At 65.5% G+C, this 56108-nt stretch carries 54 protein-coding genes (2 of these 54 running past the window's edge); 18 read left to right on the forward strand and 36 right to left on the reverse strand.

Features of this window, described 5'->3' with window-relative positions:
- Positions 1 to 2 carry a 2-nt sliver of a hypothetical protein gene (locus ACIP90_RS17465; RefSeq protein ID WP_400580887.1) on the reverse strand. It extends 526 nt beyond the left edge of the window, so a 2-nt sliver of its 528-nt coding sequence is all that appears in the window; its start codon straddles the left edge of the window (only 2 of its three bases are visible, at positions 1 to 2); its stop codon lies beyond the left edge, outside the window.
- A gap of 269 nt (positions 3 to 271) precedes the next feature.
- On the opposite strand from ACIP90_RS17465, the gene ACIP90_RS17470 reads away from it, so the two are divergent.
- The 4 genes from ACIP90_RS17470 to ACIP90_RS17485 all read left to right on the forward strand — a co-directional run bounded on the left by ACIP90_RS17470 (position 272) and on the right by ACIP90_RS17485 (position 4530).
- Positions 272 to 1186 carry an MSMEG_6728 family protein gene (locus ACIP90_RS17470; RefSeq protein WP_400580827.1) on the forward strand — a complete coding sequence of 305 codons (915 nt, stop codon included), beginning with the start codon at positions 272 to 274 and terminating at the stop codon, positions 1184 to 1186.
- A 74-nt stretch (positions 1187 to 1260) separates the two neighbouring features.
- Positions 1261 to 2121, forward strand: coding sequence for an SDR family oxidoreductase (locus tag ACIP90_RS17475; protein WP_400580828.1), 861 nt, complete (start codon positions 1261 to 1263; stop codon positions 2119 to 2121).
- Positions 2122 to 2227: 106 nt separating this feature from the next.
- On the forward strand, positions 2228 to 2650 hold the full coding sequence (locus ACIP90_RS17480; RefSeq protein WP_400580829.1) for a DUF1622 domain-containing protein: 423 nt from the start codon (positions 2228 to 2230) through the stop codon (positions 2648 to 2650).
- A gap of 89 nt (positions 2651 to 2739) precedes the next feature.
- The gene (locus ACIP90_RS17485) at positions 2740 to 4530 is read left to right on the forward strand and encodes a DUF222 domain-containing protein (RefSeq protein ID WP_400580830.1); all 1791 of its coding nucleotides are present in this window, start codon (positions 2740 to 2742) and stop codon (positions 4528 to 4530) included.
- Between the two features lie 133 nt (positions 4531 to 4663).
- Here the strand turns inward: ACIP90_RS17485 and ACIP90_RS17490 are convergent, their stop codons facing one another.
- The 3 genes from ACIP90_RS17490 to ACIP90_RS17500 all read right to left on the reverse strand — a co-directional run bounded on the left by ACIP90_RS17490 (position 4664) and on the right by ACIP90_RS17500 (position 9622).
- Positions 4664 to 4984, reverse strand: a complete 321-nt coding sequence (locus tag ACIP90_RS17490; RefSeq protein ID WP_400580831.1) for a hypothetical protein — start codon at positions 4982 to 4984, stop codon at positions 4664 to 4666.
- 110 nt (positions 4985 to 5094) lie between these two features.
- Positions 5095 to 6924: a gamma-glutamyltransferase family protein gene (locus tag ACIP90_RS17495; RefSeq protein WP_400580832.1), complete on the reverse strand. Its 1830-nt coding sequence runs from the start codon at positions 6922 to 6924 to the stop codon at positions 5095 to 5097.
- A gap of 133 nt (positions 6925 to 7057) precedes the next feature.
- Complete coding sequence (locus ACIP90_RS17500; RefSeq protein ID WP_400580833.1) at positions 7058 to 9622, reverse strand: Tex family protein; 2565 nt, start codon at positions 9620 to 9622, stop codon at positions 7058 to 7060.
- An 84-nt stretch (positions 9623 to 9706) separates the two neighbouring features.
- On the opposite strand from ACIP90_RS17500, the gene ACIP90_RS17505 reads away from it, so the two are divergent.
- Positions 9707 to 10003, forward strand: a complete 297-nt coding sequence (locus ACIP90_RS17505; RefSeq protein WP_400580834.1) for a hypothetical protein — start codon at positions 9707 to 9709, stop codon at positions 10001 to 10003.
- Here ACIP90_RS17505 and ACIP90_RS17510 read toward each other — a convergent pair.
- From ACIP90_RS17510 to ACIP90_RS17540, 7 genes are all read right to left on the reverse strand, one after another.
- Positions 10000 to 10860: a triose-phosphate isomerase family protein gene (locus ACIP90_RS17510; protein WP_400580835.1), complete on the reverse strand. Its 861-nt coding sequence runs from the start codon at positions 10858 to 10860 to the stop codon at positions 10000 to 10002. The two genes, ACIP90_RS17505 and ACIP90_RS17510, sit on opposite strands and share 4 nt — an antisense overlap.
- Before the next feature lie 91 nt (positions 10861 to 10951).
- The gene (locus ACIP90_RS17515) at positions 10952 to 11920 is read right to left on the reverse strand and encodes a 3-hydroxyacyl-CoA dehydrogenase family protein (protein ID WP_400580836.1); all 969 of its coding nucleotides are present in this window, start codon (positions 11918 to 11920) and stop codon (positions 10952 to 10954) included.
- Between the two features lie 3 nt (positions 11921 to 11923).
- A complete protein-coding gene (locus tag ACIP90_RS17520; protein WP_400580837.1) occupies positions 11924 to 12406 on the reverse strand; it encodes a ribose-5-phosphate isomerase in 483 nt (160 codons plus the stop codon).
- On the reverse strand, positions 12403 to 14178 hold the full coding sequence (dhaL, locus tag ACIP90_RS17525; protein ID WP_400580838.1) for a dihydroxyacetone kinase subunit DhaL: 1776 nt from the start codon (positions 14176 to 14178) through the stop codon (positions 12403 to 12405). Before dhaL ends, ACIP90_RS17520 begins: the two co-directional genes overlap by 4 nt.
- Positions 14179 to 14327: 149 nt before the next feature.
- Complete coding sequence (locus ACIP90_RS17530; RefSeq protein WP_400580839.1) at positions 14328 to 15332, reverse strand: sugar phosphate isomerase/epimerase family protein; 1005 nt, start codon at positions 15330 to 15332, stop codon at positions 14328 to 14330.
- 263 nt (positions 15333 to 15595) lie between these two features.
- Entirely contained in the window at positions 15596 to 16330 is a 735-nt protein-coding gene (locus ACIP90_RS17535; RefSeq protein WP_400580840.1) for a GntR family transcriptional regulator, read from the reverse strand.
- 376 nt (positions 16331 to 16706) lie between these two features.
- Positions 16707 to 16871 carry a hypothetical protein gene (locus ACIP90_RS17540; RefSeq protein ID WP_400580841.1) on the reverse strand — a complete coding sequence of 55 codons (165 nt, stop codon included), beginning with the start codon at positions 16869 to 16871 and terminating at the stop codon, positions 16707 to 16709.
- On the opposite strand from ACIP90_RS17540, the gene ACIP90_RS17545 reads away from it, so the two are divergent.
- The gene (locus ACIP90_RS17545) at positions 16870 to 17601 is read left to right on the forward strand and encodes a hypothetical protein (protein ID WP_400580842.1); all 732 of its coding nucleotides are present in this window, start codon (positions 16870 to 16872) and stop codon (positions 17599 to 17601) included. The genes ACIP90_RS17540 and ACIP90_RS17545 overlap by 2 nt on opposite strands.
- A 165-nt stretch (positions 17602 to 17766) precedes the next feature.
- Here the strand turns inward: ACIP90_RS17545 and ACIP90_RS17550 are convergent, their stop codons facing one another.
- The 3 genes from ACIP90_RS17550 to ACIP90_RS17560 all read right to left on the reverse strand — a co-directional run bounded on the left by ACIP90_RS17550 (position 17767) and on the right by ACIP90_RS17560 (position 20536).
- Positions 17767 to 18840 carry an alkene reductase gene (locus ACIP90_RS17550; protein WP_400580843.1) on the reverse strand — a complete coding sequence of 358 codons (1074 nt, stop codon included), beginning with the start codon at positions 18838 to 18840 and terminating at the stop codon, positions 17767 to 17769.
- A gap of 124 nt (positions 18841 to 18964) precedes the next feature.
- Complete coding sequence (locus ACIP90_RS17555) at positions 18965 to 19420, reverse strand: PKD domain-containing protein (RefSeq protein WP_400580844.1); 456 nt, start codon at positions 19418 to 19420, stop codon at positions 18965 to 18967.
- Between the two features lie 447 nt (positions 19421 to 19867).
- Positions 19868 to 20536 (reverse strand): DUF6318 family protein, encoded by a 669-nt coding sequence (locus tag ACIP90_RS17560; protein ID WP_400580845.1) that lies wholly within the window; start codon positions 20534 to 20536, stop codon positions 19868 to 19870.
- A 214-nt stretch (positions 20537 to 20750) separates the two neighbouring features.
- Between ACIP90_RS17560 and ACIP90_RS17565 the strand changes: the two genes are divergently transcribed.
- Positions 20751 to 21185 carry a pyridoxamine 5'-phosphate oxidase family protein gene (locus tag ACIP90_RS17565; RefSeq protein ID WP_400580846.1) on the forward strand — a complete coding sequence of 145 codons (435 nt, stop codon included), beginning with the start codon at positions 20751 to 20753 and terminating at the stop codon, positions 21183 to 21185.
- 43 nt (positions 21186 to 21228) lie between these two features.
- A complete protein-coding gene (locus ACIP90_RS17570) occupies positions 21229 to 21654 on the forward strand; it encodes a very short patch repair endonuclease (RefSeq protein WP_400580847.1) in 426 nt (141 codons plus the stop codon).
- Between the two features lie 16 nt (positions 21655 to 21670).
- Here ACIP90_RS17570 and ACIP90_RS17575 read toward each other — a convergent pair whose 3' ends face one another.
- Positions 21671 to 22426, reverse strand: a complete 756-nt coding sequence (locus ACIP90_RS17575) for a response regulator transcription factor (RefSeq protein WP_400580848.1) — start codon at positions 22424 to 22426, stop codon at positions 21671 to 21673.
- 100 nt (positions 22427 to 22526) lie between these two features.
- On the opposite strand from ACIP90_RS17575, the gene ACIP90_RS17580 reads away from it, so the two are divergent.
- Positions 22527 to 24188 carry a sensor histidine kinase gene (locus tag ACIP90_RS17580; protein WP_400580849.1) on the forward strand — a complete coding sequence of 554 codons (1662 nt, stop codon included), beginning with the start codon at positions 22527 to 22529 and terminating at the stop codon, positions 24186 to 24188.
- A 25-nt stretch (positions 24189 to 24213) separates the two neighbouring features.
- Here the strand turns inward: ACIP90_RS17580 and ACIP90_RS17585 are convergent, their stop codons facing one another.
- Positions 24214 to 24873, reverse strand: coding sequence for a TetR/AcrR family transcriptional regulator (locus ACIP90_RS17585; protein ID WP_400580850.1), 660 nt, complete (start codon positions 24871 to 24873; stop codon positions 24214 to 24216).
- Positions 24874 to 25048: 175 nt separating this feature from the next.
- On the opposite strand from ACIP90_RS17585, the gene ACIP90_RS17590 reads away from it, so the two are divergent.
- Positions 25049 to 25366, forward strand: coding sequence for a hypothetical protein (locus ACIP90_RS17590; RefSeq protein WP_400580851.1), 318 nt, complete (start codon positions 25049 to 25051; stop codon positions 25364 to 25366).
- On the opposite strand, the gene ACIP90_RS17595 is transcribed toward ACIP90_RS17590, so the two are convergent.
- The 9 genes from ACIP90_RS17595 to ACIP90_RS17635 form a co-directional block, all read right to left on the reverse strand.
- Positions 25363 to 26628, reverse strand: coding sequence for a restriction endonuclease (locus ACIP90_RS17595; RefSeq protein WP_400580852.1), 1266 nt, complete (start codon positions 26626 to 26628; stop codon positions 25363 to 25365). The two genes, ACIP90_RS17590 and ACIP90_RS17595, sit on opposite strands and share 4 nt — an antisense overlap.
- A complete protein-coding gene (locus tag ACIP90_RS17600) occupies positions 26615 to 28846 on the reverse strand; it encodes an McrB family protein (protein ID WP_400580853.1) in 2232 nt (743 codons plus the stop codon). Before ACIP90_RS17600 ends, ACIP90_RS17595 begins: the two co-directional genes overlap by 14 nt.
- 53 nt (positions 28847 to 28899) lie before the next feature.
- Positions 28900 to 29142 carry a hypothetical protein gene (locus ACIP90_RS17605; protein WP_400580854.1) on the reverse strand — a complete coding sequence of 81 codons (243 nt, stop codon included), beginning with the start codon at positions 29140 to 29142 and terminating at the stop codon, positions 28900 to 28902.
- A gap of 48 nt (positions 29143 to 29190) precedes the next feature.
- Positions 29191 to 29616: an acyl-CoA thioesterase gene (locus ACIP90_RS17610; RefSeq protein WP_400580855.1), complete on the reverse strand. Its 426-nt coding sequence runs from the start codon at positions 29614 to 29616 to the stop codon at positions 29191 to 29193.
- Positions 29617 to 29672: 56 nt separating this feature from the next.
- On the reverse strand, positions 29673 to 31604 hold the full coding sequence (locus ACIP90_RS17615; protein WP_400580888.1) for an ABC transporter ATP-binding protein: 1932 nt from the start codon (positions 31602 to 31604) through the stop codon (positions 29673 to 29675).
- 131 nt (positions 31605 to 31735) lie between these two features.
- Positions 31736 to 33469 carry an ABC transporter ATP-binding protein gene (locus ACIP90_RS17620; RefSeq protein WP_400580856.1) on the reverse strand — a complete coding sequence of 578 codons (1734 nt, stop codon included), beginning with the start codon at positions 33467 to 33469 and terminating at the stop codon, positions 31736 to 31738.
- Positions 33470 to 33734: 265 nt separating this feature from the next.
- Positions 33735 to 35402 (reverse strand): thiamine pyrophosphate-binding protein, encoded by a 1668-nt coding sequence (locus tag ACIP90_RS17625; protein ID WP_400580857.1) that lies wholly within the window; start codon positions 35400 to 35402, stop codon positions 33735 to 33737.
- On the reverse strand, positions 35399 to 36466 hold the full coding sequence (gene speB, locus ACIP90_RS17630) for an agmatinase (RefSeq protein WP_400580858.1): 1068 nt from the start codon (positions 36464 to 36466) through the stop codon (positions 35399 to 35401). Before speB ends, ACIP90_RS17625 begins: the two co-directional genes overlap by 4 nt.
- Before the next feature lie 160 nt (positions 36467 to 36626).
- Entirely contained in the window at positions 36627 to 37202 is a 576-nt protein-coding gene (locus ACIP90_RS17635) for a helix-turn-helix domain-containing protein (protein ID WP_400580859.1), read from the reverse strand.
- Between the two features lie 274 nt (positions 37203 to 37476).
- On the opposite strand from ACIP90_RS17635, the gene ACIP90_RS17640 reads away from it, so the two are divergent.
- Complete coding sequence (locus tag ACIP90_RS17640; protein ID WP_400580860.1) at positions 37477 to 39000, forward strand: sodium:solute symporter; 1524 nt, start codon at positions 37477 to 37479, stop codon at positions 38998 to 39000.
- Positions 39001 to 39127: 127 nt separating this feature from the next.
- Here ACIP90_RS17640 and ACIP90_RS17645 read toward each other — a convergent pair whose 3' ends face one another.
- A complete protein-coding gene (locus ACIP90_RS17645; RefSeq protein ID WP_400580861.1) occupies positions 39128 to 39358 on the reverse strand; it encodes a hypothetical protein in 231 nt (76 codons plus the stop codon).
- Positions 39359 to 39566: 208 nt separating this feature from the next.
- Between ACIP90_RS17645 and ACIP90_RS17650 the strand changes: the two genes are divergently transcribed.
- Together ACIP90_RS17650 and ACIP90_RS17655 are read left to right on the forward strand one after the other, a co-directional pair.
- Positions 39567 to 40736, forward strand: coding sequence for a VIT1/CCC1 transporter family protein (locus tag ACIP90_RS17650; RefSeq protein ID WP_400580862.1), 1170 nt, complete (start codon positions 39567 to 39569; stop codon positions 40734 to 40736).
- Positions 40736 to 41683, forward strand: a complete 948-nt coding sequence (locus ACIP90_RS17655) for a matrixin family metalloprotease (protein ID WP_400580863.1) — start codon at positions 40736 to 40738, stop codon at positions 41681 to 41683. The genes ACIP90_RS17650 and ACIP90_RS17655 overlap by 1 nt, the downstream gene beginning before the upstream one ends.
- On the opposite strand, the gene ACIP90_RS17660 is transcribed toward ACIP90_RS17655, so the two are convergent.
- The 4 genes from ACIP90_RS17660 to ACIP90_RS17675 form a co-directional block, all read right to left on the reverse strand.
- Positions 41680 to 42813, reverse strand: a complete 1134-nt coding sequence (locus tag ACIP90_RS17660; RefSeq protein WP_400580864.1) for an LOG family protein — start codon at positions 42811 to 42813, stop codon at positions 41680 to 41682. The two genes, ACIP90_RS17655 and ACIP90_RS17660, sit on opposite strands and share 4 nt — an antisense overlap.
- 158 nt (positions 42814 to 42971) lie before the next feature.
- A complete protein-coding gene (locus tag ACIP90_RS17665) occupies positions 42972 to 43748 on the reverse strand; it encodes an SDR family NAD(P)-dependent oxidoreductase (RefSeq protein ID WP_400580865.1) in 777 nt (258 codons plus the stop codon).
- Between the two features lie 47 nt (positions 43749 to 43795).
- Positions 43796 to 45163 carry an MFS transporter gene (locus ACIP90_RS17670; protein ID WP_400580866.1) on the reverse strand — a complete coding sequence of 456 codons (1368 nt, stop codon included), beginning with the start codon at positions 45161 to 45163 and terminating at the stop codon, positions 43796 to 43798.
- A gap of 208 nt (positions 45164 to 45371) precedes the next feature.
- Complete coding sequence (locus ACIP90_RS17675; protein ID WP_400580867.1) at positions 45372 to 46079, reverse strand: FadR/GntR family transcriptional regulator; 708 nt, start codon at positions 46077 to 46079, stop codon at positions 45372 to 45374.
- 139 nt (positions 46080 to 46218) lie between these two features.
- Between ACIP90_RS17675 and ACIP90_RS17680 the strand changes: the two genes are divergently transcribed.
- Positions 46219 to 47007 (forward strand): gamma-glutamyl-gamma-aminobutyrate hydrolase family protein, encoded by a 789-nt coding sequence (locus tag ACIP90_RS17680; RefSeq protein ID WP_400580868.1) that lies wholly within the window; start codon positions 46219 to 46221, stop codon positions 47005 to 47007.
- 57 nt (positions 47008 to 47064) lie between these two features.
- Here ACIP90_RS17680 and ACIP90_RS17685 read toward each other — a convergent pair whose 3' ends face one another.
- Genes ACIP90_RS17685 through ACIP90_RS17700 form a run of 4 tightly spaced genes read right to left on the reverse strand, consistent with a single transcriptional unit; the run spans position 47065 to position 51192 of the window.
- Positions 47065 to 48099: a Gfo/Idh/MocA family oxidoreductase gene (locus ACIP90_RS17685; protein ID WP_400580869.1), complete on the reverse strand. Its 1035-nt coding sequence runs from the start codon at positions 48097 to 48099 to the stop codon at positions 47065 to 47067.
- Positions 48100 to 48154: 55 nt separating this feature from the next.
- On the reverse strand, positions 48155 to 49078 hold the full coding sequence (locus ACIP90_RS17690; protein ID WP_400580870.1) for an ATP-binding cassette domain-containing protein: 924 nt from the start codon (positions 49076 to 49078) through the stop codon (positions 48155 to 48157).
- A 5-nt stretch (positions 49079 to 49083) separates the two neighbouring features.
- Positions 49084 to 50142 (reverse strand): ABC transporter permease, encoded by a 1059-nt coding sequence (locus tag ACIP90_RS17695; RefSeq protein ID WP_400580871.1) that lies wholly within the window; start codon positions 50140 to 50142, stop codon positions 49084 to 49086.
- A 54-nt stretch (positions 50143 to 50196) separates the two neighbouring features.
- On the reverse strand, positions 50197 to 51192 hold the full coding sequence (locus ACIP90_RS17700; protein ID WP_400580872.1) for a substrate-binding domain-containing protein: 996 nt from the start codon (positions 51190 to 51192) through the stop codon (positions 50197 to 50199).
- 313 nt (positions 51193 to 51505) lie between these two features.
- Here ACIP90_RS17700 and ACIP90_RS17705 point away from each other — a divergent pair, with 313 nt between their 5' ends.
- A complete protein-coding gene (locus ACIP90_RS17705) occupies positions 51506 to 52246 on the forward strand; it encodes a GntR family transcriptional regulator (RefSeq protein WP_400580873.1) in 741 nt (246 codons plus the stop codon).
- Positions 52247 to 52286: 40 nt separating this feature from the next.
- Positions 52287 to 53189: a 5-deoxy-glucuronate isomerase gene (gene iolB / locus ACIP90_RS17710; protein ID WP_400580874.1), complete on the forward strand. Its 903-nt coding sequence runs from the start codon at positions 52287 to 52289 to the stop codon at positions 53187 to 53189.
- Between the two features lie 27 nt (positions 53190 to 53216).
- Here iolB and ACIP90_RS17715 read toward each other — a convergent pair whose 3' ends face one another.
- Positions 53217 to 54461, reverse strand: coding sequence for an MFS transporter (locus tag ACIP90_RS17715; RefSeq protein ID WP_400580875.1), 1245 nt, complete (start codon positions 54459 to 54461; stop codon positions 53217 to 53219).
- 155 nt (positions 54462 to 54616) lie between these two features.
- Between ACIP90_RS17715 and ACIP90_RS17720 the strand changes: the two genes are divergently transcribed.
- Both ACIP90_RS17720 and ACIP90_RS17725 read left to right on the forward strand, forming a co-directional pair.
- Positions 54617 to 55066: a MarR family winged helix-turn-helix transcriptional regulator gene (locus tag ACIP90_RS17720; protein ID WP_400580876.1), complete on the forward strand. Its 450-nt coding sequence runs from the start codon at positions 54617 to 54619 to the stop codon at positions 55064 to 55066.
- Positions 55067 to 55242: 176 nt separating this feature from the next.
- Positions 55243 to 55485: a hypothetical protein gene (locus tag ACIP90_RS17725; RefSeq protein ID WP_400580877.1), complete on the forward strand. Its 243-nt coding sequence runs from the start codon at positions 55243 to 55245 to the stop codon at positions 55483 to 55485.
- Between the two features lie 29 nt (positions 55486 to 55514).
- Here ACIP90_RS17725 and ACIP90_RS17730 read toward each other — a convergent pair whose 3' ends face one another.
- A protein-coding gene (locus tag ACIP90_RS17730) for a sugar porter family MFS transporter (protein ID WP_400580878.1) crosses the window boundary here: on the reverse strand, positions 55515 to 56108 show its final stretch. The gene runs 852 nt beyond the window's last position; 594 of the gene's 1446 nt are visible here — the last part of the coding sequence; its start codon lies beyond the right edge, outside the window; it ends in the stop codon at positions 55515 to 55517.

Raw genomic sequence — 56108 nt, forward strand, 5'->3', positions numbered from 1 at the left:
ATCTTGCCGTACTTCGGAACGAACGGCTGGGGCGCCTGTGACGGGTGAGATTCAGGTGCTGAGGCCGCGGTTGCTAACGGCGCAGGGGAGGTAAGAGTCATGTGAAGGCTTCCGGACGCTATTTGGGTTTCGGCTATCTTAGTGGTTGACGGCCCTGCCTGTATGCATGGGTCCACATTGTGAACATGCTGCGGGGAGCATGGCTTGGGAAACGCGTGTGGGCCGTGACACCGTAATTGGCACATCAGGCACGGGGCGTCAGACTGAAAGGATGCAGACCTTCCTTCCCTATCCCGATTTCCAGCAAAGCGCCGCCGTGCTGGACCCTGCCAGGCTCGGCAAGCAGCGCGTCGAGGCGCTGCAAACACTCCGTGCGCTGGTGATCCCGGAGTACGGCTGGCAGTCGCATCCTGCCATCCGCATGTGGATGGGCTACGTCCCCGCCCTGACCATGTATGGCCTGGCCATGGCCGATGAATGGGAAAAGCGCGGCTTCGCGGACAACACCCGCGACAACATCCGGGAGTTCGCCCCGCAGGCTGCCCACCCCGCGTACGCAGCCAAGATTCCCATGCCGCCGTGGCTGGGCGACCCCGAGCTGCACCTGAGTCACCGGTCCAACCTGATCAGGAAAGACCCGCGCTTCTACACGCCGGTTTTCCCGGATACGGAACCCGATCTTGAGTATGTATGGCCTGAGCCGCGCCACGAGTTCCTCCCCGAGGATCCGGAGGGCGACGTCCTGTGGATCCTGCGCGAACACGTGGGCGACATCGACCCGGAGCGCCTGGACAAAGTCGGGCTGCCGGCCGTAGGCCGTACAGCCGCAGTCACTGCAGGGAACCCGGAGGACGATTACCAGCCGGTCTACGCGGAGTCAGGCTCCCGCCGGCCGCTGAAGGTCGCCCGCAAGTTGCCTCCCAAGCAGCAGGTCAAAAAGCCGTCGCGGAAACGCCAGCGCCAAGAGGCCGCCTTCTCTACGCTTCCCGGCAAGTCCCCCGTGGCCGTTCCTCTCGAGGGTGGCAGCAGGTTCGCCGTCGGCATGGTGCTTGGGCGCCCCATCACGCTCGACGACGGCCGCTTCGGCCGGAACTTCAAAGTCACCGAGATTATTGACCGATCCGCGTTCGACTACCCGGCCCTGTTGCAAGACCCGCGGGTGTTCTTCCCGGTCCCTGCGCTCTAAGCCGGCAGCCTGACTGATGTCCGAGGAGGCCTGCCAGTTCACGGCAACCGCGGATGGACTGGCAGACTGGAGGTATGACTATCCTTGTGGCCGGCTGCGGCGATCTGGGCACCGAAGCCGGTCTGCGGTTCGCCGCAGACGGGCACCGCGTTGTGGGCTGGCGGCGGTCGCCGGGGAAACTCCCGGCACTGATCGAAGGAGTCGCGGCTGACCTGAGCTCCCCCGAACTTCCACCGGTCCCGGCAGACACCACCGCCGTCGTCGTGGCTGTTGCCGCTGATTCGCCCACCGAGGAGGCGTATCGCACCGCGTATGTGGACGGACTCTCCCACGTTCTGGACGCCCTCGAACGTGACGGCGTGACGCCGCGCCGCATTCTGTTCGTCTCCTCGACCGCTGTCTACGGCGACGCGGGCGGCGGTTGGATCGACGAAAGCACGACGCCGGTGCCGGGCAGTTTCTCCGGCCGCATCATCCGCGAGGCAGAGGATCTGCTCCATGAGCGCCTGCGCGAAACGCCAACAGCCGGAGTGGTTCTCCGTCTCGGAGGCATCTACGGCCCGGGGCGCACCAGGCTGATCGACCAGGTCCGCAACGGCACGGCCGTGGTCCCCGATGCACCACGCTATACAAACCGCATCCACCGGGACGATGCGGCCGGCGCCATCGTTCAGTTGTGCACCATAGACGACGCACCTTCTCCCTTCTACGTGGGCGTGGACGACGACCCAGCCGAACTCGGCGACGTACTGCGTTTCCTGGCGTCAGAGCTGGGGCTGCAGGATCCGCCGTCGGGCATTGTCGGCGACGGGCGCGGCGGCAACAAGCGGTGCAGCAACAAACTGCTGCGCGGTACGGGCTACTCCTTTGTCTATCCGACGTTCCGCGAGGGCTATCGCGCGATCCTGGCGGGCGTTGGTGTGCGCCACCCGTAGGCTGTTTTCAGGCGGCAGGCGCCAGCCGGCAGCCAGGGCCGAGCGGGGACAACCGCAACTGTAAGCGCGGACGGACACGACCAAGACATTCGACGGGGGGACGGCGGTGGATTTTCAGCACATCATTGAAGCAGTCGGCAAGTTGGTTGACTTCGCGGGTGTGGCCGTGATGGTGATCGGCGCCGTCGTCTCGATCCCCATGGCATTGCGCGGCTACCAGCCCCGCCGCCTGCCCGCGGACGCCGAGCGGATGTCCGTTTACCGCGCCTACCGCCAGCTGCTCGGCCGCTCCATTCTGCTCGGGCTGGAACTCCTCGTGGCGGCAGACATCATCCGCACCGTAGCCGTGGCGCCGACCTATGAAAGCGTCGGCGTGCTGGCGCTCATCGTGCTCATCCGTACGTTCCTGAGTTTCTCACTGGAACTGGAAATCACTGGTCACTGGCCTTGGCAGAAAGAACCGTCACAGTCCCGCTCCGGTCCAGAGGGCGGCTCCGTGAACCGCGACTCCACAGTCCCCGAGACGTAAGCAGGCTCCGGTTTCCATCCCGATTCCTCCTTCCCTCCGGGTTTTCCTGCCGCACTAAAAATGTCACACCCCTCTGACAAAGTTTTCCCATGGAAGCCATGGGGGACAACGCAGCGGATCACACCGCAGGACGGACGGTAACGTCCGGCTTCAGCGCGGTTTCCCTGCTGCGGAGCCGCCAGCTCCGCAGCGTTCCCGCTTCCATGCCACATGACGGGCGTGTGGACCGCATGGTGTCCGACGGCGGTGCTTCGGTTAGCCTGCAGGCCTGCCTCGCGCTGGCGGAAGCGGCGGTGGAGTCCGCACCCAAGGAACTGGGAATGGCCGGTTTCGGGGAGGCTGCGGACTTCGCCGACCTGGCGGAGGAGCTGTCCCGCCGGGTCGAGCACCTGCAGCTGCTCGCGGCCGCCGCGGTCGAGCGGACCCGGACCGCAGCGATAAACACGGCTGCGATCAATACCGCCGGCCCGGTCAGCAAAGCCGCGGGCTGGACCACCGGCTGGGGCGCCGAACCCGGTACCGAACCCGCGGCAGCGGCTTCCGCTCTCCCTAGCGCAGCAGCCGTGCCGGGGGCGGTGGATCCGGCCGATGACGGGTGTCGGAACGCCGCGGAATTCCTTCGGATCCGGCTAAGGATCAGCATCGGCGAAGCCCGCCGCCGCCTCGCCCTCGCCTGCTCCGTCCTGCCCCGCACCGGCATCGGCGGAACGCCCCTGCCCCCGGCCTGCGAACACACCGCCACGGTCCTGGCCGCCGGGACCATCGCCTCCCGCGCCGGCACCATCATCACCACCGCCCTGGACAAAGCCCGCCCCATCGCCCAACCCGCCGTCCTGGACCATATGGAAACCATCCTGGTTCGCACCGCGATAGAGAACGACCACGACTTCCTGGCCCGCATCGCCCACCGCTGGACCGACGCCATCGACCAGGACGGCACCGAACCCACCGAAGAAGAACTCCGCCACCGCCAAGGCGCCTTCCTCCGCCGCCCCCGCCGCGGCCTGCACCACCTCGAAATCTTCGCCACCACCGACCAATACGAACACCTCCTTACCGTCATGAACACCGCCACCAATCCCCGCACCGGCACCAACGCACAAACAAGCCCGCGGGAAGCTTCAGGCAACGACGGAACAGCTGACAGGTATGCAGAACCCGGCGTACACACCGGGCCAGGGTTCGGAGACGCAGCCGAAACCGCCGCCAACGACGCCCACCTGGAACGACGCACCCGCCCCCAGCAACTCCTCGACGGCCTCGTCGGCGCTTGCAAAACCGCCCTCGCCACCAACACCCTGCCCGCCACCGGAGGCCTCCGCCCCCAGGTCATGGTCACCATCAACCACCAAGACCTCCTGAACCGCCTCGAAACCGCCGCCACCAACGGCCCCCGCTACCCCCACACCACGCCAACAAACCAACCCACCGACTCCCGCGCAGCCACCGGACCGGGCACAGGCACCGGGACGTTCACCTTCACGGGACCCGTCACCGCCGCCACCATCCGCAAAATCGCCTGCGACGCCGACATCATCCCCATCCTCCTCGGCACCGAAGGCCGCATCCTCGACATCGGCCGCGCCACCCGCATCTTCCCGCCCCACATCCGCAAAGCCCTCACCGCCCGCGACCAAGGCTGCGCCTTCCCCAACTGCACCATCCCCGCCCCCTGGTGCGAAGCCCACCACACCACCTACTGGTCACACGGCGGTCCCACCAACACCGACAACGGCGTCCTCCTCTGCACCCATCACCACCACCTGATCCACAAAGAGCACTGGCAGATCCAGGTCCGAAGGGGTGTCCCCTGGTTCATCCCCCCGCCCCACATCGACCCCCACCAAAAACCCCGCCGCAACCACCACCACCGGACATGAGATGAGCGCTCGGGGTCTACGCGAATGCGCAGGCTGCAACGTCGGCGAGCCGCGCTGCAGCGCTCCACCAACAGCAGGACGCCCGGACCCTCAGGGAGTCCGGGCGTCCGGTGTCTTGTGTTTGTGCTGCTGCCTAGGCGTCCTGCCAGCCGCGACCTTCCACGAAAGTGGCAATCAGCGTACCGATGCCCGACTGGAGCGAGTTGGACGGATCCTCATAAAGAGAAGCCTCCGTGGCCCGGCTGTGGATGATGAGCTGCTCGGCTTCGAGCTTGGCTTCCGGGACCGTTGCACCGATGATGCCGGTCCGTGCAGAAAGCTCGGGCGCGTGCACTATTTCGGCGTCCGTCTCCGAGAGCGGGATGGTTGTCCCCGTCTGGATCTCGTCGTGAGGGAACTCGAATTCGGCGTCGTCAGGGCCAGCAGGAACCGTATATTCCAGGAAGTAAGTCATGGTCCCAGCCTTTCAGAAACCCCGGATACCGGAAACCCCGACGTGCCGAAGGCAACCAAAGAACCCGCACCGGAGCCGGAAGGCCTGCGAGAGAGTCCGGATATGCAGTACTACCGCCCTGCAGCGTAACCCTGCGCACCCCGTGGATTGGCGGCCGCCTGCAGGACTCCGGTTGCCGGATCACGCACGACGGCGGACAGCCGTCCCAGCGTCCAGTTACCGGCGCGGGTGATGCGGTGGCCTCTTCGCTCGAGGCCCTCAATGACATTGTTCCCGAGCCGATCCTCGACAACGGCACCGCCTGGTTCCCAGGTGCGGGGCCAGAACGAGCCTGGCATCGACGTCGTATGGAAGGCCGGCGCATCGATGGCCTGTTGAGGCGAGTATCCCCCGACAATGGTCCGAAGCAAGTAGAGGAGCTGCCACTGGTCCTGCTGGTCCCCGCCTGGTGAGCCAAGCGCCGAGACTGCGATGCCGTCGCGTAACACCAGTGTCGGCGTCAGCGTGGTTCGTGGCCGCTTACCGGGAGCCAGCGTCGAAGGGGTTCCCGGCTCGAGCCAGGTCATCTGCAGCCGGGTCCCCAGGCAAAAGCCCAGTTCCGAAATTGCTGGCGACGACTGCAGCCAGCCCCCTGACGGCGTCGCCGAGATCATGTTTCCCCAGCGGTCCACGACGTCGATGTGGCAGGTGTCGCCGCGGGTCTCCCCCGCCGGTTCCACAGTGGGCTCCCCTACACCGCCGGCAGCACCCGCATGTGCGGGCGGAACGTACTCCGTCCGCAGGACCGGAGTGTACGGTTCCAGCCCGGGGACCCGGCCGGGACGGAACTCGTGGGACGCCTGCTCGGTGATCAGCTGGCGGCGCTCAGCCGCATAGTCTGCCGACAGCAGGTGTCCCAGCGGTACATCGGCGTCGCCGTAGTACGCCTCGCGGTCAGCCAGCGCGAGCTTCTGGGCCTCCAGTATGGTGTGGGCGCCGAGTTCAGTAGACGGATCGAGGTATTCGTCATCGAAGCCGTCCAGAATGGCGAGGGTCTGCAGCAGCGCCGGACCCTGACCCCACGGTCCGGTCTTGGCAATCGTATAGCTCCGGAACTCCAGAGTGGCGGCCTCTTCATAGCTCGCCCGGAACCCGGCCATATCGGCCATAGTCAGCACGCCGCGGTGGTCCGTCCCGGACGAGTGGCGGTGTGGCGTCTGCACAGCCTTGGCGGCGGCCCGGGCCACGAAGCCCTCACTCCATTCGCGGCGGGCAGCGTCGATCCGCGACTCACGCGTGTGGGCAGCGGCAGCACCCGCAGCCTCCCCTATGCCTGCGCCGGCCTGGACCAGTCGCTGCAAAGTGCGGGCATGGGCGGGATTCCGCATCAGCTCTCCCTCCTGCGGAATCCGTCCGTCCGGCATCCAAAGGTCGGCTGACGTCGGCCAGTGTTCGCTGAACAACGCCGAAACCGCGGAGATGGTGCTGCCGACGCGCGCAAGAACAGGGTGTCCGTCCCGCGCATACCCGATCGCGAAGTCCAGCACCTCCGCGAGCTCCCAGGTTCCGTGATCCTGCAGGAGTAAAAGCCAAGCGTCGACGGCACCAGGCACCGCGGCGGCGAGCGCACCGGAGCCGGGCACCAGATCCAGACCCTCTCCCCGGAGATGCTGCACGGTAGCTCCGGCCGGCGCCGGGCCCTGCCCCATGAGCACGACGGGCTTACCCGGATCCTCTGCCGTACTGAACACGCCGGTCATGTCTCCGCCCGGACCGTTGAGGTGGGGTTCCACCACGTGCAGCACGAAGGCAGCGGCGGCGGCCGCGTCAAACGCGTTGCCTCCCCGCTCGAGTACCGACTGCGCTGTTGCCGTGGCCAGCCAGTGCGTTGATGCAGCCATGCCGAACGTGCCCCGCAGGGTGGGGCGGGTGGTGAACGACTCCGGCGGCGTAAAACTCATGCCGCTACTCTAGGCACCCGGTTCGATACTGTCAGGGCAACGCGCCCGCCGACTCGGACCATGCTCTAATCCCAGACAGAACCTTGCCCAGCGGCTCGGAGCGCGGGAAAGGTTTGATGTCCCGCCGGCTGGCCTACTTCGTGAGGCCGGCCTTCCGCAGCGCTTCTGCCATGGCAGTGTTCGCGGGAGCCGCGGGCTTCTGGGGCGCGGGCTTCTGCTTGCTGCCGCCGGCCGCACGGCCACCACCGCCCGCAGAACCACCGCCTGCAGGACCGCCATTGCGCCCAGGACGGCCGCCGCCCGCCTGAGGCCCACCCGCCTGGTGCCCGCCCGCCTGGCGCCCGGCAGGCTGGCCCCCAGCAGCCTGCCGCCCGTCGGACGATGCCGGTTCGTCGTCGAGCCGCAGGGACAGCGAAATCCTTTTCCGTTCCGGATCGGCTTCGAGCACCTTCACGCGCACCACCTGGCCCGACTTCACGACTTCCCGCGGATCGGACACGAACCGGTTCGCGAGCGCCGACACATGCACCAGCCCATCCTGGTGCACTCCAACGTCAACGAACGCGCCGAACGCGGCCACGTTGGTGACTGTCCCCTCCAGCACCATCCCGGGCTTGAGGTCGGAAATCTTCTCGATCCCCTCGGAGAACGTGGCGGCCTTGAAGGCCGGCCGGGGGTCGCGGCCTGGCTTCTCGAGCTCGGCGATGATGTCCCGCACCGTCGGCAAGCCGAACGTGCCATCCACAAAGTCCTGCGGGTCCAGCGAACTCGCTCCGGCCAGCCCGGTGCTGGGAAGCATCACGGCTTTGCCGGAAGTGCCGGCACCGGCAGCTGCCATGATTTTCCGGGCCACCGGATACGACTCCGGATGGACACTGGAGGCATCCAGCGGCTCCGCTCCCCCGGTGATCCGCAGGAATCCGGCGCACTGCTCGAACGCCTTCGCCCCCAGCCGCGGCACTTTCTTCAGCTCGCTGCGTTTGGCGAACGGACCATGTTCATTGCGGTAGGCCACGATGTTCTCGCTCAGCAGCGGCCCCACGCCGGCCACCCGGCTCAGCAGCGCCGGCGACGCCGTGTTGACGTCCACGCCCACCGCGTTCACACAGTCCTCCACAACGGCATCCAGGCTGCGGTCCAGCTTGGCGGCGGTGACGTCGTGCTGGTACTGCCCGACACCGATCGACTTCGGATCGATCTTCACCAGTTCGGCCAGCGGGTCCTGCAGCCGCCGCGCGATCGAGACCGCGCCGCGGAGGGACACGTCCATCCCCGGCAGTTCCGCCGCGGCCAGCGCCGACGCCGAATACACGGACGCACCGGCTTCAGACACCACCAGCTTCTGCGGCGCTGCGGCTCCGCCACCCGCTTCGGCGGACAGCTGCTTGATCAACTCGGCAGCCAGTTTGTCCGTCTCCCGCGAGGCCGTGCCGTTACCGATCGCCACGAGTTCGACGGCGTGCTGCCGCGCCAGCCGGCCGAGCGTCGCCAGGGCTTCATTCCACTTGCGGGCCGGCGCATGCGGAAACACCGTGTCTGCGGCCACCACCTTGCCGGTCCCGTCCACCACGGCCACCTTCACGCCGGTCCGCAGCCCGGGGTCCAGGCCAAGGGTGGCCCGGTTACCAGCCGGTGCGGCGAGCAGCACATCGCGCAAGTTGGCTGCGAAGACGCGGACAGCCTCGTCCTCAGCAGCAGCGAACATCCGACCGCGCAGATCGGCGGTGAGCCGGGCAAGCACCCGCGAGCGCCAAGCCACCTGCGCGGTCTGGAGAAGCCAGGCGTCAGCGGGCCGGCCGCGGTCCGAAACCCCGAGGAACCTGGCCACGGCGGATTCGTACCGGGCGCGCGCGGCGGCGAGGGCGTCGTCGTCGGACGGGTCCGCCTCGGCGAGGTCGAGCTCCAGCACGCCGTCCTTCTCGCCGCGCAGCAGCGCAAGGACGCGGTGCGACGGCATTCCGCTGGGAGCCTGCGAGAACTCAAAGTAGTCCGCAAACTTCTGCCCTTCGACCTCCTTGCCCTTCTTGACGCGCGACACCATCCGGCCCTGCGTCCACAGACGCTCACGCAGCGTTTCTGCAAGATCCGGATCCTGCGCCACGCGTTCCACGAGGATGGAGCGTGCTCCGGCCAGCGCAGCGGCGGCATCGTCAATCGCATGCTCGGCGTTCAGATATTTTGCCGCCTCGCGCTCCGGATCCAGTTCGGGGCGTTTGAGCAGCGCGTCGGCGAGCGGTTCCAGCCCGGCCTCCCGGGCGATCTGCGCCTTGGTGCGGCGCTTGGACTTGAAGGGCAGGTAGATGTCCTCCAGCCTGGACTTTGTGTCGGCGGCGACGACGGCGGCCTCGAGTTCCGGGGTCAGCTTGCCTTGCGCAGCAATCGCCTCTAGAACCGCACGACGGCGGTCCTCCAGTTCGCGGAGGTAGCGCAGGCGTTCGTCGAGATCACGGAGCTGGGTGTCGTCGAGCGTCCCCGTGGCTTCCTTGCGGTAGCGGGCGATGAAGGGGACGGTGGATCCGCCGTCGAGCAGGTCCACGGCGGCCTTCACCTGCCAGGCTTTGACGCCCAGTTCGGCGGCGATCTGGGCAGCGATGCGCTGGGCAAGTCCGCCGTCCGTGCCGTTGGCATCCGGAGTACGTGCCGGGGTTGGATCCGGAGCTGGGGAGGGTGCGGAAGGGGCCTGCGGGAATTGGGTCACCACAACATTTTGCCCTACACAGGGCTGGGCTTAAGTGGTGTAGTGACTGTAGGCAGCAGAAATCCTCCAGGTAGGCGGTGCACCATGCAGGAATTGCTCATCATTCTTCAGGATGGCTTCAACGAGGACGATGTCGCCATCACTGTCAACGGCAAGGAAGCACGGTACGACCGCGACGTCACCACCCGGGAGCTCCTAGGAATGGCAGAGGAAGTGTCTGTGGAGCTGCCCGCGAAGGGCGCCACAGTGGGGGTGGAGGTGGTCAGCCGGAATCTCGTGGCGGAGAAGAAGCTGCACGGGCGGCCGCGGAGCCTGTTGGTGTCCATCGAGGACGGCCAGCTTGTTCTGAGCGAAGGGACCGGGCGGGAGGCGTTCCTCTAGCCCTGTTCGCTTCCGGGGCCCCGCACCGCAGCGTTGGCCTGTGCCAGGGCTTCATCCAGCACTTTTCCGAAGTTGGCTGCCTCGTGGGCGAACCGTCCGAGGAAGAGCCCGGAGACCCCGTCGAGCGTGGGCAGCAGTCCCGGCTTGGCCGAGCCGCCGTAGATGACCGGCAGGCCAGCCAGTCCGTGAACGGCGAGCCGTGCGCGAAGGTGCTTCACGGCGTCGGACACGTAGCCGGCGCTGGCCGGTTCGGCGGCGCCGATTGCCCACACCGGTTCGTAGGCGATCACCAGCCGCGAGGCGAGTTCCCAGTCTCCGCCGGTGGCCGCCTGGATCTGGCCGTAGACGAACGAAGCTGCCGTCTCGGCGGAAGATCCGGCCCCGGGCTCCGTCCCCGAACCCGGCCCGGCGGTCTCCTCGCCGACACACAGCAGAGGTGTGAGGCCGGCGTCGTCTGCTGCCTTGACCTTGAGCGCGATCATGGCGTCATCCTCGCCGAAGTGCCGGCGCCGTTCGGCATGGCCGATCTCCACGAGGCGTACGCCGAGCTCCGAAAGCAGTGACGGCGACACCTCACCGGTCCACGGGCCGTCGGCCCAGCCGCAGTCCTGGGCCCCGAGAAGGACCGGCGAGCCGGCCAGGATCTCGGCAGCAGCGGGCAGCATGGGAAAGGACGGGATGACGAACGGGACCACCCGTCCGGCAACGAGCGCCGGACGGGTGTCCACTTCGCGGTGCAGCTCGCCCAGCCAGCGCAGGCTGTCCCGGTACCCCAGGTACATCTTGGTGCTGACACCGACATGGATGGTTTCCGGGGTGTCGTGGCCTGCGGTGCCGGCGGCGCTGGGCTGCATCATTCTGCTTTCCTGCCTGTGTTGGATTCGGCTGTGCCGGGTTCTGCTGTGTCCGCTTCAGCTGTATCCGGTTCAGCGCTAGTCGAGCGGGTGCTCAGTTGATGGGTGCCGGGCCAAGCTCCTCGATGAGCTTCTGCATGGCCACGTAGGCCGTGTTGCGGTAGGCGATCAGCTCCGGGGTGCGCTCGGCGGGGACGTTCAGGAAGCCTGCACCTGTCTTGGTGCCCAGCTTCCCGGCCTCCACGAGGTCGTTGAGGATCTTCGGGGTGGCAAAGCGCTCCGGGAAGTCCGTCTGCAGCGACTTGTAGCAGAAGTTGTAGACGTCCAGGCCAGCCATGTCGGCGATGGCGAACGGCCCGAAGAAGGGCAGACGGAAGCCGAAGGTGGTGCGGACCAGGGTGTCCACGTCCTCCGCCGTCGCGATGCCCTGCTCCACGAGCTGTGCGGCTTCGTGGAACAGCGCGTACTGCAGCCGGTTGAGCACGAACCCGGTGACATCTTTGACCACTGCGGTCTGCTTGTTGGCACCGTGCACCAGATCGCGGGCCGCGCCAATCGTTTCGGCCGAGGTTCCGGCGTGCGGAATGATCTCCACGCCCGGGATGAAGGGCGACGGGTTGGAGAAGTGGACGCCGAGAAAGCGCTCCGGGTTGGCCACCGGCTGCGACAGCTCCGCGATGGAGATGGTGGAGGTGTTGGAGCCGATGATGGCGTCCGGGCGGGCGGCTGCGCTGATGCGGGCCAGCGTCTTGTGCTTGATCGCGATGACTTCGGGAACGGCCTCTTCGATGAAGTCGGCGTCCGCCACGGCTTCCTCGATGTCCTTCGCGGCCCAGAGGTTCTGCTTCAGGATTTCAGTGGAGCCTGCGGGGAACAGGCCGTCGGCAACAAATTGGTCGGACTCCGTCAGAAGGCGCTCGTAGTTCTTCTGCGCCACTTCCGCGGACACATCGGCCAAGGCAACGCGCGCTCCACCGAGCGCCAGCACCTGGGCGATGCCGCCGCCCATGTAGCCGGACCCGACGACGGCAAACTTGCGTGAGCTGTTGGGTGTCTCTGTCATGGTTCAGTCAGCCTTCATGTAGTCGGGTTCATAGGAGCAGATGGCGTCCACCTTGGCCGCCGAGGACGAGCTCTCGTCGAAGCGGTGGCCCAGCCATTCGCCCACGAGCTTCTTGGCGAGTTCCAGGCCGATCACGCGCTGGCCCATCGTGAGGACCTGGGCGTTGTTGCTCAGGACCGAGCGTTCCACGGAGTAGCTGTCGTGCGCGGTGACGGCACGGACGCCGGGGACTTTGTTGGCGGCAATGGCCACGCCCAAGCCCGTGCCGCAGATGAGGAGGGCACGGTCGGCTTCGCCCTCGGCCACCTTGCGGGCAGCTGTCACGGCCAGGTGCGGGTACGCCGTGGAGTCGTTGGCGGCCACGCCGATGTCCACCACGGAGGCCACGCGGTCGTCGGCCTCGAGCAATGCCTTCAGCGCTTCCTTATATTCAACGCCGGCCTCATCGTTGCCGATCACAATCCGCCAGGCTGCGGTCGAGGTCATGCTTGTGCTCCGTTTCCGGCCGGTGCGGCCATGCGGGATGAGGCCAGATCAGACGTGGCCAGTTCACATTGGATGTAGCGGGCGATCCGTTCGGCGATCAGCCCGAAGGAAACTGCACCCGGATCGGGATGGCCGAGGCTCTTCTCGGCCAGCGGGCGGGCCCGGCCCTTGAGGGGGCGCAGGTTCGCGGTCTGCGCGGCCGCTTCCGTGGCCGCGGCAGCAGCTGCGGTGAGGGCGCCGGTAAGGGAGGCGCCGCCGTCGTGCTCTTCTCGGAACGCATTCTGGAACGGCACGAGCGCGTCCACCATGGTCTTGTCCCCCGGCTCGGCCTTGCCGAGCGCGGTGATCGCGCTGGTGAAAGCCTCCACCGCTGCGGCGGCGTCCTCTGCCCCGTAGGAGTCGCGGTTGCCCAGTGCGATTCCCGCCGCGATGACCGCGGATCCCCAGAGGGCACCGGAGGTTCCGCCGGCCCGCTCGCTCCAGGCGTCCCCCGCGGCGGTGAGCACGCGTTCAACGGACGCTCCGGCAGCCGCATTCTGCTCGCCGGCCGCGGCGGCGGCATCCACGCCGCGGCGCATGCCGATGCCATGGTCGCCATCTCCGGCGATGGCATCCAGGTTGCCGAGTTCCTCTTCGTGTTCGACGACGACCTCACGCACCTGCGCGAGGACGGCGGCCGCCAGCCTGCCCAGGTCCGCGGACGCCGCGGTGGCGTCTTCCGTCTCTTCAGCGACGGCGTCCTCGGTTCCGGCGGGTTCGCGGCGGGCGCGCGATATGAGTTTGCCCTTGCGGAACGCCGGAGCGTCGGCAGGAGCTGCCCAGTACTGCTCGATCTCGTCGTCCAGCCATAGCAGCGTCAGGGAGAGCCCCGACATGTCCAGGCTGGTGACCAGCTCGCCGCACTCCGGCTCCACCACGGTCAAACCGGCTTTGTCGAGCAGCTTTCCGATCTTGCCGAACAGCAGGAACAGTTCGTCGTACTTGACCGTGCCGAGTCCGTTGACGATCGCCACCACGCGGTCGCCGGCTTCGTCGGGCTTGTCCTCGAGGAGCCTGGAGACGAGCAGCTCCGCGAGCTCCGATGCCGTGGGCATGGGGTGCTCGGAGATTCCCGGTTCACCGTGGATGCCGAGGCCCAGCGACATCTGGCCTTTAGGCACTTGGAAGAGGGGCTCGCTCGCGCCGGGCAGGGTGCAGCCGTCGAAGGCCACACCCAGGGAGCGCGTGCGGTAGTTGGCCTTGATGGCCAGCCGTTCCACCTCGTCCAGGTTCAGGCCTGCCTCGGCGGCGGCACCCGCGACCTTGAAAACGGTAAGGTCGCCGGCAATGCCGCGGCGCTTCTCGATCTGGTCCAGCGGGGCGCTGGCAATGTCATCGGTCACCAGCACCGTGCGGGTCTCGATGCCTTCGCCATTGAGGCGCAACTGGGCCTGGCCGAAGTGCAGGACGTCGCCGGCGTAGTTGCCGTAGCTGAGGAGCACTCCGCCGCCGGCGTTGGCGGCCTTGGCCACGCGGTAGACCTGCCCGGCGGCAGGCGACGCGAACATGTTGCCGCACGCCGAGCCGGCGGCAAGGCCCGGTCCCACGAGTCCGGCGAAGGCCGGGTAGTGTCCGGAGCCGCCGCCGATCACGAGGGCCACCTGGCCAGGGGTAATCTCGGTGGAGCGGACAACGCCGCCGTCCACGCGGGCCACATAACCGCGGTTGGCAGCCACGAAGCCGTCCAGCGCCTCATCAGCGAAATCAGCGGGATTGTCGAAGATCTGGGTCATGGTTCCTCATTGAATCCGTGTTGGGTTGAGCAGTTGTCGTGGACCACGGCCGGTTGATTCCAGAGGGCCCCGGGAAGGCGGCCACCGGAACACAGCCCGGCAGCCGCCGTCGGACGTTCAGTTCCGCTGGGAACCGAACGCCCGGACCTTCAGGATGAAGCGAGTTCGACGGCGGCTGGCCGCTGCCGTCCCTGCGCCACCAGGCTCGTGCCGAGCGCGTAGCCGTCCTTCTTCGGGAGGACGTGGCGGCGAAGGTATTCCTGGTTCCGGGCGGTGACGGACAGACCGTCGCCGCCGTAGTGCTCGGTGCAGATGATGCCCTGGTACCCGTTGGCGATGGCCACTTTAAACGCCTCGCGGTAGTTGATGAGGCCGCTTTCCATGGGGGCGGGCATGGCCACGTAGCTGTCGCGGGCCACGTCCTCGTCGCGGATGTAGTTCTTCATGTGCCAGTAGTTGGAGTACGGCATGGTTTTGACCACGATTTCGCGCCAGTCCTCAATGGGGCGGTGCAGGCGGATGAGGTTTCCGATGTCCGGGTTGAGGCCGACGTTGGAGAGTCCGATCTCCTGGACCAGCTGCACGGAGGAGTCCGCGGTGCCGAGGTAGGTGTCCTCGTACATCTCAAGGGAGAGGAGGACGCCGACGTCTGCCGCGTGCCGGCCCAGTTCGCGGAGCCGAGTGACAGCGTTGTTCCAGGACTCCTTGTCCCCTGCCCGGTCCTTGTGGCCTTGGACAGTCCAGAACCAGAGCTGCTTCTGCTGCTCCGGAGTGATCGCCTGGTGCAGGCCGAAGGAAACGACCTCGCACCCGAGTTCGGCGGCGGCGTCGATGGTGCGGTGGCTGTACTCCAGGTTGGCTTCCCACTTGCCTTCCTCGATCACACTGCGGCGGATGGCGGAGATGACCGGAATGCCGATGCCCACTTCCTGCGCGGTCTGCTTGAACTCTGCGAGGCGTTCTTTGCTGAGATGACCAGGGCGGACCCAGCTGTCGGTGAGGTCGGCGTTGGCGAAGCCGGCTTCCTTGACCTCGGTGAAAACTTCGGCCCAGGCGGACGCGTCGGCGTCGTTGATGTGGGTTCCCTTGGCGTCTATGCCGGGGAACTGCAGCAGGGCGGCGGTGATGGGCCAGTTCTCGGCTGTATAAGCCACGTTGCGTACTCCTTCGTGAATCCTGTTTCCTATAGGATCTATTATCGAATAGAGGGTGTCAAGGTTTTGGGGTGGGCACTCTCTTGAATCGAAGATCCTATAGGAGTGAGCTGGCGCCGCACGGAGGCACTTTCCTTGGCCCGCTAGGCCGCAAGAGCCCGTTTTCGCCGGTGGACGCGGCGCTTTTGCGACCTGCTTTGCTGGGCCAGGAAGCCTTCCGATGCGGAGCCCTTGGGGTGCGGTTTGCCCTGTTGTGCCGGAGGCTACTTGGCGGGGGCGTCGGCGATGGCTCGCGCCCGGACCTTTTGGATGTGGTCCGCCATAGCGGCCCCGGCCTTTTCGGGGTCCCCCGTGGAGAGCGCATCCAGGACGGCCTGGTGCTCGGCGATGGCGAACTCGGCGTCGGTGATGCCTACGCCGCCGAACAGCCGGAACCTCTGGACCTGCCCGCCAAGGGCGGCGTAGGCGGCAACCATGAACTGGTTCCCGGTCTGCTGGGCGATCAGCTGATGGAAGTGTTCGTCTGCTTCCAGATAGTCCTTGTATTCAGCAAATGAGGGGCCGCGTGGGGCCGACTTTAGGTCGTCGACGGTCCTCTCGAGTTCCGCAAGCCGTTCGGGCGTGAGCCGGGCGCAGGCCAAACGGGCGTTTACCGGTTCTATAGCCAGCCGCGCCTCCATGAGCTCCGCGAAGTCTTCCCGGGTGAACACCGGGGCAACGCGGTACCCCTTCAAGGCCACTCGCCGGACCATGCCGGTGTGCTCCAGCCGGGCAAGTGCCTCGCGGACCGGAGTGGGCGAAACATCGAGTTCGCGGGCTGTCCCATCAATACTGACGGCGGCCCCGGGTTCCAGCCGTCCGTCCATGAGTGCCGTCAGCAGTTCCTCATAGACGTGGTCTGCCAAGACCTGGCGATTCACGGTTCGAGCTCCGCGGCGGGCGCCGGTCTGTTCGTCGTGCCGGCTGCCGGCGCTGGTGCCGCTGGACGCTTTCTGCATGCTCAAATCCTATAGGCGTCTCGGAGGCGGCATCGCCGCCAGCGGTGGGAACTTGATTGGACCTCCGGCATCGAGAAAGCAATGGCACTGCGTGAGAAGTATCACGCGCGGCAGATGGCGGCTCCGAGTTCAGATGATGTTCCGGTTGCCTGGCTCATTGCCCTGGTGGGAGACTGCGGCGAAGTCACCGTCTCAACGGAGCAAGCTGAGGCAGAGTACGCTCTCTTGGGACGTTATGCGGACAACGACCTTCAGCATGGCCCACGGCACCTCAGTGGAGCTCAGGGAGGCGAGTTACCTGCCTGCTCTGGCGCTGGCTGGGTTGACGTCGTACCCTCTGAGCAACCGCGCCATCCAGCGGTGAAAAAGGGGATCACTACACCAGGACACGGGCCCGCAGGCCGGCCCTGAGCGACTCAAACATCGCAGGCGTGCGCGGTGTGCTGTGCCCGCCGGCAAGCGGCAGCTGACGGCGCAGTTCCGGAACGAGCCCGCGAAAACCCGCGGGCAGGCCGGCACAGTTGAACAGGGATCCAGCCATGAACAGAAGTAACGCTCCAGCCGCCCTCGCCATCGCAGCAGTTCTCACTCTCACCGGTTGCGGCGGCCCGGCCCCGTCGGGTACCACCGCATCCGAGAGCCCGTCCCCTGCGTCATCGGAACCGACGCCGACACCGAAGGCCTACACCAACGAAGAACTCACCGCCATCGTCGCCGGACTGAAGGATGCCCAGGGACAGCCCCTCGCCGTCGTCCCGGCTGCCCAGATCGATCAGGGACTGATAGCAGCACGGGAGATGCTCAAGACCGCCGTGATCACTCCGAAAACCTGCGGGGTGCTGATCGATAACAACACCCAGGTTCCCGAGGGCAGCACCTATGCTGCCGGGGCGAGCCTGGCGGCGAAGGCCAAAACGGCGACGGTCATGACGGTGTTCGCAGTCCGGGACCCGTCGGTGATGACTGCCCAGTTCGAGAAGAACGCAGCGGCGCTGAATGAGTGCTCGAGGTACACCGTTGAGTTGAAGGGGCAGAAGGTCACCAACGAATTGAAACCCCTGGACGCCGCAGTGCAGGCCGATAGGTCGCTGGCTGCGCTGACCGTCCAGACCACCCCCACCGGGCAGAAACAGGTCTGCAACATCACCGTGTTGGGAGTTAAGGGGTCCTTGGCGGTCACCGTGATGAAGAGCGGCGCTGTCGGAGCGGTCACCGCAGCCGATGCACCCGAACTGGCCAAGCTCGTCAACGAGGCCCTCGCCGCAGGCTGACGATGTCCCGGTCGGATGAGGACAGGGGGGTCCGGCCGTGCCTGGTGGCGTGATACCGCCACAAAGTGTTAGGACATTCGTAAAAGTCAGAGGAACCGCCCGGGATTCCGGGCGGTTCCTCTGACTCTCTCCGGGTTGCCAGTGACTCTGGGTTTGCCCGTCTGGCTACGCGGGCTGGTAGGCCGGGTAGTCGGTGTAACCCTTGGCGCCTTCCGCATAGAACGTACTCGGGTCGAGCTCGTTCAGGGGCAGCCCTTCGCGCCAACGACGAGCGAGGTCGGGATTGGCGATGGCTGGCCGGCCAACCACCACTGCGTCGGCGTGGCCGTCAGAGACCAAGGAAACTGCCTCCTCACGGGTGGTGATGTCGCCGAACCCTGTGTTGACGAGGAAGGTTCCGTTGAACCGGACGCGCAGGTCCTGGACCAAATCGGATGCCGGCTGGTCGTGCAGGATGCTTAGGTAGGCAAGGTTCAGGGGCGCGATCGAGTTCACCAACACTTCATAGGTGGCTCGGACATCCTCAACGTCATTTTCGTTGATGCCCTGAACGTTGTGTTCCGGGGAGATGCGGATTCCCACGCGGTTGGCGCCCAGCGCCTCGACCACAGCGTTGACGGTCTCGATGACGAACCGTGCCCGCTTTTCCGGAGAGCCGCCGTAGCTGTCCGTCCGGATGTTGCTGTTCGGTGCAAGGAACTCGTGCAGCAGATAACCGTTGGCAGAGTGGAGTTCGACGCCGTCGAAACCGGCCTCGATTGCGTTCAGCGACGCCGTGACGATTTCCTGGATCACCACCGGAACTTCGTCCGTCGTGAGTTCATGAGGAACGGGGTGGGCCTGCTTGCCGTTGTAGGTCCGGGTCTCCGCGTCGACGGCGATGGCGCTCGGCGCAACGATCCGATGGCCCCCGGTGATGTCCTCGTGAGAGACGCGCCCGCCGTGCATGATCTGCGCAAACATCCGGCCACCCTCGGCGTGGACCGCATCCGTGACTTTTTTCCAGGCGGCGATCTGCTCGGACGTGACCAGCCCCGGCTGTCCAGGGTAGGAGCGGCCGGCGGGGCTGGGGTAGATGCCCTCACTCACGATCAAGCCGAGGGAGGCCCGCTGGCGATAGTGCTCCACTACGAGGGGCCCGGGTACGCCGTCCCTGCCTGAGCGGAGGCGGGTGAGAGGCGCCATGACCAGCCGGTTAGGGAGTTCAAGCTCGCCGAGGTTCAGACGGGAAAACAGCATGCGCGGTTCCTTTCAGAAGGCATTTGGGTTCACCGTCTGCAACTGCCACGCGTGTGCAAGTATTCCGAATGCGCTGAGGATCACATCTCGCGCTCGATTGCGGTCGGACGACTAAGGTCCCGGTTCATCCCTTTGGGCAGCCCTGGCCGTGGGGGTTTGCGATGCAATCGTCGGCGTAGTTGCGGGTGACTGACCGCCAGACACTTACGGATTGAGGGGCAGTACTGAACTGGCCTTGGTTGGGTATGGGGAGCGCAGGACCACCGTTGACTGAGTAGGTTCCCTGGAAGTACGTGGTCAGGACGACATTGAAGTCTCCGGTTTGCGCGTAGGCATGGCTCGTCCGGGTCTTCTCACCCCAGCGGTCCTGCGGCAGCGGTCCACCCATGGTGGTCGTCGGACCGAGTGAAGCGCCATCGCCGTAGTCCCAGCGGTACTGGACCGGCTTGGCGACGATCGCGACCTTCTGCCCGAGCATGGTTACGTTGAAGGTCTGTTCAGCGGCTTCAGCGTAGAAGTTGGTCTCAGCGCCCCTAAGAGTGTGAGGAGCAGGTTGAATTCCCGAGACTCCAGCATTCACTGGGAGTTGCTCAAACCTTCGCTGAATTTCTGCTGCGATGCGGCCCAATACATCACTTGGGTCTTCTGTGTAGACGCATCTGTCTGGGCGGATTGCGGTCCAGATTGGTGGCTGAAAGGCCTTTAATGAGGAATACCAGCGGACTGGGCGTCCATCTTTGCCATCGGTGCATTTAATCGAAGCAGCCAAACAGCCAATATCGAAGTTATTTTTCTCGTCGTCTAGACATAGATACTCGAGCTTATATGCATTTGGGTCTTCTGGGAGCGCATGAGGCATGTCTACCCAACCACCACTGTCAGGGTCATATCTCCAGACACCTATCCCGCCACTGTTCCACGACAGGTCAGATCCCCCTTCGCTCGCGCTCGAAGTCGCAGGTACTGACACGACCAAGGGTGTGGACAGCAACATGCCTACTAAAATCCTCCACGGGGCAGGCATGTACTAGCCACCGATTCGGTCCACATTGAGGGCGTGCCACTTACCCTGCACATACTTTGCGATCATTAGGTCGCCAAGCATGCCCGACTGCGTCACGTTCTGTCCCACGGAACCGTCAGCGTTCCGTAGCACTCCGGCCTCTTGCTGCGACTGGATTGCGACTTGGAACTGACCTGGGAGTGTTTCCACAAATGTGGACTGGGCTGCATGCACTTTTATCGCAGCACCTTCAACCCATTTGCCATTTGAATTCCACTTCACCGCGCCGGGAAAAATTTTTGTACACATCGCACATGAGCTACCCGTTATCGACTTGATGCGCGAAAGGTCTCCCGTTTCAAACCCGTAATTCAGGAGTGAATACCAGTACTTACTAAACGCCTCCAGCCCTTCCTTGGAATTCTTGTCCGCCAATGCAGGCTTTACCGGAACCGGCACATTCTGTGCCCTGCCCTTGGCGTCGGCGGGCTTATAGACGGGCGTCGGCTTGGGAGTAGGCGAGGCAGCCGGCGTAATGGACGCAGACGGCGCCGCGGAGGAAGTTGCCCCGGCGCTTGGAGCGGCCTGGGGCGCATTTCCACTGCTGCAGCCGCTGAGAGCCAGGGCGGAGATGGCAAGGCACGAAACAGCAGAAAGGCACAGGCGCCCGGAAATAGGCGATCGAGAAGTCATGCGCAGCTAATCCCCCCGGATAGATGGCCCAGACATCTGTGTCCGAACAATGGTTAAAGGGTAGCCGAGGCTACACTTTCGCGCTCAAAGTTATCCACAACCCTGCGGAGCCCAGGAAGCGGCCGGGCACGCTGTGGCGGATTTACGAGAAGTGCTGGGAAAATTGCCGTACACCCCTATGTCACTTTTCTACGTCACGTAGAAGGATGGAGCCATGATGTTCAATCACGCAAACGGCGACCCCATCCTCATCCTCGACGAAGCGCAGTGCTGGCAGCTTCTGGAGGGCGCCAACCACGGCAGGCTCGTTGTCACCGTGGCCGGCGAGCCGGACATCTTCCCCGTCAACTACGTGACCAGCCGCCGCAAGCTCTACTTCCGCACGGCTCCCGGCAACAAGCTGGCCGAGCTGACCACCAACGACCGCGTGCTCTTCGAAACGGACGGCATCCTGTCGGACCAGGCGTGGTCGGTCGTCCTCCGCGGTACTGCCCGGGTCTTGGACAAGGCGGCCGAGATTGCCGAAGCCGAGGCGCTCGGGCTGGCCTCGTGGGTGCCGACCCTGAAGGATTTCTACGTCGAGATCGAGCCCGGATCCGTCAGCGGCAGGCACTTCGACTTCGGCGAGCAGCCGGAACTCAACGCCTGACAGCACCACATCAAGCGGTCTGCCGGCCGCCTAGACTTGAATCATGGCGGACCGGCTGACACCTGAGCAGCGCAGCTGGAACATGTCCCGGATCAGGGGAAAGAACACCAAACCCGAGTTGCTGGTGCGCAGCCTCCTGCATGCCAAGGGCTACCGATACCGGTTACACGGTGTCTCCCGCGGCACCAGGCTGCCGGGAAATCCCGACCTCGTGTTCTCGGGGCGCAGGAAGGTCATCTTCATCAACGGCTGCTTCTGGCATTTCCACGATTGCCGGGTCGGCCAGCACGCACCCAAGGCCAACGCTGAGTTCTGGGAAACCAAACGAACCAAGACCAGAAACCGCGACGCCGACCAGCGCCGGCAACTCGAAAGCGCGGGCTGGGAAGTCCTCACGCTATGGGAGTGCGAACTGAAGGACCGGCCCGCCCTGGAGGAGCAGCTGGAGCGGTTCCTCGCCGCCCGCTGAGAGCGGGGAGGTGATCTCAGCCCTGCTCGGGGGCCAGCCTGTAACCGACGCCGCGCACGGTCTGAAGCCACCGCGGATTTTGGGCGGAATCACCGAGTTTCTTGCGCAGGTTGCCCATGTGCACCTCGACGGCCCGCTCGTCGGCCTCGCTGATGTAACTTCCGACGTCGTAGGGTTCGTCCCGTAGGCGGCGCACCAGATCGGACTTGGTCCGGACCATGCGGTTCGCCTCCAGCAGCGCGTGCAGCAGGTCGAATTCGGTTCGGGTCAGGCTAAGTTCCTGGCCGTCCACGGACACGGTCCGGGACTCATAACTCAGATCCAGTCCGTTGTGGCGGTAGGCCTTCGGGTCGCCAGCACCGGCGGAAGGTGCGCCGGAGTCGTCGGCAAGATCCGACGTCGACCGCGGCCGCCGCATCATGGCGGCAACGCGGGCGCGCAGTTCCCTGGGCCGGAAGGGCTTCGTCAAGTAGTCGTCGGCCCCCGATTCCAGGCCGATCAGGGTATCCAGCTCCTCCGCCCGGGCCGTCAGCATCACGATGTACGCGTCCGAAAACTGGCGGATCTGCCGGGCCACTTCAAAACCGTCGATGTCCGGCAGGCCTAGGTCCAAAGTGATGACCGCCGGATCAAGGTTTTTGGCTGCGAGAACACCTTCTGCCCCGCTGGACGCAGCCGTGACCTCAAAGCCTGCCTGCGTCAGAACAACCCGCACCAGCTCTCGAATGTCGTGGTCGTCCTCGATAACCAAGCCAACGCGTGTGTCGCCCATCGCAGCCCCCTCAGCCCGCTACTTCCCGTCTGAAGTATAGCCCCAGCCGGTTATCCTGCTTCTATGCGTTTACCTGCCAAGTCCTTCCTGACCAGCACGAATGAATAAGCAAGCCTGGAACATCTCCTCGGGCAGGATGCCGCTCTTTCGGCGCCCCTTCCACGAGTATTCCCTGCGGGGCCGCGTGACGCTCAGCCAGATGCCACTGTCCGTCACAGTCGGGTTTACTGCCGTCCTCGTTCTGGCCTTCTTCCCGGAGACGCTGCCGAACCCGCTTTTCATCAGTTTCCTGGTGTCGCAGGTCATCATCCTGGTTCTCTGTTATGCCGTCCCCTGGGAGCGCCTGCCCTACCCGAGTTTCCTGGTCATTCCCCTGCTTGACCTGGTTTCGATCGCGCTCGGCAGGGAGGGCGGCCAGGACAGTCTGACGGGAATCAGCCTGATGGCGGTATTTCCTGTCATCTGGTTATGCGCTTCCGGCGTGTTTCCCAGGACGGCTGTTGCCCTTTCCTTTTTCGGACCGCTCGGCATCATTTGGCTCCCGCTTCTGATCAAAGGAGACGTGTCCGGACAGGACCTGGCCCGCTCCCTCCTGCTTCCGATCATGATGTTGGGGATCGGCGTTTCGATCACCGTGATGACCCTGAGCATGGTTCGGCAGCAACGCGATCTGGAGGACAAGGACTCCCAGTTGCAGGGCGTGCTGGACGGCAGCAAACGTCAGGAAAGACTGCTCAATACAGTGCTCGATACCGTGCACCTGGGTGTGCTCGCTGTCGACGCCGACGGGAACGACATCCTGATGAACCGGAAGCAACGGGCCCACCATCAGCTGGCGTCTCCGCCGGACAACCCGGATCCGAATGAATCGCAGCTGCTGGTCTTTGCGCAGGACCGGACCACTCCCGTTCCCGTGGAGGAGCGCCCGGTTCGCCGTGCCGTGCTCGGTGAGCAGTTCACCGACTACCTCGTCTGGCTGGGGAGCGGCGATGAGCAGCGTGCCATCACAACGAGCGCGAGGCCGATGACGGACCAGGACGGAAACTTTGCAGGTTCAGTCATCGTGTTCAGCGACGTCACTGACTTGGTTGACGCACTCGCAGCCAAGGACGACTTCGTCTCGAACGTCTCGCACGAATTCCGCACGCCCCTGACGTCTATCCTCGGTTACGTGGAGCTGCTGCTCGACGACGACGACCTGACCGACTATCAACGTGGCCCTCTGGAAATCATCCAGCGCAATTCGGAACGCCTGCTTACCCTCGTTTCAGACCTGCTGTCGAGCAGACGCGGGCAGCTGATTATCAGCCCTCACGCAGTGGACGTAGCTGAGCTGGTCCGCGCAAGCATTAGCGCAGCACGCCCAAAGGCTGCGGAATCCGGTATCAGCCTCCGGTTCGATGCCCCCGAGCAGCTGGAAGCCCACGTCGATTCCGCACGGATCTCACAGGTCCTGGACAACCTCGTCTCCAATGCCATCAAATACTCCCCCGACGGCGGGGAAGTGACCGTCTCGCTGCGGTCCGAGGACAAGCATGTGGTGTGCAGCGTGAGCGACAACGGAATGGGAATGAGTGAACAGGACCAGAAGGAAGCCTTCGCCAAGTTCTTCCGCTCGGAGTCCGTCCGCAATTCCGCCATACCCGGCGTCGGGCTGGGGCTCTCCATCAGCAAGGCCATCGTGGAAGCCCACGGCGGTACCGTTTCGCTGCGCAGCGCAAAAGGGTACGGGACAACGTTCACGTTTGCGCTCCCTGCCTGACGCCTGGCAGGAACGCTAACTCGGCTCAGGTGCGGTGGTGCTCGATGAGCCAGCCGGCGAGCTGGCGGGCGCGCCTGGCCGCCTCCACATCACCTTCGGCAGCGGAAATGATGGACCCCTTCATCAGGATGTGCCATGACCTGGAGAAATCTTCGGTGCGCTGCAGGCCGGCCTCGTCCGCGAGTTGCTTCACATGACCGCGGATCTTGGCGAGGTAGTCGATGCTGGCACGGCCCAAGGGATGCGAGGAGCCCATCTCGAGAAGCACGTTGATGAAGGAGCAGGCCTCGAAATCTGTGCGGTGGAACCAATCGGCGAACACGTCGAAGATGGCCAACAGCTGCTCTTCCGGGGTGTCTGCCCGGCGTCGCGCCTCCCCCACGATCGCATTGACGGTCCACACGCGGTCCCGCTCTTCGAGGAAGGCGAGCACCACCTGGTCCTTGGAGGCGAAGTGGCGGTAGAAGGTGGCTTTCGCAACGCCCGAACGGCTGATGAGTTCGTTGATGCCGACGTCCCGCACGCCGCGGCGGGTGAAGAGATCGTAGGCGGCATTCACGATACGTTCCCGGATCCCCGCAGCCGCCGCGCCGCCGGGCAAGGCTTCAGTCTGCGGGCCAGATTGCAACCCGCCGGAAGGAAAGACCCCGGCGCTCGGCAGAGCAGATCTGGATGAATCTTCCATTTGTTAATATCGTAACCCCGATACAAGACAGACCTGTCTGTCTTGCGCTAGAGTTTCTACAATGTTCAATTCGCTGGGGTGGCGGACCGACCCCCGGCGTTCGCAGACTGGAGACATCAAGGGCCCAAAGCATCGGTCCACTTGCTGTCTGAACCCGAGGGAACCGGAGAGTGACATGTCGCAGAAACTGATGCCGACAGGACCCCGTGCCTACTCCGAACGGCTCCTCGCCTGGCCGGAAGTCAACCAGCCAACGAAGGACCCGGAGCTGGGGCCGATGCGGCGGCAGGTTATGGCGATCATCTCCTCGATTCTCGATGATCCGCACCCGGAAGGTGCTGAGATCAGAACCCGGCTGAGGGATCTTCTTGCCCAACATCGCGGCTGCCCGGAGAAGGCCCTGCTCGCTCACCTGCGCTCCCTGTACGGCGACCTGGAGGATCCCGCTGCAGACGAGGACAGGGAAAAAGAAACGGTCCGGGCGCGCTCTTAGCGGCCGGACCTGGCCTGACGCACCACTTCTCCCCAGGACTGCCCGGCCAGATCCGAGACGGCGGCCAGAATGTCCGCCGGTGGCTGCGAAAGGTCCAGCGGAAACTCCACGATGTCGATGTCCGTGTTGAGGATGCGCCTCAGCTTCACTTCGCCGGCTCCGGCATAGACCAGCCAGGCCGTGGGCACCTGCAGTGCGGTGCAGTAGGCCAGCATCTGGAAATGGTCCCCCGTCAGCGACGCCCCGCGATCCGTGCGTGCCCTGTATTTGGCGTCGTAGACCACCACCGGTCGTCCCCCGAGCAGGTGCACGGCGTCGGGCCGCACTGTCAGCCGGTCCGAGTCCCGGACAGCTTCGTTAAGCATGGCGTTGAACTGCAGCCGCATTTCACCGGGAAAGCCCTTCATGGCGTGGCGGAGGGCCTTGCCCACGAAGTCCTCGAAGACCCGGTCCATGTCCACCACGAATGAGGCAGTCTGCTGTGATCCCTCACCCGCCTCGGCCGAGGCGTTGCGCAGGATTACCTCGGACAGCCGGAGCGCGGCGTGATACCGGACATTCATCCGGCTGGCCCGCCACGGCGGCAGGGGGGCGCCGGACTGCAGCCGGGTGGCGGCGTCGAGCTTTCCCTTGAGCTGGCGCAGCCGGCTCAGCACTTCGGGCCGGACGCCGGGCACGCGGGACATACGCTCAAGGGCGGCACGCAGGATCCGGTTCTCAGCGATGTCTTCAGTGAACTCGTCGTAGGACACCTCGAGCGGAACCAGCATCCCGGGCCGCCGCGATATCTGGTCGGAGATCCGGATCCGGCCCTTGACCGTCCGCAGCGACTCGTCAACGGTGAGGTAGCCCTGAAGCACGCCGCGCTGCAGGGCCCGTTCGGCGAGCTGCGCGAGGGACGCCGCCAGCGCGCTCCACAGCTCGGTGTCCTCGGTGGCGGCAACAGGATCGTCGCGGAACCCCTGGTCGCCTGCATAGCTCAGCAGGAACAGCAGCCGGTTCAGCCCCAGCCGGTCCTTCGGCCGGACGTCGAGCTGCACATGGGATGTCCGCACGGAGCCCACCTTGCCCACCGGTTCGATCCGGTACATCCCCATCCCCATGGGTGAGGCCTTCGCGAGCCCGCTGGAGTTGATGAACGCAGCGCTGCCCGGATCCAGTTTCTCCACGACTCCGCGGGACAGCTCGTCCAGCACGACGTGACGAAAGCGCGGCGAGGCGCCAACGCGCGCGGGCCCGGCGGCCACGCTAGCGAGCCGCAAGGCGTCCCATCAGCTGTTCCAGCCCGAAGCGTTCCTCCAGCTGCGCCCGGGTCAGTTGCCCGTGATAGTGCTCCTCGAGCAGCGGCATAAGCTCGTACTTCCAGATCCGGCGCAGCCCCGCGGGACTTTGCGCGGCCTTCTTCATGAAGTAGGACGGGCCGATCATCAGGTCGCGGTCCCACTCGTCGATGGAGTCATTGAGTGCATCGAGCAGCAATGCGGGCGTGGTGTCCAGCTGCCGCGCCTCGAGGAAGCGCAGCAGGGACCCCTTCACCGGTTCGGTTTTCGGGTGCAGTTCGATGAAAGCAAAGCGGCGGCGGATGGCGGCATCCATCATGGCGATGGATCGGTCTGCGGTGTTCATCGTGCCGATGATGTAGAGGTTGTCCGGGAGCGTGAACGGCTCGTTGGGGCTGTACTGCAGATAGATGCGGTCGTCGCGGTACTCCAGCAGGAAGTACAGTTCGCCGAAAACCTTGGCCAGGTTGGCGCGGTTCATCTCGTCAATGATCAGGAAATACGGCTTTGACTCGTTGCCCGGCTTGGCGGCCTCTTCGGCGAGCCGGCGGAGTGGACCGGCCACGAGTTTGAAGGACACCTGGCCCTCGTCCGTCTTATCCGGCCGGTAGCCCTCGAAGAAGTCCTCATAGGCGTACGAGGGGTGGAACTGCACCAGCTTCACCCGCTCGTCCGTGCTGTCCTGCGCGAGCTCGGCCGCGAGGTGCTTGGCGAGGTATGTCTTGCCGGTACCCGGCGGGCCGTACAGCACCAGCTGCCGGTTCTCCTCCAGCAGGTCGGCAATCTCCTGCAGCGGTTCCAGATCCATGTGCAGCGAGTCCGCGAAGTCGGGCGTCAGCCGGCGGAACCCCTCCTGAGCGGGACCGGCGACGGCGGCAGGTTCCGCACCGCCGTCGGGCTCTGCCTCTGCTTCAGCGGGCAAAAGCGCCTGCAGCGCCTGCACCACGCGTGTAACGTCGACGATGATCCCCGGGGTGGCGAGCTGGCGCTGCACGTGGCGCGGCAGTTCGGTCATCGCGTGGGCATCGTCAAACCAGCGGACCTTCCGGCGCATCCGGCGGTTGTCGCCGTTGTGGTCGGGCTCCCCCAGGACGACGCCGATCCGCACCGACCCCGAGTTGTGGCACAGGGCCAGGTCCCCCGGCTTCATGACGGTCAGGAAGGCGAAAACCGCCGTCTTCGTGTCTTCCCGCTCCACGTAGCCGAGGTGCTTGTAATCCTCGTCCACCGCATGCTGGACCAGCCCGGCGGTCACGCCGGCGTCCAGCAGGCGGAGATGTTCGACGTCGAGCGTAACCTTCTCTTCCTCCTGCCAGGCGGCGAGCAGCTCGGCATTGTCGTGATGGGTGCGCAGCAGCCAGGCCCGGCGTCCCGGGTCCCCCACCTTGCGCCACTGGCTCACGAGGTGGCGGGAGTACCAGTCGATGCGCTGTCCTGCCTGCTCATCGAGGTGCAGGCGGATGCGCCGGATGTCAGCGGTGATTTCTTCGTCGGTGTCGCCCTTGGCCCCGCCCACCAGGGAGGCGAAGGCATCGCGGATTTCCCGGCGCTCGACGTCGGCCACGACCGGTTCGAAGAAGCTGGGCCAGGCGAGGTACTCGATGCTGCGCCGGATCGCCGGCTGGTCGTCCGGCGTGCCCGCGGCGAGCAGATGGAACGCCAGCGGGTCCTTGAGCGCCTTGTTGATGGAGGCCGTGGACTGCTGGTCAACATGGCGCACGAACCGGCAGAGCCATTTGAGATGGTCCCAGATGGTCCAGTTGAATTCGGCCGTGCGGTCCCGGATGACGCCATGATCGGTCATGCCCTTGTACAGAGCCTCGGGAAGCTCAAGTGGCGGTTCAATCCAAGACGCCGCCTCGGTCACGCGTGCCCGCTTGACCTTGAGCGACTTCACCTCATGGGCCAGCGGCAGCGACTGCAGGAAGAGCAGCTCAACGGCGAGCTGCTTCGCCGGACGGGAGGCGTCCGCGAGGTTGGTCCGCAGGTTGGTCATCATGGGGGCCTTGGCGTCGGCCACTCCACGGTCCAGCCGCTCCAGCAGCTCCCCGGCCGCTTCTGAGGTCCAGGTCTGGGTGCGCCCGTCCAGCGCCGATGGCTTCCCCTGAAGCCCCGCACCGAGCACGAACCAGGCCGCCTCTTCGATCTCCTTGGAAACTCCGAGGGCACGGTGCAGGGCAGGCTTTGGGGCGGGGGTCATGCGTTCAAATTTACAGGCTTAACCTGAACGCCAGCACCACGGCCCCGGAGAAGCTACTTCCCGGTAGGCGGCGGCAGACGCTTCCGGCCGAAGGCAAAGTAGCTGCTTGGACCGACAAAATTGACCAGCGTGACCAGCCGCCAGAACTTCTTGGAGCCGCGGATCTGCTCTGCCGGACGGCGGGAAATGTCGCGCTGGGCGGCCACGAGGTAAGCCAGCTGCGCCGCGCCCACGATCACCGTTCCAAAGCGTGCTGCCGGGGGCATGTCCTTCCAGGATTTCTTCTTCTTTTTCACTGCGGCTCCTTGTGGTTTGTAACAGGCCCGCTGATGACGGTGGGCCGGTCAGGGCTTGTGATCGGTGAAGGGCTCCAGTCGCTCTTTCTGTTCCGGGGTCAGCCTCAGCACCCGTCCTGTGGCTTCGTCGACGAAGGCGAGGTGGCTCGACGCCTTCACACAATCCTCGCGAGTAACCGGATCCTGCACAAGGTAATGGATGTCGAAGCTGGCGCCCTTCACAGCGCCGACCCATACCTGCACGACCGCCGGGACATTCCGGTACTCCAGGGTCTTCACGTACCGCACGCGGTGATCCACCACCAGGGCCATGACGCCCTCGGCGATGTCATTGAAGAGCGCGACGTGCGGTTCCACTCCGGGCAGCCCTGCGCCGCGCGGCGGCCCGAACGCGGCAATGCGCGCTTCCTCCAGCATGCGGACAATCTGCACATTGTTGATGTGCCCGTAGGCGTCCATGTCGCCCCAGCGCATCGGCACGAGCACCTCGATGCGCCGGGGGTCCGGGCGGCCTGCGGGGTTCCGCCCGCTCAGCTGTGCACCGCCGTCGAATCGTCGACGGGGGTTTCCTCCACGTCAGCGCCGGCAAACTGGGACCTGTACAGACGGTAGTAGGCACCCTCTGCCTCGAGAAGGGCCTGGTGGTCGCCCTGTTCCACAATCTTGCCGTTCTCCATCACCAGGATGGTGTCGGCGTCGCGGATGGTGGAGAGTCGGTGGGCGATGACAAAACTGGTCCGGTCAGTGCGCAGCGCCGCCATGGCCTTCTGGACGAGGAGCTCGGTGCGGGTATCCACGGAGCTCGTGGCTTCGTCCAGAATCAGCAGCGACGGGTTGGCCACGAAGGCCCGGGCGATGGTGATCAGCTGCTTTTCGCCGGCGCTGACGTTGTTGCCCTCCTCGTCGATAACCGTGTCGTAGCCATCAGGCAGCGCCCGCACGAAACGGTCCACGAACGTGGCCTTGGCCGCCGCCATGATTTCTTCCTCGTTGGCGTCCAGCTTGCCGTACCTGATGTTGTCGTAGATGGAGCCGCCGAAGAGCCAGGCGTCCTGCAGCACCATGCCCACCTTGGAGCGGAGCTCGGCCCGGCTGAGCTGCGTCACGTCCACCCCGTCCAGCGTGATGGCACCCGAGTTGAGCTCGTAGAAACGCATGACGAGGTTCACCAGGGTGGTCTTGCCGGCGCCGGTGGGGCCGACGATCGCCACGGTGTGCCCGGGCTCCGCGGTGAACGACAGGTTCTCGATGAGCGGCTTGTCCTCCGTGTAGCTGAAGGTGACGTCGCGGAATTCCACGTGGCCGTCGGTCTTGGCCGGCAGGTGCTTCGTGGCGGTTTCGGCGTCCTGCTCGTCCGCGTCCAGGAACTCGAACACACGCTCGGCAGAGGCCACGCCGGACTGCAGCATGTTGGCCATGCCCGCCATCTGGCCCAGCGGCTGGGTGAACTCGCGTGAGTACTGGATGAATGCCGTGGCGTCGCCCAGACTCATGCTGCCGGACGCCACGCGCAGCCCGCCCACCACGGCGATGCCGACGTAGCTGAGGTAGGACACGAACTGCATGACCGGGAAGATGATGCCTGAGACGAACTGCGCGCCGAAGCTGGCCTTGTACAGGGCGTCGTTGCGCTCCTCGAACCGTTCCAGCATGTCCGCGTCGCGGCCGAAGACCCGCACCAGGTCGTGGCCGGAGAAGGACTCCTCGATCTGGCCGTTCAGCTGGCCGGTGTTCTTCCACTGCGCGGCGAACAGTTTCTGGCTGCGGGAGCCGATCACGCCCGCCGCCACGCCGGACAGCGGGAGGGCAATCAGCGCAATCAGGGCCAGCTGCCACGAGACGATGAACATCATGATCACGATGCCCAGGACCGTCAGGACGGAGCTGATCAGCTGCGCGAACGCCTGCTGCAGCGCCTGCTGGACGTTGTCGACGTCGTTCGTCACGCGGGAGAGGACGTCGCCGCGCTGGCGCGTATCAAAGTAGTTCAGCGGCAGCCGGTTGAGCTTCTTCTCGGTGTCGTCGCGGAGCTGGCGGATCACCTTCATGACGATCCGGTTCAGCACGTAACCCTGCAGCCACAGGAAGATGTTCGCCACGAAGTACATAAGGAGTACCGCGGAGATCAGGACCGTCAGCTTCTGGAAGTCGATGCCGGTGCCGGGAACCAGTTCCATCCGGGAGATCATGTCCGCGAAGTTGTCCTGGCCCTGCGCCCGCAGGCCGTCGACGAACTGCTCCTTGCTGACTCCGGCCGGGAGCTGCTTGCCTACGACGCCGCCGAAGATGACGTCCATGGCCTGCCCGAGCACCTTGGGGGCAATGACGTTGAGCACCACGGACACGATGACCATGGCCACCACGATGTAGATGCCGACGGCCTCCGGCTTGAGCAGGCCGAGGAGCCGCTTGGCGGAGGGCCAGAAGTGCTCTGGCTTCTTGGCCGGCATCGCGCCGAACATGCCGCCGTCTGCCTCCGTGGGTTTGTACTCCTCCTCGATGAAGTCGTCGTCCTCGAGCTCCGGGGCTTCCGCGGCTGCGTTCAAACGGACGCCTTCCTCGGTATCCCCGCGCAGGGACCTGTTGTCGGCGTTCATGCCACTTCCTCCACGCTCAGCTGGGACTCAACGATTTCCTGGTAGGTGGGCGACGTCTCGAGCAGTTCATCGTGCGTGCCGCGGTCCACGATCCGGCCGTTGTCCAGCACCAGGATCTGGTCCGCCTCCGTAATGGTGGAGATCCGCTGCGCCACGATGATCACGGTGGCGTCCGCCGTGGTGTGCTTGAGGGCGGCGCGCAGCCTTGCATCGGTGGCGACGTCCAGGGCCGAGAACGAGTCGTCAAAGAGGTAGACCTTGGGCTTCGTCACCAGGGCCCGGGCAATGCACAGGCGCTGACGCTGTCCGCCGGAGACGTTGGTACCGCCCTGGGCGATCCGGGACGCCAGCCCGTTCTTCTTCTCTTTCACGAATCCGTCGCCCTGTGCCACATGCAGCGCTTCCCACAGTTCTTCATCAGTTGCCTCGGGTTTGCCGAAGCGCAGGTTGTGCTCGATCGTTCCGGAGAACAGGTAGGGGCGCTGCGGCACGAGGGCCACGCGCCTGGTGATCTCGGCGCGGTCCAGCCTGCTCACGGAGACGCCGTCAAGCAGCACCTCGCCGTCGGCCACGTCATAGAGGCGGGGCAGCAGCGACAGGAGTGAGGTCTTTCCGGCGCCGGTGGAGCCGATGATCGCCACCGTTTCCCCCGGGCGGGCCGTGAAGCTGATGTTGCTCAGGACGGGGGCTTCCGCGCCGGGGTAGGCGAAGGTGACGTTGCGGTATTCCACCACGCCCTCCAGCTTTGCCGGGATCTGCGGCTGCTCTGGATCATGGATGGAGGGCTCGACGTCGAGCACCTCGCCGATGCGGTCGGCGCAGACCGACGCACGCGGAATCATCATCGCCATGAACGTGCCCATCATCACGGCAATGAGAATCTGGAGCAGGTACTGCAGGAAGGCGGTCAAGGCGCCCACCTGCATGTCGCCGGAGTCCACCCGCTGCCCGCCGAACCAGAGCACGGCGGCCGTGGACAGGTGCAGGATCATGCCGATGGCCGGGAACATGAGCACGAAGAGCGCGCCGATTTTCAGGGAAACGTCCGTCAGTTCCTTGTTGGCCTCCCCGAAGCGCTCAGTCTCGTACGGCTCGCGGACGAAGGCGCGGACCACCCGGATGCCGATGATCTGTTCGCGCAGCACCTGGTTAATCCGGTCGATCTTCTTCTGCATGGACCGGAAGAGCGGAATGAGACGCACAACAAGGTAGCCCACCACTACAATCAGGACCGGCACCGAGACCCAGACCAGCCAGGACAGGTCGATGTCCTCCCGCAGAGCCATGACGATGCCGCCGATGCACATGATGGGCGTGGAGACCATGAAGTTCAGACCCATCAGGACCAGCATCTGCACCTGCTGGACGTCGTTGGTGCCGCGGGTTATCAGGGTGGGTGCGCCGAAGGTGTTCACGTCCTTGGCGGAGAAGCTCGTTACTTTCCGAAAGACGCCGCGGCGCAGGTCGCGTCCCATCGCCATCGCCGTCTTGGACCCGAAGTACACGCCGGCGATGGCGGTGCCCACCTGGAGGAAGGCCACCAAAAGCATCACGCCGCCGGTGCGCCAGATAAAGTCGGTGTCGCCGCGGGATACACCTTCGTCGATGATCTGCGCGTTGAGGCTGGGCAGGTACAGGGCGGCGATGGTGGACGCCAGTTGAAAGGCGATGACGGCCAATATGTACGGCATGTACGGCTTGGCATAGCGCCGGATGAGGGTGACAAGCATGCCCACGGGTCCTTAGGGAGAGAGCGCGAATTGGGTTGGGAGAAGTTGTAGCAGCCGGGGCTGACAGCATTAGCCTTCCAACTGTACGAAATCCGTTGCCCAAGCGAAACATCGCCGGCGAAGATCATCCCTGGGGAGTACGCCCGCCAAACGGCCACAAGCCAAGCGCGAACTGGCAGCTATTCCCCTCAAAATCGTGATGTGGGGGCATTAGCTGCCAGTTCGCGCTGTGGTGTAGCGGTTGGAGGAGGGTGGCGTGCGGCGGTTAGGCGTCCAGGTGGGTGGGGGCGAACATCTTGAGCAGGGTTTCGACGACGACGACGTTCGGGCCGTCCGCGGCGAACCCCGCCTTCAGCGCGTCCCCCACATTTTCCGGGGCCACCCGCGTGGCCGGCACACCGAAGGCCTCGGCGAGCTTCACGAAGTCCGGCCGCGCGAGCTCGGTGGCCGTGGCTTTGCCGAACGCGCCCACCATGTATTCGCGCAGGATGCCGTACCCGCCGTCGTCCACGATCAGCCAGGTGACCGGTACGTTGTGCTGCCTGGCGGTGGCCAGTTCCGAGATCGAGTACATGGCGGAGCCGTCGCCCGACACCGCCAGGACACGCGCGGAGGCACCTGACCTGCCGACGGTTTCCAGCCCCACCGCTCCCCCGATGGCCGCAGGGAAGCCGTAGCCCAGTCCGCCGGCGCCCTGGGCGGAATGGAACTGGCCTTCGCGGGAGTCCCAGCAGCTCCAGCCCCAGTAGGCGGAAATGGTCATGTCCCAGAAGGTCTGCATGTCCGCGGGAACGGCATCGCGGATATCGGCCATGAACGCCAGTTCCTTGCGGAGGTCCTGGGATTCGAGACGCGCCCGGACTTTGGCCAGGGTCTCGCGCACCAGCTCCTCCGGCGATACCCCGTGCCAGCTGCGGGTGGTTTCGGCGGGCTCAACCACCAGGGCCTCGTCCAAGGCGGCGAGCGCTTGCCCGGCGTCGGCGCGGATGCCCAACCCGGGCCGGTTCGATTCGAGCACGCGGGGTTCGGCGTCGATCTGGATGATCCGGCCGCGCGGTTCGAACGTGAAGTAGTTGGACGTGACCTCACCGAGCGATGAGCCGATCACGATCAACACGTCGGCATCCTCGAGGACGTCGGTCACGTAGCGGTCCTCGATCCAGGACTGCAGCGACAGCTCGTGATTCCAGGGGAACGCGCCGTTTCCGCCGGGAGTGCAGATCACCGGGGCGCGCAGCTTCTCCGCGATGGACAGGAGCGACTTCTCGGCCCGGCCGCGGCGCGTGCCGCCGCCGGCAATGATGGCCGGACGCTCCGCAGCCGACAGCCATTTAACGGCTTCGCGGACCAGCTCAACGCGCGGCGGGTTGTCGGCGGCTTCGGCGAGCGCGTCCTCCACCGGGGGGACCATGATGGGATCGAGCAGGACATTCTGCGGTATTTCGAGCCAGACGGGGCCCTGCGGCGAGGAGATGGCTTCGGTCCAGGCATCCTGAATGGCCGAAGGAATGCCGGAGGCATGCTGGATCAGGCGCTGGCTCTTAGTGACATTCGCGGCCGAGGCCTTCTGGTCATCGAGTTGGTGCAGCATGCCCTTCCGGCGCGCCCCCAGCCCCTCCAGCGGGATCTGGCTGGCGATGACCACCATCGGCACGCCCGTGGCGTAGGCCTCCTGCAGCCCCGCGAGGGACATCAAGGCTCCCGGACCGGTGGACAGGAACAGCACGCCCACCTCGCCAGTAGCCCGCGAATAGCCGTCGGCGGCGAAGGCACTGTTGTTCTCCACGCGCGACGACACGAAGTGCAGGTTCCCGCGGCCCATGGCGTCGAACAGGCCCAGCGCGTGCTGGCCCGGAATGCCGAAGACGGTCTTCGCGCCCAGCGCCTCGAGGGTTTCGACGACGAGATCCCCGCCGTTGCGGACGCCGGTCACCGCGAGGCCACAGGATTGGCGAAACCGGCGGGACGCCGGGATTCCTGGCCCAGCGACTGGGAGGCGTAGCCGGTGTCGGCCCCGAAGCGGTCCCCTTCGACGGCGTTGTCGGCCATGAGGGTAACCAGTTCATAGGCGACGTGGCTGGCGGCGACGCCGGTAATTTCGGCGTGGTCGTAGGCAGGGGCAACTTCGACGACGTCAGCCCCCACAAGGTTCATGCCACGGAAGCCGCGGATGATCTCAAGCAGTTCCCGGCTGGTGATGCCACCGGCTTCCGGGGTGCCCGTTCCCGGAGCATGGGCGGGGTCAAGGACGTCGATGTCCACCGAGATATACAGCGGGCGGTTACCGATGCGGTCCCGGACCTTGGCCACTGTCTCGAGGACGCCCTGGTAGTAAACGTCGGCCGAGGTGACGATGCCGAACCCGAAGCGGTGATCGTCGTCGAGATCCTTCTTCCCGTACAGCGGGCCGCGCGTACCGATGTGGCTGATGGCCTCGGTGTCGAGGATGCCCTCCTCCACAGCCCGGCGGAAGGGCGTGCCATGGGTGTACTCGGCCCCGAAGTACGTGTCCCACGTGTCCAGGTGCGCATCGAAGTGGAGCATGGCAATTGGGCCGCCGGCTCGCTCCGCGGCAGCGCGCAGCAGCGGCAGCGCGATCGTGTGGTCCCCGCCGAGGGTCAGCAGCTTGCTGCCGGACGCGGTCAGGTCCAGGGCGTTCTGCTGTACCGTCTCGATAGCCTCGTTGATGTTGAACGGGTTCACGGCCATGTCCCCGGCGTCCGCCACCTGGCAGTTCTCAAAGGGGCTGACATCCCAGGCGGGGTTGTAAGGGCGGAGCAGACGGCTGGCCTCGCGGACGTGGTTGGCGCCGAATCGGGCACCGGGGCGGTAGGAAACACCGGAGTCGAAGGGGACGCCGACCACGGTGATGTCCGCCTTGGCCACCTGGTCGAGGCGGGGCAGCCGTGCGTAGGTGGCGGCTCCCGCGTAGCGGGGGATTCGGGATGAATCGATGGGGCCAAGGTTGCCGTTGGCTTCGATGCGCAGCTCTTCCAAAGGAACGCCTCTCCTTCGAGGATGAAAGGTGGGTGTGACAGCCATCATACACTCGAAGTTGTCTAATGCGCATCATATGTTTACACCGGCAGCGAGGTTGCGGATGGGCTCGCCGGAATGCCGGGCCCGCCGGATCAGGGTCACGGATAGAAGGGAATGCCTACCGACTGGCGGCCGGAACGAGCACCCACAGCACTTCAACGGACTGGTCCGTGGGGTTCATCCACGTGTGGGGTTCGCGCCCCGGGAACGTGACGGTGTCGCCGTCGGAGAGTTCATACTCCTCATTGGTGAGGATGAGCCTGATCGTGCCTTTGATGACATGCAGGACGTCGACATCGCAATCCACGGCATAGAGCTCGGACTCGCCGCGCCCCCGGGGTTCGATAACGGCCTGGATGATCTGGACGCGCCGCTCAGACCGGGCGGTCAGCAGCCGCTCGACGATCCCCTCCCCACCCAGGGAGATGCGGGGGCCGGCGTCGCGCTTTGTCAGGTGGGTCTCGGGGGCAGCGAACAGATCACCGATGGAGATGGACAGCACCTGGCACAGGGTGACCAGCGAGGCGACGGACGGCGAAGTCAGGTCCCGCTCAACGCGGCTGAGGAAGCCCTTGGTCAGCCCGGTGGCATCCGCCACCTGTTCAATCGTGAGCCGCTGCGACTGGCGGGCGGCACGGATTCTTGAACCGATAGCAACCGGAACATTGCTCGGCTCAACTGGAAGTGCCTTCATTCACGAACCTTTCACGGCCGGCCGCTCGGCCCCATCTTTGGAGCCATACTAGCGGCCCGCTGCCGATCTGAGGCCGCAGGCAGCACGTCACATGCTATTGCGTCTTGACTGTTACTCCGATCACAGCCTACGCTATTTAGCAACAACTGTTGCCTACAAAGCAACAAGCGTTAATCCCCAGTACTTCCTTTCAGCGCAGCCCAATCCGCGTATCCCCAATACGCTCCCCCGGATTGCAGTAGTAGCTGCCAGAGCTCCAAGGAGCCCCAACATCATGGACGCAAACTTCGTCAACATCGCCATCGTGGTGGCATATCTGGCCGCCATGCTGGCCTTCGGCTGGTGGGGCAAGTCCCGCACCCGAAACAACAGCGACTTCCTCGTGGCAGGCCGCCGCCTCGGACCTTTCCTCTACACCGGAACCATGGCCGCCGTCGTCCTTGGAGGCGCCTCAACCGTGGGCGGCGTCGGCCTCGGCTACAAGTTCGGCATCTCCGGCATGTGGCTCGTGGTGGCCATCGGGGCCGGCGTGCTGGCGTTGAGCCTGCTCTTTGCCGGCACCATCCAGAAGCTGAAGATCTACACCGTCTCCCAGATGCTGTCGCTCCGCTACGGCAGCCACGCCACCCAGACGTCCGGCATCGTCATGCTGGCGTACACGCTGATGCTCTGCGCCACCTCCACCGGAGCCTACGCCACCATTTTCGTGGTGCTCTTTGACTGGGACCGGGCACTGGCCATCGCCGTGGGCGGCGGCATCGTGCTGGTCTACTCCACGATTGGCGGGATGTGGTCCATCACCCTGGCCGACCAGGTCCAGTTCGTCATCAAGACGGTGGGTATCTTTATCCTGATGCTGCCGTTCACCCTCAACGCCGCCGGCGGCCTTGACGGGATCCGCAGCCGCGTTGACGCCAGCTTCTTCCAGATCGACGGCATCGGCCTGCAGACCATCATCACCTACTTCGTTGTCTACACTTTGGGCCTGCTCATCGGCCAGGACATCTGGCAGCGTGTGTTCACGGCGAAGACGCCGAAGGTCGCCCGCTGGGGCGGTGCCACGGCCGGCATCTACTGCATCCTCTATGGTGCGGCCGGCGCACTGATCGGCCTCGGCGCCCGCGTCGCCCTGCCCGACATCGACGTCGCCGCCGAAGGCAAAGACGTCGTTTACGCGGAGGTGGCTCAGAACCTGCTGCCCATCGGCATCGGCGGCCTCGTGCTCGCCGCCGCCGTCGCCGCCATGATGTCCACGGCGTCCGGCGCGCTGATCGCCGCCGCCACCGTGGCCCGCGCCGACGTCCTCCCGTTCGTGGCCAGCTGGTTCGGCAAGACGATCAACACCGACGACTCAGACAACCCCGAGCACGACGTCAAGGCAAACCGGCTCTGGGTGCTGGGACTCGGCATCGTGGCCATCCTCATCGCCATCATCACCAAGGACGTCGTGGCGGCGCTGACCATCGCGTACGACATCCTGGTGGGCGGCCTGCTCGTCGCCATCCTCGGCGGCCTCGTGTGGAAGCGCGGCACGGGTGTCGCCGCTGCGGCGTCGATGGCCGTCGGTTCGGTGATCACCCTGGGCACCATGATCGTCCTGGAAATCAACGCCAAGGCACCGCTGGACGGAATTTTCGCCAACGAACCGATCTACTTCGGTCTGCTGGCCTCGGCCGTGGTCTACGTGGTGGTCTCGCTGCTGACCAAGCCCACGGATCCGTCGGTGATGAGGAACTGGTACCGGCGCGTGGCTGGACAGGAATCCGAGGAAGTGCCGATTCCCGTCACGGCGCCCTAGCCAGGCGACCCAGCCCCGGGGGTTGAGCCGGGCTGCTTTAGCAACCGAAACGCCCGACGGCGGTGCCTTCCCCTGGTGGGGAACGCACCGCCGTCGGGCGTTAACGTCGGGGGTCAAGACAGACTGGTTATGGCTCGTATTCCTCGTCCTCGCGGAACTCGTCGGTGTCCAGCGCGACGACGCGTTCGTCGCTGTCAACGGCTTCCGGCGCGGTGGGAACGACCCTCTCCTCGGAATCAAGGAACTCGTCTTCGGCATCCCAGTCCTCGTCCACCGGTACATCCTCGGCGAAGTCGTAGGCGGGATCAGATTCGATGGTGCGGCGGACAGGCTCGGGGATTGATCCGGTGGTGTTCATACTGCAGACCTCCGTGTGATTGGACTTCCGTGCCCTCCGTCAACGAGGCACGTTTTCATCAGATCACCACCCATGCAGGGGGTCAAGAGCCGGGCCGGAGGCAGCACAGAGAGCCCCACCGGGGCGGCAGAATTACGGGATCCCTAAAACTTACGCTGAGGAATACCGGCCGAAAAACCGCGGATTTGCGGGGTAAGCTGGGCAAGCAATGGGGCAGAACCATGTCTCATCCAGCCCAGGAGTCCCCGTGTCTCAGCCCGCAAAATCTGACCATCACAGTGCAGCCGCCGCCCGCGCCACCCCGGACGCAGCGGACATCAAACGCTGGCGCCAGTACCTGGCGGACGAACGTGCCGAGGCCGCCGTCTACCGGGACCTCGCCCAGAACCGGTCCGGCGAAGAACGCGCCATCCTCCTCGCCTTGGCAGCGGCCGAAGGCCGCCATGAGGCGCACTGGCTCAAGCTGCTCGGAGAGCATGCGGGCAAGCCCCGCCGCGCCTCCGCCCGCAGCCGGCTGCTGGGCTTCCTTGCCCGGCACTTCGGATCCGTTTTCGTGCTTGCCCTGGCGCAGCGCGCCGAGGGACGCTCCCCCTACACCCGCGAGCCGTCGGCCACACCCGCCATGGCCGCGGATGAACAGATCCATGAGGAAGTGGTGCGCGGTCTTGCCACCCGCGGACGCAACCGGCTGGCAGGGACCTTCCGGGCTGCGGTTTTCGGAGCCAACGACGGGTTGGTCAGCAATCTGGCACTTGTGATGGGCATGGCCGCAACCGGTGTGGCCAGCTCGGTGGTGCTGCTGAGTGGCATTGCGGGCCTGTTGGCGGGTGCCTTCTCCATGGGCGCCGGCGAATTTGTCTCCGTCCGCTCCCAGCGTGAACTCCTTGCCGCCACCCGTCCCACGCAGGTGACACTGGCGGCCGCGCCCCAGCTCGATATTGAACACAACGAGCTCCTGCTGGTGTACCTGGCCCGCGGCATGTCCCGCGAGGCCGCCGAACACCGGGTGGCCGAGCGGATGGGGCTCTTCAGCTGCGACTGTGATCCGAGCCTCTCGCTGCGGCCTGAGCTCCCCCAGCCCCAGGATGAGCACGAGGCAGTTGGCACGGCCTGGGGCGCAGCGCTGTCCAGCTTCTGCTTCTTTGCCTCCGGCGCGATCGTGCCCATCGTTCCCTTCCTTTTCGGCATGACAGGCATTGGTGCGCTCGTGACGGCCGCCGTCCTGGTCGGCATGGCACTGCTGGCGACCGGCGGCGTCGTTGGCCTGCTGTCCGGAACGTCGCCGCTGACCCGTGGCCTGCGCCAGCTGGCTATCGGCCTGGGCGCCGCGGGCGTCACCTACCTGCTGGGAATGGTCTTCGGCGCGGTGATCGCCTAGTGCCGGACAACGGGCACCGGAAGCACGCGCGCCACGCGGGGTCGGGCCAGGCCGCCCGCAGCTTCATCCGGAACCTTGTCCTGATATCCGCCATCGGGTGTGGCGCCTTCCTGGCCGCAGGCCTCGCCTATAACGATCCGCGCCTGGCGGGCCTGCTCGAGTTCCGTCTCGGAGCCGGGGAGGAGAACCCCGCCGCCGATTCCGGAGAGACCGGCGGGGCGCACGAAGCCGGCCACGCCGGGGAACCGGGGGAACGGGGAACCGACAGCCGCGCGGCGGACGCCCCGCCGCCGGGTGTCGAGGAAGCGGACGCGCCGCTCGGCACGCCCCAGGCCCCGCCCGTAGCGAGCAGTTCGTACGCGTTCTTGGCCACGAACGACGACGGCACTCCCGTGGGATTCTCACCGTGCCGGCCGCTGCACTATGTGGTGAACGATGAGCTTGCCCCGGCGGGTGCGGCCGGGCTGGTCCATGAGGCCATCAAGACGGTGTCACGCGCGACGGGCATCCGCTTCATCAATGACGGCTCCACCGACGAACAGCCTTCCGCGGAGCGCGACCCGTACCAGCCTGAGGCTTACGGGGAACGGTGGGCACCGCTGTTGATCAGTTGGACCACGCCGGAGGCAGCCCCCAAGCTCAAGGGCCAGATCATCGGCACCGGGGGCAGCACACATTACAGCTATGGCGACGGCCCAAAGAGCTTCGTCACCGGAAGCCTGGAGCTGGACGCGCCACAGATCGGCGTTGAACTGAACCGGCCGGACGGGCCCGCTTATGCCACCGCCGTCATCCTGCATGAACTCGCGCACGTCATGGGGCTTGAGCACGTGAACGACCCTGTCCAATTGATGTACCCGGAAATCGGCACGCCGGACGGTCTGGCCGCCGGGGACCTCAACGGCCTGCAGGCGCTGAGCCAGGCACCGTGCCGGAAGGACCTCTAGGACTCGAGGACCGCGAGCGCTTCGTCCACGGCATCCACCAGGAAGATCCGCTCCTCCATCGCCCGCCCGGCGGCGAGGCTCCGCAGCATGGGCCACGTGGGATACCGGCGCTCCCAGTGGTCCCGGCCCACGAGCACCATGGGCGTCAGGGTTTCGGGCGCACCGTAGTAGTTCTCGCATGCGTCCTGGAAGATCTCCTGGACGGTCCCCGCCGCGCCGGGCAGGAACACGATTCCGCCGTTGCACAGCTCCAGCAGAATTGCCTCGCGGACGGCGTTGGCGAAGTACTTGGCGATGCGGGTGGCGAAATAGTTGGGCGGTTCGTGGCCGTAGAACCAGGTGGGGATGCCCACCGATGCCGTTCCGCCCGGATAACGCTCGACCACGGCGGCCGCCGCGCGTGCCCACGAGGACACCGAGGGCCGGAAGCCGGGGACGGATGCCAGTTCAGCAAGGACAGCCCGGAACTCCTCATCGGGCGCTTCACTGAGGTAGGCGCCCAGGTTGGCCGCCTCCATTGCCCCCGGCCCTCCGCCGGTGGCCACCATCCGCCCGCTGCGGGCCAGCAGCCTGCCCAGGGCAGCGGCGTCGGCGAAGCCCGCGGTTCCCCGCTGCGCCGCATGGCCGCCCATGACCCCGACGATCGTGCTGCCCCCGTCCCTGGTTGACCGGACCAGCTCGTCGAGGGCGTCGCCGATGGCGTGGTCATGCAGGGCAGCAGCGAGCGTGGCGTCGAGGCGGTGACGCTGGCCGGGCCGGATGCTCCACTGGTACACCAGAGCGTCCGGTGTTTCCTCATACGGCGTGTCCTGAATTCCGGCGTAGAGCTCCTGCGGCGTGTAGAGCTCCGAGCGGTAGGCATCAAACGGCACTCCGGTCAGCTTCGGAAAGATCAGGGCGCCGCGACGGCGGAGCGCTTCTTCCACCCCCGGGTCGAACGTGCAGCCCAGGAACACCGCGCCTTCGGCGTCCATGGCCGCCAGCGCAGCGGCCCGGCCGCGCAGGTCCAGGGACTGAGCGTGCCAGCCGTGCATGGTCTTCGCCCCGTCGCTCACCAGCCGGTCGAATCCGGAGAGGCTCTCGACCTCGAGGGTCCGCGGGCTCGGGTTCAGGCTGCCGGAGGGATTCATGATGCCAGCCTAGCGAGCCCGAACGCTGAAGTGCCCCGCAGCCGGGCTGCGGGGCACTTCTGTTGTTCTCCCTGCTGGTCCGGATCAGGAGGCCTGATCAGGAGGCCGGGTCAGGAGACTGTCTTACCAGGAGACTGTCTTACCAGGAGACTGTCTTACTAGGAGACCTGGAGGCCTCCGTTGATGTCATACGTGGCGGCGGTGATGTAGCCGGAGTCCTCGCCCAGCAGGAAGGAGATGAGTGCAGCCACTTCCTCGCGGGTGCCGACGCGGCCCATCATGATGCCTTCGGACATCTGGGCTTTGCGCTCCTCGGTCAGCGTGCCGCCCATGATGTCGGTGTCGATCGGGCCGGGGGCGATGGCGTTGACCGTCACGCCGAACTCGCCCACTTCGCGGGCCAGGGCCCGTGTGAACCCGATGATGCCGGCCTTGGAGGCGCTGTAGGCGACCTTGGAGTACGTGCCGCCGCCACGCTGGGCCGAGATCGAGGAGATGCTCACGATCCGGCCCAGCCTGCGCTCGATCATGCCCTTCAGCACGCGCTGGGAGACAACGAAGGTGCCGCGCATGTTGATTGCGAAGACCTTGTCCCATTCCTCCACGGTGGTCTCCATGAAGGGTGTGGGCGAGCTGATGCCTGCGAGGTTTGCCAGTGCCACGATCGGCGGCAGCGTTTCCTCGATCTCGGTGATCGCCCGGTCCACGGACTTCGCGTCCGAGACGTCGGCGCCCACGCCGATTGCCTTCACCGCGCGGTTGGAGCCGATTTCGGCCGCCGCCGCCCTCGCATCCTCGGCGTTGATGTCCAGGATCGCGATGGACCAGCCTTCGCTGGCCATGCGGTCAGCAGCTGCGCGGCCGATGCCGCGGGCGGAGGCCGCACCGGTCAGGACGACGGTGCGTTCTGCGGGGAAGGACGTGGTTGAGCTCATTGCAGGTATTCCTTAGCTGGTATTAGCCGGTTCTTGTTGGATGGTTCTTAGTTGGTGACGGTGACTTTGCTGGCTGCCTCTACTGCGGGATCCAGGGCGGCGTCACCCTCGGGACGCTTGCGGGCGTACAGGAAGGTGGCCACAGCGGTGACGCAGAGGCAGAAGGAGAGGAACAGCAGGCCGCTCTGGTTGCTCCCGGTGGCGTCGTTGAACAGGCCGACCGCGTAGGGGGCAACGAAGCCGCCGAGGTTACCCAGCGAGTTGACCATGGCCAGGCCGGAGGCTGCCGCTGCGCCGGTGAGCGCCGCGGACGGCATGGACAGGAACGGTGCGATGGCTCCGTAGATACCCATGGCCGCGGCGGTGAGGGCGATCAAGGCAAGGACGGGGTTGACCTGGAGGAGGTAGCCTGCGGACAGCAGACCCACACCGGCCAGCACCATGCTGACGGAGCTGTGCCAGGCACGCTTGCCCGTCTTGTCGGCACGCTTGCTCCAGAAATACACGAAGACTGCTGCGATGGAGTACGGAATGAGGACGATGAATCCGACCTGGGCGGTGGAGAACTTGCCGAGGGCGGCAACGATCGTGGGCATCCAGAGTCCGAGGCCGTAGATGCCGCAGACCAGGCCGAAGTAGAGGGCCGAGTAGACGAGGGTGCGCTTGTCCTTGAGGCCGGCCAGGAAGTTGTGGCTGACGCCCTTGGACTTGGCGGCGAGTTCGGCGTCCATGGTGGTGGCGAGCCACTCGCGCTCGTCGGCGTTGAGCCACTTGGCATCCCGCGGGCGGTCCGTCATCAGGATGGGGGTCAGCAGGCCCAGCAGGATCGCGGGGATGCCTTCGATGATGTACAGCCACTGCCAGCCGTGCAGGCCCCAGATGCCGTCCATCTGCAGCAGCAGGCCGGAGACCGGGGCGCCGAGGGCGTTGGAGATCGGCTGGGCCAGGATAAAGATGCCGAGCACGGTGACGCGCTGCGCGGCGGGGAACCACAGGGTCAGGTAGAAGAGGATGGCCGGGAAGAAGCCTGCTTCAGCGGCGCCCAGCAGGAACCGGATGATGTAGTAGGTGGTTTCGCCGTTCACCAAAGCCATCGCGGTGGCGAAGATGCCCCAGGTGATGAGGATTCGGGCCAGCCATTTGCGGGCGCCGAACCTGTACATGCCGGCGTTGCTGGGCACTTCCAGGAGGGCGTAGCCGAGGAAGAAGATGCCCGCGCCGAGCCCGTAGGCAGCGGCGCTCAGGCCGATGTCCTCGCTCATGGTCAGCTTGGCGAAGCCGACGTTGTTCCGGTCCAGGTACGCAATGAAGTAGAGCAGGACGATCAGGGGCATGACGCGGCGGCGGACTTTGCGGAGCGTGCGGTCGCCAAGCTCGCCGAGGCCGGAGTGCTTTGTGGTTAATGAAGTCATCATCGACCTTCTATCTGTCGGTTCCGGACCGGCGGCTTCGCGCGGGGGAATCCGAGGCGTTTGTTCGGGTTGTAATCGCTCCAGAGCGGAGCGGCTTTTGATTGGTGGGTTCTTGATTACTTGAATCTGATGTCAGACATCTGACGGGCGAACATGAAAAAGATCTTAGAAGGGTGACGCGCATTACGTCAAGGTGGGCCCGGGGCTGGCTTTAGGATGTGGCGCCGTGGACGTAGCGTTCGTAGTCTTCGAACGTCTGGTCCATGTGCTCGTCCATGGCCCGGCGCGCCAATTCCGCGTCACCGGTGAGGATGCTGTCCAGCACGCGCTGATGGAAGGCGATGGCGTGGCGCTGGATCTCCGGGATGGCGGACGTCTCCCGGCGCGCGCGGTAGAGCGACTGGCCCAGTTGCGCGAGCAGGGCGCGCACGAACGGGTTCCCCGAGGCCTTCAGCACCACGTCGTGGAAGGCGATGTCGGCCGTCACGAACCCGTCAAGGTCTCCGGATTCATAGAACCGCTTCATGTCGGCGATTGCCCGCCGCATCTCCTCGGCGTGTTCCGGCGAATGTCGCCTGGCGGCTAGCGCCGCTGCGCCTGTTTCCACCATGCGGCGCACCTCGATCAGGCCGATGGACACCTGGTCCGCCGCGTTGCCGTACGAGGCGGCCTTGATGATCGCATCCAGCCCCGTCCAGTTTTCCGCGGGATTGACGAACGTTCCCCGGCCCGCCTTGACGTACAGGATGTTCTGCGCCCGCAGTGCCTTGAGCGCCTCCCGCACGGTCAGGCGGCTGACGTCATAAGCCTTGGCAATGTCGGCTTCCGGTGGCAGGGCCTCATGTGGCTTGAGCCTGCCGTCCAGGATGTCGTCCAGCAGGCCGTCGACCAGACCGTCAACCAGTGTCCTTCGACCCATGGGAACGACCTACTTTCGCCTTGCCTGCTGCCCTCGATGCGCCTAACACTACAGAAACGGGGGCGCGGCGGGTAAAAGCACAGGAAACCTGCACGGACCAAAGCGAGCCGACTGGTCAAAAGTGGTGCAGAATTTGAGAATGCAGAATTCAGGCCCTGCCACCAGTCCGCGCCCGCGCATTGGCATTCCAGTCCCGCTCAGCAGCTCGGCCGATCCTGACCCCCGCGTGGCCAAGGCCAACGGCCTCTTCGATGACATCGTTGGCCTCGTGCACGACGGCGGCGGCGAACCGGTGCTGTTAACCCCCGAACTGCTCGGCGACGGCCTGTTCGACGGCGGGCGGCGGGCCGGCGCAGGCGGGGCCCTTGACGGCGTCGTCCTTCCCGGCGGCGGTGACGTCGACCCGCGGCTCTACGGTGAGGAGCCGGGCGCCACTCTTTACGACGTCAACCCGGAGCAGGACCGCCTGGATATCGCGGTGGCGCGCCAGACGATCGACGCCGGACTCCCCCTTCTGGGAATCTGCCGGGGCCACCAGCTGCTCAACGTCCTGTACGGCGGAACGCTGATCCAGGACATGCAGCCCGGAACAGTGGCCCACCGCGACAGCGGCGGCTTGTGGGCCTGGCACGAGGTGGCGATCATGCCAGGCTCCAGAGTGGCGCACTTGTACGGTGCCGTCGCGGATCCGACACCCGGGACCCCAGGTGCCTTCGGCGTGAAGATCGCTTCCGGCCACCACCAGGCCGTGGCGAACGTGGCTCCCGGCCTGGTGGTGACCGCCGTGGCAGATGACGGCACCGTCGAGGCGCTGGAAGATCCCGAGCGGTGGGTGGCCTCGGTCCAGTGGCACCCCGAGGTCCGCAAGCTGTCGGAAGCCCAGCGGCAGGCACCTTTCCGCGCCTTTGTGGAGGCCTGCAGCCGCTGACTCCGGCGGCCGCGATACGGCGGCAGTGCCGGGCAGTCGCGGCAGTACAGGCCGCGGCTAGATGGTGACCGCGGCCGCGACCCGCACGGGCAGCCCGGTTTCCAGCGACTCCTGGGCGGCGTCGGCCACCCGGGATGCCGCGACGGCGTCTTCGGGCGTGCAGGGGTTCTCCCGCTGGCCGAGCACGAGCTCCGCAAAGGCGGCCATCTCGGACCGGTAGGCCTGGTCGAAACGCTCAGCGAATGTCCGGTGGGACTCTCCCGACGGAAACCCGACGCCTGCTTCCGCCGAGGCCAGCGCGGCCTTCTCGTCAAGGCCCACCATGAGGGAGCCTTCTGAACCCTGGATTTCCAGCCGGACATCGTGCCCGGCCCCGTTGTAGCGCGAGGCGCCCACGGAACCCAGCGTGCCGTCGTCGAACGTGACCACCGCCAGCGCCGTGTCCACGTCCCCCACTCGGCCTATGGCCGGGTCGCCCTTATTGGAGCCTTTGGCGTAGACCTCCACGATTTCCCGGCCGGTGAGCCAGCGCAGGATGTCGAAGTCATGCACGGAACAATCGCGGAACAACCCTCCCGACGTCGCCAGGAACTCCAGCGGCGGCGGCATCATGTCACAGGTAACGGCCCTCAACGAGTGGATCCAGCCGAGCTCACCGTCCCCGTAGGCGCGCTTTGCCTCGACGTAGCCGGCGTCGAACCTCCGCTGGTGGCCGATCTGGACCACGCCCCTCTTGGCCCGGATGTATTCCAGGACCGGCAGAGAGTCAGCGACACTTAAAGCCACCGGCTTCTCACAGAACACCGGAATGCCGGCGTCCACGCCTGCCCTGATCAGTTCCGGATGCGTGCCGGTTCCAGTGGCAATGACCAGACCGTCGATTCCCGAGCCGAGCAGCGCCTTGACGGAGGGCAGGAACTCGGCGCCCAGACCCTGTGCGACGGCACGCGCGTGCTCCGCGGCAACATCCGTGAGCCTGAGCCGGACGTTGATCCCCTGCCCGTGGAGCACGCCGTTCAACGCCGCAATGTTGTTCGCATGCATCACGCCGATGCGGCCGACGCCGACAAGTCCGAGCGTTATGTCCTTCATACAGTTCCTTTGCGGTGGAGTGAATGCAGTCGGGTGGATGGCCGGTTTCGCGGGCTCAGGTTCCCGCGTGCCTTGGCGTGCCGGCGCTGGAGGCTTCGGCGACTTCGGCCTGGACTTCCTTGACGATGTCGCCGTGGCCGCCGAGCTGCTCGAGCTCATGGGCGAGTTCGGCCAGTTCGGCGCCGCCGGCCATCTGGGCGGTGAGCTCGTCCAGGGTGATGTCCTTCTTGTCGTAGTAACCGATCGACTTGCCACGCTTGAGCAGCAGGAACCGGTCGCCCACAGGGAAAGCGTGATGGGGGTTGTGGGTGATGAAGATGACGCCCAGTCCCCGGTCGCGGGCCTGCAAGATGTAGCGGAGCACGACGCCGGACTGCTTCACGCCCAGCGCTGCTGTGGGTTCGTCCAGGATCAGGACCTTCGCACCGAAATAAACGGCACGGGCGATGGCGACACACTGGCGCTCACCGCCTGAGAGCTGGCCGATGGGCTGCTCGACATCGCGGAGATCGATGCCCATGTCGGCGAGTTCCTTTTTGGTGATGTCCTTCATCTTCTGGACGTCCAGGCTCTTGAACGGGCCAAAGCCGGAGGTCAGCTCGGAACCGAGGAAGAAGTTGCGCCAGATGGGCATCAGGGGAACGACAGCCAGGTCCTGGTAGACCGTGGCGATGCCAACGTCCAGGGCGTCCCTGGGGGAACTGAACTTGCGCTCCTCCCCCATGATGTTCAGGACGCCTTCGTCGTGCTGGTGCAGCCCGGCGATGATCTTGATCAGGGTGGACTTGCCGGCGCCGTTGTCACCGAGGACACAGGTGACGCGGCCGTTGTCCACGGCCATCGTGACGTCGGTGAGGGCGACGATGTTGCCGTAGTGCTTGCCGACGTTCTCCAGTGAGAGCAGGTGCACGGGGGTGTGGGTCAGCGGATCCTTCTCGTCCTTGAGGAGCTGCTGCTGGTCAATCTGTTTGGCGTTCATGGTGTTCAGCCCTTACTTGCGTCTGCGCGGCGCTTGACGATCAGGTTCACGATGGTGGCCAGGAGCAGCATCAGGCCCAGGAAGAACTTGAACCAGTCCGGGTTCCACTGGGCGTACACGATGCCCTTGTTGGCCATCCCGAAGATAAAGGCCCCGATCGCGCCGCCCACGGCCGAGCCGTAGCCTCCGGTGAGGAGGCAGCCTCCGATGACCGCGGCGATGATGTAGAGGAATTCGTTGCCCACGCCTTCGCCGGACTGCACGGCGTCGAAGGCGAACAGGTTGTGCATGCCCAGGATCCAGCCGCAGAAACCGACCGCCATGAACAGGCCGATCTTCGTGGCTTTGACGGGAACGCCCACGGCGCGGGCAGCGTTCGCGTCGCCGCCGACGGCGAAGATCCAGTTGCCCACCTTGGTGCGCAGCAGCACCCAGGATGCCACGGCAACCAGGGCGATCCAGATGAAGACCGTGTTGTTGACGTCCACCCCGGCGATGTTCACCGAGGAGGCAAAGATAGCCCGGGCTGCCTGGTAGCCGTCCATGTCCGAAATGGACGGCGAGGACACGCCGCCGCCGATCATGCGGGTCAGGCCCAGGTTCAGGCCGGTCAGCATCAGGAAGGTTGCGAGGGTGACGATGAAGCTGGGCAGCTTGGTCTTCATCAGGATCCAGCCGTTAATGAAGCCGATGCCCAGGGACACCACGAGCGCCAGGACCACACCGACCCACACATTCATGCTGAAGTACCAACTGAACATGGAGGCCGTCAGGGCCGAGCTGATCACGGCAACGCCTGTGGAAAGGTCGAACTCGCCGCCGATCATCAGCAGCGACACTCCCACGGCCATGATGCCGATCGTGGAGCTGCCGTAGAGGACGGTGGCGAAGGCGTTCGGCTGGATAAAGGTCTGGGAAACCGAGGCGAAGAAGACGAAGAGGACGATTGCGCCCACGAGGGCGCCGACTTCAGGACGTGCCAGGAGTTTCTGAAAGGGGTTGCGCTTGCCCACGCGCTCGTCGCGCAACGCCGGGGGCTTCGACACACTCTGGATGATGGTCATGATGGTTCTCCTTGCTGCCGGGCCCGGCATGGGCCGGGCACGGCTGGCGGGCTGTTAGCGAATGCCGTCCTTGGCGAACGCGAGAACGTCGGTGGCTGCAGCTTTATCGACGATGGACGGGCCGGTCAGCACGGGCTGCCCGCCGCCGATCTTGAAGCCGCCGCGCTTGGCCTGCCACAGCGAATCGATTGCGCCATAGCCCTGCAGCCACGGCTGCTGGTCCACGGTGAATTCAACGGCGCCGTCGGCAATCTTCTGGGCGAGCTCAGGGTTCATGTCGAAAGAGGCTACCTTGGCCTTGCTGCCGGCGCCGGTCACGGCCTTCAGGATGGTCAACGTGTAGGGTGCACCCAGGCCAACGATGGCATCGGCATCAGCAGTGGCCTGCAGTTTGGCGGTAACCGTGGAGGAAACCTGGGCCATGTCAGTCCCGGGAACGTACAAAATCTCCGTTCCGGCCACCTTTTCCTTGACCCCTGCGCAGCGGGCTTCCAGACCCACGTGCCCCTGCTCTTGGATAACACAGATGGGGTGTTTGAGGCCCAGTTCGCCGAGCTTCGTTCCGACGGCCGCGCCGGCGAGCTTTTCGTTGGACCCGAAGTGGGTGAAGGCGCCCAACTGAGCAGAGACCGATTCGCCGGCATTGAGGCTGACCACCGGAATCCCGGCGTCAGTAGCCTTCTTGAGCGAGTCCTTCAACGCATCCGGTTTGGCAAGTGTCACGGCAATGCCATCGACCTTCTGGTCAATCGCCTGCTGGATAAGTTGTGCCTGACGTCCGCCTTCGGGGTCGGACGTGTAGAGCAGTTCGACATTGTCCTTAGCCGCGGCCTCCTCGGCCCCCTTGCGGACGATGTCCCAGAAGGTGTCTCCCGGAGCGGCGTGAGTGATAAGTGCAACCTTGATGCGGGGAGTCGAGGCAACCTGCCCGGCGCCGCCTCCCGTGTTCGCTTCGGGAGCACGGCCACCTTGGCTGGAGCACGCGGTCACCGCCAGCATGGGGATCGCAACTGCTGCGACTGCCGCGCGGCGCCAAAAGAACCTGGTCACTATGAATCTCCTTTGATTTGGGGGGCCGCTGGCTCCGCCACGGTGCGGCGCCAGCAGGCCTGTTATACCGATCATGGTGACTTAGGACACAGAAGTCAATAGTTTGTCCTGACATTAGGATGTTTTAACGAAATCCCTCCAGCGCGCGGGCCTCGGGTCACACGCCTGCGCGAGCCGCCAAAGGGGAGAAGCCTTGACCCAAGGGCACCCGCTGCTAATATCAAGAAAGGCAGTATGTCCTATCAAGCGAACATGCAGCTGACATACGGGCGCTTGGACGCAGGACTGCCCGCAGCATAAAAGGGAGCACTCAATGGCGAACCAACTTCACCTCAGCATCGACAGGTCATCGCCGGTGCCGCTCTACCACCAGGTGGTGCAGGGCATCGAGGCCGCGATACACACGGGGCTTCTGGAGCCGGGCAGCCGGCTGGAGAACGAGATCGACCTCGCGGCCCAGCTGAACCTTTCCCGCCCCACCATGCGCAAGGCCATGGACGAACTGGTCCGCTCCGGACTGCTGGTCCGCAAACGCGGGGTGGGCACCCAGGTGGTTTCAAGCCAGGTCCGCCGCCCCCTGGAGCTCTCCAGCCTGTATGACGACCTCGCCAACAACGGCAGCAAGCCCACCACCGAGGTTCTGACGTTCGCTCACGTCGAAGCCGACGATGCCACTCAAAAGGCACTGCACCTGCAGGCCGGCGCGAAGGTCTACCACTTCACCAGGCTCCGCAAGGTCGGCGGGAAACCGCTGGCCCTGATGGAAAACTGGGTCCGCGATGACATCACGCACATCGATGAGGATCTGCTCGGCTCGCAGGGGCTCTACAGCATCCTTCGCGGCGGCGGAGTCAACTTCCGGCTGGCCACACAGCGGATTGGCGCAATGGTGGCCAACGAGTACCAGGCCCCGCTCCTGGAGACGGAGCCAGGCTCGGCGCTGGTGACCATGGAGCGCACCGCCGTCGACGACACCGGCCGGAACGTCGAGACCGGACGCCACGTGTACCGCGGCGATTCCTACAGCTTTGAAATGACCCTCGTACAGAGGTAACCACCCCCGTGCCACGAACGACCTGAAAGAGAACAAATCTATGGCCGACTGGGTATATCCCCTGGGCAGCGCAGCCGAAGGCTGCTGGGACGTTTCGCTGGGAACAGCGGACTCCGCGATCACCGTCGAGGGGTGGGCACATACCGGGCTGAAGGTGGCCACGCTGGCACCGGGCGCCGTCGTCGAACTCCCCGCAGCGGGCGAGGAGCGCATCGTGATTCCGCTGAGCGGCGCCTTCACGGCGGCCGTGGACGGTGAGAAGTATCAGCTGGCCGGCCGCGCCAGCGTCTTCAGCGGCCCCACGGATGTGCTGTACTCCGGCACCGGGAAGGCGGTCACGGTCAGCTCGTCCGACGGCGGCCGGGTTGCCGTCGCCACGGCGCCGGCCAACGTCCAGTACCCCACCCGCCTGGTCACTGCCGCTGAGATACCGGTGGAACTGCGCGGCGCAGGGAACTGCTCACGCCAGGTCCACAACTTCGGCACCCCCGCGGTGCTGGAGGCGGACCGTTTCATCGTGTGCGAAGTCATCACGCCCGCAGGCAACTGGTCCTCCTACCCTCCCCACAAGCACGATGAGGAGAAGGAGGGCGAGACCTCCCTGGAGGAGATCTACTACTTCGAGACCCGGGTGGCGGATGTTCCCGGCATCGCAGGCCCGGACGGTGACGCGGATGCCATCGGCTACCAGCGGGTCTACGCCTCCGACGAGCGCCCCATCGACGTCGCCGCCGAAGTACGCACCGGCGACGTGGTCCTTGTCCCCTACGGCTGGCACGGCCCCGCCATGGCCGCGCCCGGCTATGACATGTACTACCTGAATGTCATGGCCGGGCCCGGACGGGTCCGTGACTGGCTCATCAGCGACGATCCCCACCACGGCTGGGTCCGCCAGAGCTGGGAAGGCCAGGACGTGGATCCGCGCCTGCCGTTCCGCGCCTAGCGTTCCCCGGACGAGGCCGATGCCGGTTCAACGGACAGCCGGCACTGTAGAGTCTGCAGGGGCGTTGGCGCCAGACCCGGCCGAAACTGCAGGAGCGTCGGCGAACGCTGGTGCCTTGTCGGCCGATGCTGGCGCTTTGGCGGCGGCGAACGCCATCACGGCGAGCCCCAGCAGCGTGATGCCGGCGCCGGCCCAGATGGGCGACGTGTAGCCTAGTCCCGCCGTGATGGTCAGGCCGCCCAGCCAGGCGCCCAGGGCGTTGCCCACGTTGAACGCGCCGATGTTGGCGCCGGACGCGAGGGTAGGGGCGCCGTCGGCGTATTTCATGACCCGCATCTGCAGCCCCGGAACCGTAGCGAAGCCGAAGCCGCCCATGAGCACCATGGAGGCGATCGTCAGAAGTTGGCTGCCCGCCGTCAGGGCAAACGCAACAAGCACCACCGCAAGGGCCGAGAGGACTGCCAGCAGGGTGCCGTCCACGTTGCGGTCGGCAGCCCTGCCGCCAAGGGTGTTGCCGATGAACAGGCCCACGCCGAAGACGATCAGGAGCCACGGAACCGCAGCCGCAGAGAATCCGGAAACCTCCGTGAGTGTGAAGGCGATGTAGGTGAAGGCGCCGAACATGCCGCCGTAGCCCAGGATGGTCACCAGGATGGAGAGCCAGACCTGGCCGGAGCGGAAGGCCCGCAGTTCCCGGCGCAGACCGCCGGGAACTGCCTCACCATGTCCCGTTTTCGGCACGAGGGCGAGAATGCCCGCAAGAGCGAGCACGCCGATTCCGATGATGGCCCAGAAGGTGGAGCGCCAGCCGGCCGCCTGGCCCAGCATGGTTCCGAAGGGAACGCCCAGCACATTGGCGGCCGTGAGTCCGGTGAACATGATGGCGATGGCGCCGGCTTTCCTGGTGGGCTCCACCATGTCGGCGGCCACCACAGCGCCGATGCCGAAGAAGGCGCCGTGCGCGAGGGCAGCCACGACGCGGCCGGCCATCATCATCCAGTAGTCGGGGGCCGTGGCGGAGATCAGGTTGCCGGCGATGAACAGTACGAGCAGGACGGCGAGGACGGGCTTGCGTTCGAATCGGGTCACCGCGGCGGTCAGCGCGAGCGCACCAAGCACGACGGCGAGCGCGTAGCCGGAGATGAGCCAGCCGGCCGAGGCCTCGCTGACCTGGAAGTCTGCGGCCACTTCGGGCAGCAGGCCCATGATGACGAACTCGGTGAGTCCGATGCCGAACCCGCCAAGGGCGAGGGCAATCAGGCCGATAGGCATGGAGGTGCTCCTTGGGAACTGTACGGAATGGGATAGGACACGTAAGCTAATAGTTGCAGACGCGGTATTTATTGTTGCACAAGCAAATATCACGCGCAAGCAACTATTTGCCGGGCGTGCCCGTCTCCCACGCCGGGCCTGAAGGAGGAGGAACGATGGGCATCAAGGACGACGCCGTGGAAGTGCGCGCGCAGGGCTGGCGGACGCTCGCAGCGCTGCACGGACATATCGAAGCGGAGCTCGAACGCTCGCTGCAGTCCCACGCGCAGCTCTCGGTCGTGGAATACACGGTGCTGGACGCCCTCAGCCGGCAGGACGGCTGGCATATGCGCATGCAGCAGCTTGCCCGCGCCACCGCCCTCAGCGCGAGTGCCACCACGCGGCTCGTGAACAGGCTGGAGGAGCGCGGGCTGCTGACGCGCGTCCTGTGCGCCGATGACCGCCGCGGCATCTACACGGAGCTGACTGCCAGCGGCATCAAGCTCCTGGAAGACGCCCGCCCCATCCACGACGCGGCGTTGGAGCGCACCTTAACTGAAGCCCAGGGCATCCCGGAACTGGCCCCGCTCGTGGACGCCCTCCCCCGGCTGCACGCCCGCGCCTAGGCCCACGCCACGCCGAGGAACAGCGGGAGATTGTCGCAAGCATAGTCTCCAAGGACCAGTGGGTCCTCAACAGCGCCTACAGCGGGTGGCGGGACATCGTCTTGTCCCGCGCAGAGTTGATTGTTGCCTTGGACTACCCCCGCCGTCTTTCCCTGGGCCGATTGGTGCGACGGTCATTGCGAAGAGCGCTCACCGGCCAGACCGTCTGCAACGGAAACACCGAATCGCTTGCCCGGCTCTTCACCAAGGCGTCCATCATCCGATGGCACTTCCAGTCATTTCGCCGAAAGCAACGGGCCATAGAAGACATGCAGGCGGACAAGGAACTGCCGCCCGTGGTGGTGTTCCATCGTCCCCGGGACGTGGAGGCCTGGCTGTCACAGCTATGGCCACCGGACGGGAAGGCCTCGCCGGGATGACCCTTCCGCCCGTTAGCATGACGTGACCGTTAAGGCGCAGAACCAGCCCCTGCAGCGCCGTCTTTCGCGCCGGCCACGTTCTTGAAGTAGTGCTCAACGTCTTCCAGGCTCCTGTCCTTCGTTTCCGGGACATACCTGGCGGCGAACGCGATGGCGCCCACGCCAAGTGCGGCAAACGCGAAGAAGGTGTTGGAGAGGCCCATCGCGGCCAGCAGCAGGGGGAAGCCGAAGCCCACCAGGAAGTTCACGATCCACAGGATGAAGGCCGAGGCACCCATCCCGAGGCCACGGATCCTCAATGGGAAGATTTCGGACAGCATGAGCCAGGTGACGGGTGAGATGGCACCCTGCTGGAAGGCTAGGAACGTGACAGTCAGGGCCAGGATCACGAAGCCTCGGCCTGTTCCTTCGGGCAGGATCAGTGAGAAGAAGCCGATCAGCACCAGGGCGGTCGTTGTGCCGATTTGTCCGGTGATGAGCATCTTGCGGCGGTCCACCTTGCCCAGCAGCCAGATTCCCACGAAGGTTGCCAGCACCGAAATGATGCCGTTGGCGATGTTGGCCGTCAGCGCAGCCTCTCGGCCGAAGCCGGACTCGGCCAGGATCTGGGTGCCGTAGTACAT

This window comes from Arthrobacter sp. NPDC093139, assembly GCF_044754165.1.
GTDB lineage: Bacteria > Actinomycetota > Actinomycetes > Actinomycetales > Micrococcaceae > Arthrobacter.

Bases quoted from the DNA above. Each gene is read 5' to 3' on its own strand.
- ACIP90_RS17470 (WP_400580827.1), top strand. From the start codon at position 272: ATGCAGACCTTCCTTCCCTATCCCGATTTCCAGCAAAGCGCCGCCGTG.
- ACIP90_RS17475 (WP_400580828.1), top strand. From the start codon at position 1,261: ATGACTATCCTTGTGGCCGGCTGCGGCGATCTGGGCACCGAAGCCGGT.
- ACIP90_RS17485 (WP_400580830.1), top strand. From the start codon at position 2,740: ATGGAAGCCATGGGGGACAACGCAGCGGATCACACCGCAGGACGGACG.
- ACIP90_RS17490 (WP_400580831.1), bottom strand. From the start codon at position 4,984: ATGACTTACTTCCTGGAATATACGGTTCCTGCTGGCCCTGACGACGCC.
- ACIP90_RS17495 (WP_400580832.1), bottom strand. From the start codon at position 6,924: ATGAGTTTTACGCCGCCGGAGTCGTTCACCACCCGCCCCACCCTGCGG.
- ACIP90_RS17505 (WP_400580834.1), top strand. From the start codon at position 9,707: ATGCAGGAATTGCTCATCATTCTTCAGGATGGCTTCAACGAGGACGAT.
- ACIP90_RS17510 (WP_400580835.1), bottom strand. From the start codon at position 10,860: ATGATGCAGCCCAGCGCCGCCGGCACCGCAGGCCACGACACCCCGGAA.
- ACIP90_RS17515 (WP_400580836.1), bottom strand. From the start codon at position 11,920: ATGACAGAGACACCCAACAGCTCACGCAAGTTTGCCGTCGTCGGGTCC.
- ACIP90_RS17520 (WP_400580837.1), bottom strand. From the start codon at position 12,406: ATGACCTCGACCGCAGCCTGGCGGATTGTGATCGGCAACGATGAGGCC.
- dhaL (WP_400580838.1), bottom strand. From the start codon at position 14,178: ATGACCCAGATCTTCGACAATCCCGCTGATTTCGCTGATGAGGCGCTG.
- ACIP90_RS17535 (WP_400580840.1), bottom strand. From the start codon at position 16,330: ATGCAGAAAGCGTCCAGCGGCACCAGCGCCGGCAGCCGGCACGACGAA.
- ACIP90_RS17545 (WP_400580842.1), top strand. From the start codon at position 16,870: ATGAACAGAAGTAACGCTCCAGCCGCCCTCGCCATCGCAGCAGTTCTC.
- ACIP90_RS17540 (WP_400580841.1), bottom strand. From the start codon at position 16,871: ATGGCTGGATCCCTGTTCAACTGTGCCGGCCTGCCCGCGGGTTTTCGC.
- ACIP90_RS17550 (WP_400580843.1), bottom strand. From the start codon at position 18,840: ATGCTGTTTTCCCGTCTGAACCTCGGCGAGCTTGAACTCCCTAACCGG.
- ACIP90_RS17560 (WP_400580845.1), bottom strand. From the start codon at position 20,536: ATGACTTCTCGATCGCCTATTTCCGGGCGCCTGTGCCTTTCTGCTGTT.
- ACIP90_RS17565 (WP_400580846.1), top strand. From the start codon at position 20,751: ATGATGTTCAATCACGCAAACGGCGACCCCATCCTCATCCTCGACGAA.
- ACIP90_RS17570 (WP_400580847.1), top strand. From the start codon at position 21,229: ATGGCGGACCGGCTGACACCTGAGCAGCGCAGCTGGAACATGTCCCGG.
- ACIP90_RS17575 (WP_400580848.1), bottom strand. From the start codon at position 22,426: ATGGGCGACACACGCGTTGGCTTGGTTATCGAGGACGACCACGACATT.
- ACIP90_RS17580 (WP_400580849.1), top strand. From the start codon at position 22,527: ATGAATAAGCAAGCCTGGAACATCTCCTCGGGCAGGATGCCGCTCTTT.
- ACIP90_RS17585 (WP_400580850.1), bottom strand. From the start codon at position 24,873: ATGGAAGATTCATCCAGATCTGCTCTGCCGAGCGCCGGGGTCTTTCCT.
- ACIP90_RS17590 (WP_400580851.1), top strand. From the start codon at position 25,049: ATGTCGCAGAAACTGATGCCGACAGGACCCCGTGCCTACTCCGAACGG.
- ACIP90_RS17600 (WP_400580853.1), bottom strand. From the start codon at position 28,846: ATGACCCCCGCCCCAAAGCCTGCCCTGCACCGTGCCCTCGGAGTTTCC.
- ACIP90_RS17610 (WP_400580855.1), bottom strand. From the start codon at position 29,616: ATGCGCTGGGGCGACATGGACGCCTACGGGCACATCAACAATGTGCAG.
- ACIP90_RS17615 (WP_400580888.1), bottom strand. From the start codon at position 31,604: ATGTTCGGCGCGATGCCGGCCAAGAAGCCAGAGCACTTCTGGCCCTCC.
- ACIP90_RS17620 (WP_400580856.1), bottom strand. From the start codon at position 33,469: ATGCTTGTCACCCTCATCCGGCGCTATGCCAAGCCGTACATGCCGTAC.
- ACIP90_RS17635 (WP_400580859.1), bottom strand. From the start codon at position 37,202: ATGAAGGCACTTCCAGTTGAGCCGAGCAATGTTCCGGTTGCTATCGGT.
- ACIP90_RS17640 (WP_400580860.1), top strand. From the start codon at position 37,477: ATGGACGCAAACTTCGTCAACATCGCCATCGTGGTGGCATATCTGGCC.
- ACIP90_RS17645 (WP_400580861.1), bottom strand. From the start codon at position 39,358: ATGAACACCACCGGATCAATCCCCGAGCCTGTCCGCCGCACCATCGAA.
- ACIP90_RS17650 (WP_400580862.1), top strand. From the start codon at position 39,567: ATGGGGCAGAACCATGTCTCATCCAGCCCAGGAGTCCCCGTGTCTCAG.
- ACIP90_RS17660 (WP_400580864.1), bottom strand. From the start codon at position 42,813: ATGAATCCCTCCGGCAGCCTGAACCCGAGCCCGCGGACCCTCGAGGTC.
- ACIP90_RS17665 (WP_400580865.1), bottom strand. From the start codon at position 43,748: ATGAGCTCAACCACGTCCTTCCCCGCAGAACGCACCGTCGTCCTGACC.
- ACIP90_RS17670 (WP_400580866.1), bottom strand. From the start codon at position 45,163: ATGATGACTTCATTAACCACAAAGCACTCCGGCCTCGGCGAGCTTGGC.
- ACIP90_RS17675 (WP_400580867.1), bottom strand. From the start codon at position 46,079: ATGGGTCGAAGGACACTGGTTGACGGTCTGGTCGACGGCCTGCTGGAC.
- ACIP90_RS17680 (WP_400580868.1), top strand. From the start codon at position 46,219: ATGCAGAATTCAGGCCCTGCCACCAGTCCGCGCCCGCGCATTGGCATT.
- ACIP90_RS17685 (WP_400580869.1), bottom strand. From the start codon at position 48,099: ATGAAGGACATAACGCTCGGACTTGTCGGCGTCGGCCGCATCGGCGTG.
- ACIP90_RS17690 (WP_400580870.1), bottom strand. From the start codon at position 49,078: ATGAACGCCAAACAGATTGACCAGCAGCAGCTCCTCAAGGACGAGAAG.
- ACIP90_RS17695 (WP_400580871.1), bottom strand. From the start codon at position 50,142: ATGACCATCATCCAGAGTGTGTCGAAGCCCCCGGCGTTGCGCGACGAG.
- ACIP90_RS17705 (WP_400580873.1), top strand. From the start codon at position 51,506: ATGGCGAACCAACTTCACCTCAGCATCGACAGGTCATCGCCGGTGCCG.
- iolB (WP_400580874.1), top strand. From the start codon at position 52,287: ATGGCCGACTGGGTATATCCCCTGGGCAGCGCAGCCGAAGGCTGCTGG.
- ACIP90_RS17715 (WP_400580875.1), bottom strand. From the start codon at position 54,461: ATGCCTATCGGCCTGATTGCCCTCGCCCTTGGCGGGTTCGGCATCGGA.
- ACIP90_RS17720 (WP_400580876.1), top strand. From the start codon at position 54,617: ATGGGCATCAAGGACGACGCCGTGGAAGTGCGCGCGCAGGGCTGGCGG.